Origin of the sequence: Streptomyces sp. WAC05374 (genome assembly GCF_004353505.1) — a bacterium.
Lineage (GTDB): Bacteria > Actinomycetota > Actinomycetes > Streptomycetales > Streptomycetaceae > Streptomyces.
The window spans coordinates 509,131-565,492 of sequence record NZ_SMNQ01000001.1 but is presented as its reverse complement, the minus strand read 5'-3'; the positions used below and the strand labels follow the sequence as shown (position 1 = coordinate 565,492).

The 56,362-nt window shown below is 74.6% G+C and carries 50 protein-coding genes (2 of these 50 running past the window's edge); 27 read left to right on the top strand and 23 right to left on the bottom strand.

All coding sequences use genetic code 11. The features are described 5' to 3' along the window. Positions 1-2,352, top strand: the 3' portion of a protein-coding gene (locus E2B92_RS02620) for a WD40 repeat domain-containing protein (protein WP_126885741.1). 1,407 nt of this gene lie to the left of the window's left edge; the window shows 2,352 of its 3,759 coding nt (coding positions 1,408-3,759); the start codon falls outside the window, past its left edge; the stop codon is at positions 2,350-2,352. On the opposite strand, the gene E2B92_RS02615 is transcribed toward E2B92_RS02620, so the two are convergent. After that, positions 2,334-3,158: an N-formylglutamate amidohydrolase gene (locus E2B92_RS02615; protein WP_126885743.1), complete on the bottom strand. Its 825-nt coding sequence runs from the start codon at positions 3,156-3,158 to the stop codon at positions 2,334-2,336. The two genes, E2B92_RS02620 and E2B92_RS02615, sit on opposite strands and share 19 nt — an antisense overlap. A 53-nt stretch (positions 3,159-3,211) precedes the next feature. On the opposite strand from E2B92_RS02615, the gene E2B92_RS02610 reads away from it, so the two are divergent. From E2B92_RS02610 to E2B92_RS02580, 8 genes are all read left to right on the top strand, one after another. Continuing rightward, positions 3,212-4,093, top strand: a complete 882-nt coding sequence (locus E2B92_RS02610) for a DUF72 domain-containing protein (RefSeq protein ID WP_133087372.1) — start codon at positions 3,212-3,214, stop codon at positions 4,091-4,093. A gap of 34 nt (positions 4,094-4,127) precedes the next feature. Next, complete coding sequence (locus tag E2B92_RS32875; protein WP_185923606.1) at positions 4,128-4,274, top strand: hypothetical protein; 147 nt, start codon at positions 4,128-4,130, stop codon at positions 4,272-4,274. A gap of 22 nt (positions 4,275-4,296) precedes the next feature. Continuing rightward, positions 4,297-4,704, top strand: a complete 408-nt coding sequence (locus E2B92_RS02605; RefSeq protein WP_312846065.1) for a DUF3662 domain-containing protein — start codon at positions 4,297-4,299, stop codon at positions 4,702-4,704. 84 nt (positions 4,705-4,788) lie between these two features. Beyond that, a complete protein-coding gene (locus tag E2B92_RS02600; RefSeq protein WP_327437480.1) occupies positions 4,789-7,263 on the top strand; it encodes a SpoIIE family protein phosphatase in 2,475 nt (824 codons plus the stop codon). Continuing rightward, positions 7,260-8,378: a sugar ABC transporter substrate-binding protein gene (locus tag E2B92_RS02595; protein WP_235023653.1), complete on the top strand. Its 1,119-nt coding sequence runs from the start codon at positions 7,260-7,262 to the stop codon at positions 8,376-8,378. The genes E2B92_RS02600 and E2B92_RS02595 overlap by 4 nt, the downstream gene beginning before the upstream one ends. Positions 8,379-8,387: 9 nt before the next feature. Further along, entirely contained in the window at positions 8,388-9,164 is a 777-nt protein-coding gene (locus tag E2B92_RS02590; RefSeq protein WP_126885749.1) for an ATP-binding cassette domain-containing protein, read from the top strand. Then, positions 9,164-10,426: a sugar ABC transporter permease gene (locus tag E2B92_RS02585; RefSeq protein ID WP_126885751.1), complete on the top strand. Its 1,263-nt coding sequence runs from the start codon at positions 9,164-9,166 to the stop codon at positions 10,424-10,426. The genes E2B92_RS02590 and E2B92_RS02585 overlap by 1 nt, the downstream gene beginning before the upstream one ends. A gap of 131 nt (positions 10,427-10,557) precedes the next feature. Further along, positions 10,558-11,145: a hemerythrin domain-containing protein gene (locus E2B92_RS02580; RefSeq protein WP_126885753.1), complete on the top strand. Its 588-nt coding sequence runs from the start codon at positions 10,558-10,560 to the stop codon at positions 11,143-11,145. Positions 11,146-11,185: 40 nt separating this feature from the next. Here the strand turns inward: E2B92_RS02580 and E2B92_RS02575 are convergent, their stop codons facing one another. After that, positions 11,186-11,632 (bottom strand): DUF4383 domain-containing protein, encoded by a 447-nt coding sequence (locus tag E2B92_RS02575; protein WP_126885755.1) that lies wholly within the window; start codon positions 11,630-11,632, stop codon positions 11,186-11,188. Positions 11,633-11,829: 197 nt separating this feature from the next. Here E2B92_RS02575 and E2B92_RS02570 point away from each other — a divergent pair, with 197 nt between their 5' ends. Next, positions 11,830-12,333, top strand: a complete 504-nt coding sequence (locus tag E2B92_RS02570; protein ID WP_126885757.1) for a DUF1360 domain-containing protein — start codon at positions 11,830-11,832, stop codon at positions 12,331-12,333. On the opposite strand, the gene E2B92_RS02565 is transcribed toward E2B92_RS02570, so the two are convergent. Beyond that, positions 12,320-13,060: a helix-turn-helix domain-containing protein gene (locus tag E2B92_RS02565; RefSeq protein WP_126885759.1), complete on the bottom strand. Its 741-nt coding sequence runs from the start codon at positions 13,058-13,060 to the stop codon at positions 12,320-12,322. The two genes, E2B92_RS02570 and E2B92_RS02565, sit on opposite strands and share 14 nt — an antisense overlap. A 104-nt stretch (positions 13,061-13,164) precedes the next feature. Here E2B92_RS02565 and E2B92_RS02560 point away from each other — a divergent pair, with 104 nt between their 5' ends. Continuing rightward, entirely contained in the window at positions 13,165-14,826 is a 1,662-nt protein-coding gene (locus E2B92_RS02560; protein ID WP_126885761.1) for an amidohydrolase, read from the top strand. Between the two features lie 12 nt (positions 14,827-14,838). Here E2B92_RS02560 and E2B92_RS02555 read toward each other — a convergent pair whose 3' ends face one another. Together E2B92_RS02555 and E2B92_RS02550 are read right to left on the bottom strand one after the other, a co-directional pair. Beyond that, the gene (locus tag E2B92_RS02555) at positions 14,839-15,534 is read right to left on the bottom strand and encodes a type 1 glutamine amidotransferase domain-containing protein (RefSeq protein ID WP_126885763.1); all 696 of its coding nucleotides are present in this window, start codon (positions 15,532-15,534) and stop codon (positions 14,839-14,841) included. Positions 15,535-15,663: 129 nt separating this feature from the next. After that, positions 15,664-16,020 (bottom strand): hypothetical protein, encoded by a 357-nt coding sequence (locus E2B92_RS02550; protein WP_235023652.1) that lies wholly within the window; start codon positions 16,018-16,020, stop codon positions 15,664-15,666. Between the two features lie 161 nt (positions 16,021-16,181). On the opposite strand from E2B92_RS02550, the gene E2B92_RS02545 reads away from it, so the two are divergent. The 4 genes from E2B92_RS02545 to E2B92_RS02530 all read left to right on the top strand — a co-directional run bounded on the left by E2B92_RS02545 (position 16,182) and on the right by E2B92_RS02530 (position 18,219). Then, entirely contained in the window at positions 16,182-16,457 is a 276-nt protein-coding gene (locus E2B92_RS02545; protein WP_126885765.1) for a DUF1876 domain-containing protein, read from the top strand. A 135-nt stretch (positions 16,458-16,592) separates the two neighbouring features. After that, positions 16,593-16,898, top strand: a complete 306-nt coding sequence (locus E2B92_RS33935; protein ID WP_160159729.1) for a hypothetical protein — start codon at positions 16,593-16,595, stop codon at positions 16,896-16,898. Positions 16,899-17,071: 173 nt separating this feature from the next. Beyond that, positions 17,072-17,470, top strand: coding sequence for a DUF6153 family protein (locus tag E2B92_RS02535; RefSeq protein ID WP_126885767.1), 399 nt, complete (start codon positions 17,072-17,074; stop codon positions 17,468-17,470). A gap of 104 nt (positions 17,471-17,574) precedes the next feature. Next, on the top strand, positions 17,575-18,219 hold the full coding sequence (locus E2B92_RS02530) for a DUF305 domain-containing protein (protein ID WP_126885769.1): 645 nt from the start codon (positions 17,575-17,577) through the stop codon (positions 18,217-18,219). 16 nt (positions 18,220-18,235) lie between these two features. On the opposite strand, the gene E2B92_RS02525 is transcribed toward E2B92_RS02530, so the two are convergent. Both E2B92_RS02525 and E2B92_RS02520 read right to left on the bottom strand, forming a co-directional pair. Continuing rightward, positions 18,236-19,123: a hypothetical protein gene (locus E2B92_RS02525; RefSeq protein ID WP_126885770.1), complete on the bottom strand. Its 888-nt coding sequence runs from the start codon at positions 19,121-19,123 to the stop codon at positions 18,236-18,238. A 40-nt stretch (positions 19,124-19,163) separates the two neighbouring features. Beyond that, the gene (locus E2B92_RS02520; protein ID WP_126885772.1) at positions 19,164-20,246 is read right to left on the bottom strand and encodes an ABC transporter permease; all 1,083 of its coding nucleotides are present in this window, start codon (positions 20,244-20,246) and stop codon (positions 19,164-19,166) included. A 170-nt stretch (positions 20,247-20,416) separates the two neighbouring features. On the opposite strand from E2B92_RS02520, the gene E2B92_RS02515 reads away from it, so the two are divergent. Then, on the top strand, positions 20,417-20,740 hold the full coding sequence (locus E2B92_RS02515; protein WP_126885773.1) for an STAS domain-containing protein: 324 nt from the start codon (positions 20,417-20,419) through the stop codon (positions 20,738-20,740). 5 nt (positions 20,741-20,745) lie between these two features. Continuing rightward, on the top strand, positions 20,746-21,675 hold the full coding sequence (locus E2B92_RS02510; protein ID WP_126885775.1) for a sensor histidine kinase: 930 nt from the start codon (positions 20,746-20,748) through the stop codon (positions 21,673-21,675). A gap of 76 nt (positions 21,676-21,751) precedes the next feature. Here the strand turns inward: E2B92_RS02510 and E2B92_RS02505 are convergent, their stop codons facing one another. Continuing rightward, entirely contained in the window at positions 21,752-22,678 is a 927-nt protein-coding gene (locus E2B92_RS02505; RefSeq protein WP_133087371.1) for a DUF6777 domain-containing protein, read from the bottom strand. Between the two features lie 411 nt (positions 22,679-23,089). On the opposite strand from E2B92_RS02505, the gene E2B92_RS02495 reads away from it, so the two are divergent. Further along, on the top strand, positions 23,090-24,409 hold the full coding sequence (locus E2B92_RS02495; protein ID WP_221889186.1) for a streptophobe family protein: 1,320 nt from the start codon (positions 23,090-23,092) through the stop codon (positions 24,407-24,409). A gap of 21 nt (positions 24,410-24,430) precedes the next feature. Here the strand turns inward: E2B92_RS02495 and E2B92_RS02490 are convergent, their stop codons facing one another. The 5 genes from E2B92_RS02490 to E2B92_RS02470 all read right to left on the bottom strand — a co-directional run bounded on the left by E2B92_RS02490 (position 24,431) and on the right by E2B92_RS02470 (position 31,023). Then, a complete protein-coding gene (locus tag E2B92_RS02490) occupies positions 24,431-25,384 on the bottom strand; it encodes a serine/threonine-protein kinase (RefSeq protein ID WP_126886942.1) in 954 nt (317 codons plus the stop codon). Then, the gene (locus E2B92_RS02485) at positions 25,384-26,394 is read right to left on the bottom strand and encodes a hypothetical protein (protein ID WP_235023651.1); all 1,011 of its coding nucleotides are present in this window, start codon (positions 26,392-26,394) and stop codon (positions 25,384-25,386) included. The genes E2B92_RS02490 and E2B92_RS02485 overlap by 1 nt, the downstream gene beginning before the upstream one ends. 9 nt (positions 26,395-26,403) lie before the next feature. Then, positions 26,404-28,971, bottom strand: a complete 2,568-nt coding sequence (locus E2B92_RS02480; protein WP_126886943.1) for an FHA domain-containing protein — start codon at positions 28,969-28,971, stop codon at positions 26,404-26,406. A gap of 77 nt (positions 28,972-29,048) precedes the next feature. Beyond that, entirely contained in the window at positions 29,049-29,984 is a 936-nt protein-coding gene (locus E2B92_RS02475; RefSeq protein ID WP_160159728.1) for a zinc-dependent metalloprotease family protein, read from the bottom strand. Between the two features lie 463 nt (positions 29,985-30,447). Next, the gene (locus E2B92_RS02470) at positions 30,448-31,023 is read right to left on the bottom strand and encodes a TetR/AcrR family transcriptional regulator (RefSeq protein WP_126886945.1); all 576 of its coding nucleotides are present in this window, start codon (positions 31,021-31,023) and stop codon (positions 30,448-30,450) included. A 51-nt stretch (positions 31,024-31,074) separates the two neighbouring features. Here E2B92_RS02470 and E2B92_RS02465 point away from each other — a divergent pair, with 51 nt between their 5' ends. From E2B92_RS02465 to E2B92_RS02455, 3 genes are all read left to right on the top strand, one after another. After that, entirely contained in the window at positions 31,075-31,521 is a 447-nt protein-coding gene (locus E2B92_RS02465) for a nuclear transport factor 2 family protein (protein WP_126886946.1), read from the top strand. 76 nt (positions 31,522-31,597) lie between these two features. Continuing rightward, positions 31,598-32,485, top strand: coding sequence for an SDR family oxidoreductase (locus tag E2B92_RS02460; protein WP_126886947.1), 888 nt, complete (start codon positions 31,598-31,600; stop codon positions 32,483-32,485). Further along, positions 32,482-33,732 carry an FUSC family protein gene (locus E2B92_RS02455; RefSeq protein ID WP_235023650.1) on the top strand — a complete coding sequence of 417 codons (1,251 nt, stop codon included), beginning with the start codon at positions 32,482-32,484 and terminating at the stop codon, positions 33,730-33,732. Before E2B92_RS02460 ends, E2B92_RS02455 begins: the two co-directional genes overlap by 4 nt. A gap of 120 nt (positions 33,733-33,852) precedes the next feature. Here the strand turns inward: E2B92_RS02455 and E2B92_RS02450 are convergent, their stop codons facing one another. After that, on the bottom strand, positions 33,853-34,911 hold the full coding sequence (locus E2B92_RS02450) for a YihY/virulence factor BrkB family protein (protein ID WP_126886948.1): 1,059 nt from the start codon (positions 34,909-34,911) through the stop codon (positions 33,853-33,855). A 133-nt stretch (positions 34,912-35,044) separates the two neighbouring features. Between E2B92_RS02450 and E2B92_RS02445 the strand changes: the two genes are divergently transcribed. After that, positions 35,045-36,439 (top strand): NADP-dependent succinic semialdehyde dehydrogenase, encoded by a 1,395-nt coding sequence (locus tag E2B92_RS02445; protein ID WP_126886949.1) that lies wholly within the window; start codon positions 35,045-35,047, stop codon positions 36,437-36,439. 66 nt (positions 36,440-36,505) lie between these two features. Here E2B92_RS02445 and E2B92_RS02440 read toward each other — a convergent pair whose 3' ends face one another. Both E2B92_RS02440 and E2B92_RS02435 read right to left on the bottom strand, forming a co-directional pair. Further along, positions 36,506-37,492 (bottom strand): glutathione S-transferase family protein, encoded by a 987-nt coding sequence (locus tag E2B92_RS02440; protein WP_126886959.1) that lies wholly within the window; start codon positions 37,490-37,492, stop codon positions 36,506-36,508. Positions 37,493-37,593: 101 nt separating this feature from the next. After that, a complete protein-coding gene (locus tag E2B92_RS02435; protein WP_126886950.1) occupies positions 37,594-38,424 on the bottom strand; it encodes an MmyB family transcriptional regulator in 831 nt (276 codons plus the stop codon). Positions 38,425-38,636: 212 nt separating this feature from the next. Here E2B92_RS02435 and E2B92_RS02430 point away from each other — a divergent pair, with 212 nt between their 5' ends. Together E2B92_RS02430 and E2B92_RS02425 are read left to right on the top strand one after the other, a co-directional pair. After that, positions 38,637-39,683, top strand: a complete 1,047-nt coding sequence (locus tag E2B92_RS02430; RefSeq protein WP_126886951.1) for a hypothetical protein — start codon at positions 38,637-38,639, stop codon at positions 39,681-39,683. A gap of 403 nt (positions 39,684-40,086) precedes the next feature. After that, the gene (locus E2B92_RS02425; RefSeq protein WP_312846072.1) at positions 40,087-40,635 is read left to right on the top strand and encodes an NUDIX hydrolase; all 549 of its coding nucleotides are present in this window, start codon (positions 40,087-40,089) and stop codon (positions 40,633-40,635) included. Positions 40,636-40,703: 68 nt separating this feature from the next. Here the strand turns inward: E2B92_RS02425 and E2B92_RS02420 are convergent, their stop codons facing one another. The 4 genes from E2B92_RS02420 to E2B92_RS02405 form a co-directional block, all read right to left on the bottom strand. Then, the gene (locus tag E2B92_RS02420; protein ID WP_126886952.1) at positions 40,704-41,735 is read right to left on the bottom strand and encodes a PHP domain-containing protein; all 1,032 of its coding nucleotides are present in this window, start codon (positions 41,733-41,735) and stop codon (positions 40,704-40,706) included. Positions 41,736-41,749: 14 nt separating this feature from the next. Then, positions 41,750-43,807, bottom strand: coding sequence for a SpoIIE family protein phosphatase (locus tag E2B92_RS02415; RefSeq protein WP_126886953.1), 2,058 nt, complete (start codon positions 43,805-43,807; stop codon positions 41,750-41,752). A 250-nt stretch (positions 43,808-44,057) separates the two neighbouring features. Beyond that, entirely contained in the window at positions 44,058-44,978 is a 921-nt protein-coding gene (locus E2B92_RS02410; RefSeq protein WP_126886954.1) for a hypothetical protein, read from the bottom strand. Then, positions 44,975-45,400: a hypothetical protein gene (locus E2B92_RS02405; protein ID WP_133087370.1), complete on the bottom strand. Its 426-nt coding sequence runs from the start codon at positions 45,398-45,400 to the stop codon at positions 44,975-44,977. The genes E2B92_RS02410 and E2B92_RS02405 overlap by 4 nt, the downstream gene beginning before the upstream one ends. Before the next feature lie 150 nt (positions 45,401-45,550). Here E2B92_RS02405 and E2B92_RS02400 point away from each other — a divergent pair, with 150 nt between their 5' ends. The 3 genes from E2B92_RS02400 to E2B92_RS02390 all read left to right on the top strand — a co-directional run bounded on the left by E2B92_RS02400 (position 45,551) and on the right by E2B92_RS02390 (position 52,609). Next, entirely contained in the window at positions 45,551-49,063 is a 3,513-nt protein-coding gene (locus E2B92_RS02400; protein ID WP_133087369.1) for a CHAT domain-containing tetratricopeptide repeat protein, read from the top strand. 31 nt (positions 49,064-49,094) lie between these two features. Beyond that, complete coding sequence (locus tag E2B92_RS02395; protein WP_126888193.1) at positions 49,095-50,372, top strand: tetratricopeptide repeat protein; 1,278 nt, start codon at positions 49,095-49,097, stop codon at positions 50,370-50,372. A gap of 158 nt (positions 50,373-50,530) precedes the next feature. Then, complete coding sequence (locus E2B92_RS02390; RefSeq protein ID WP_126888197.1) at positions 50,531-52,609, top strand: SpoIIE family protein phosphatase; 2,079 nt, start codon at positions 50,531-50,533, stop codon at positions 52,607-52,609. Positions 52,610-52,618: 9 nt separating this feature from the next. On the opposite strand, the gene E2B92_RS02385 is transcribed toward E2B92_RS02390, so the two are convergent. The 3 genes in view from E2B92_RS02385 to mmsA are tightly spaced (at most 21 nt apart) and all read right to left on the bottom strand, a layout consistent with a single transcriptional unit that may run on beyond the window. After that, positions 52,619-53,767, bottom strand: coding sequence for an aldose epimerase family protein (locus E2B92_RS02385; RefSeq protein WP_126888192.1), 1,149 nt, complete (start codon positions 53,765-53,767; stop codon positions 52,619-52,621). Between the two features lie 21 nt (positions 53,768-53,788). Then, complete coding sequence (gene mmsB / locus E2B92_RS02380; protein ID WP_200836905.1) at positions 53,789-55,018, bottom strand: multiple monosaccharide ABC transporter permease; 1,230 nt, start codon at positions 55,016-55,018, stop codon at positions 53,789-53,791. A 9-nt stretch (positions 55,019-55,027) separates the two neighbouring features. After that, positions 55,028-56,362 carry the 3' portion of a multiple monosaccharide ABC transporter ATP-binding protein gene (mmsA, locus tag E2B92_RS02375; protein ID WP_126888195.1) on the bottom strand. 201 nt of this gene lie beyond the right edge of the window, so 1,335 of the gene's 1,536 nt are visible here — the last part of the coding sequence; the start codon falls outside the window, past its right edge — the gene reads right to left on this strand; the stop codon is at positions 55,028-55,030.

The following is a 56,362-nucleotide window of genomic DNA, read 5'->3' as shown; positions in this document are numbered from 1 at the left end:
CTCGCCGAGGCCGAGGAGTGCTTCGCCGGCACCGGCCGCGACGGCGACCTGACCCCGCTGGAGCGGGAGTTCCTCGACGCCGGCCGCGCCACCCGCACCCGGGAGCGCCGGCGCCACCGCGCCCTGGTCGGCTCCGCCGTCCTGCTGCTCGTCCTCGCCCTCGTCGTCGGCACCGTCGCCTGGCAGCAGAACCGGACCAGTGAGCACGAGCGCCTCGCGTCTGCGGCCCGCCGCGCCGCCACGGCCGCCGAGGGGCTGCGCCCCTCCGACCCGCGCACCGCGCTGCGCCTGAGCGTGGCCGCCTGGCAGCTCAACCGCACACCGGAGACCCGCTCGGCCCTGCTGGGCGCGCTGGCCCAGCCGGAGCTGGAACCGTTCACCCCGCCGGGCGGCCCGGAGGAGTCGACGGCCCTGAGCGCCGACGGCCGCACACTGATCAGCGCGGAGGCGAACAAGGTCACCCTGTGGGACCTGCGGACCCGGCGGGCCTCGGCCACCTACCGGACCCCGTTCGACGAGGACGCCTCGACCCTGGGGCACCAGATCTCGCCCGACGGACGGTTCCTGACCGTCTGGACCGACACGGGCTCGCGGCTGCGGCTGTGGGACATACGGGCCGGGCGCTGGCACGGCCCGCCCCTCGCCCGCGACACGGCGCCCCCCGGCTCCGCCGTCGTCGCGGGGGCGGAGGGTCTCGAGGGGTCGAGCTACGCCCTGGCGTTCAGCCACAGCGGGAACTCCGTGGTGGTGCGGGTGGACGACCGCGTGGAGGTGTGGGACGTCCGCAGCGGCACACGGCGGTTCGCCCGTGCGTTCCCCGGCGAGGACGACCGGTTGTGGGGCGACGTCTCCCCGGACGGCCGGTCGCTCGCCCTGTGCACCCCGGGCGGGCTGCAGCTCTGGGACCTGCGCACCGACCGCCGCGCGGACACCGCCTGGACCGGCCGGCCGTCCTGCGAGGCGGAGGGCGTCCCGTGGTTCACCCCGGACGGGCGCGCCCTGGCCATCCAGGACGGACACGGCCTCAGACGCGTCGACGTCTCCTCGGGCAAGGAGCTGCCCAGGCTCGAGCAGGTCGCTCCCGTGGACTTCGTCTTCAGCCCCGACGGGAGGTTCGCGGCCGGCGTCGGTACGGGCGACATCCTCCTGTGGCGCCTGGACCGCCCCCACGGCCCGGTCTTCCGGCACCCGGTGGCGGAGGAGGGGCCCGAAGAGGTACGCATCGACACACGGGCCCGTGTGCTGCGCTACACGACCGGCAACCCCCAGGGCACCCAGACCGTGCGCAGCCTCGACGTGAGCCGGGCCATGGACTCCTCGTGGCAGGACGGCGCGGCCACCCAGGCCGTCCACAGCGCCGACGGCCGTGTCGTCGCCGTCGTCCGCGCCGGCCGCCTGTCCCTCCTCGACGGTCGTACGGGCCGGCACCTGGCCACCGTCCCCGCGGCACCGACGGGCGGAGCCTCGGCGGACTCCCCCGTCCTGATGTCGCTGAGCGCCGACGGACGGCGCCTCGCCTTCGGCCGGGACGCGGCCGACGTCCTCGGGCAGCCGACCCGGATCACCGTGTGGGACACCACCCGCAACCGGAGCCTCGCGGACATCACCGCCTCGCCCGAGGACATGGCGTTCACCGGTGTCGCGCTCGGCCCGGACGGCAGGACCCTGATGACCACATCCGACTCGGGCGGCGGGATCACGGTCCGGGACGCCGCCGACGGCACGAAGCTGCGGGTCCTGGACCGGGGGAGGAACGACGGCGTCAACGGGGACGCCGGAGCGCTGACCGCCGTCCTGCCCGACGGCGGAGCGGTCCTGACGGACATGGGCTCCCTCGTCCGCACCACGGGGGACGGCCACGAGCGCACCGGGCTGGAGAACTGCGCGTGCCGCACCGTGTTCAGCCCCGCCGGCGACCGCGCCGCCGTGGTCGACTCGGGGGCCGGCATCACCCTGTGGGACGGGCGGCTGCGCACACCGCTCGGGCTGCTGTCCGGCGGCCTGTCCAAGGGCATGCCGGGCCTCCCGGAGGAGACCACCGCCGTGGCCTTCTCGCCCGACGGTTCCCTCCTCGCCGCCGCCGGGTCGTACGGCACCGTGCGGCTGTGGGACGTCGCCTCCCAGCAGCCGCTGGGCACCGCCCTGCCCGGCGCGGGCGACGCCGTCCTGTCGCTCGCCTTCGGCCCGGACGGCCGGACCCTGCACGCGACGGGGGCACGCGTCCCCGTCCAGACGTACGACATCGACCCGGCGCGAGCGGTCACCGAGGTGTGCCGCCGCGCAGGAGGGACGCTCTCGCCCGCCGAGTGGCGGACGTACCTGCCCGGCATCCCCTACCGGAAGGTGTGCTGAACGGCGTCCACGAGAGCCGCCAGCGCGCCCGACAGCGCGTCGACACCCCGCTGGACGGGCTCGCCGCGCCCGTCCAGGTACAGGTCGCGCCGGATCTCCACCATCAGCGCGCTCACCCGCGGGTCCTTCCCGTAGTACCGCAGCGGCACGTACGTGCCCGCGAAGGGGGTGTTCAGCTCCGTCCCGCCGAAGTCCTCGAACGCCCGGCGCGCCGCGTCCAGCAGCGGCGCCGGGGTGTGGAACGCGTCGGTGCCCAGGCAGACCGGCGGGCGCGGCCCGTCGCCGTGCAGCTCGTAGGGCAGCGCCTTCGCCGGGTAGGAGTGGACGTCGACGATCACGGCGCGCCCGGCCGCGTCGAGCCGCTCGGCCACGGCCCTCGTCATCGCCTCCGCGTAGGGGCGGAACCAACGCTCGATCAGGGGCCGGGCGTCGCAACCGGCCGGGCGCAGTTCCTCGCGGTGCGTGGTGCGCGTGTAGACCGCGCCCATGCCCACGGCCGCCATCTCCTCGCGCTCGTCGGGAAACCGCTCCGGGTCGACGACCAGCCGGGAGAGCTGGTTGACGAACCGCCAGGGCGCGACCCGCGCGCCCTCGGCCGCTCCCGCGGCGACCTCCGCCGTGTACGCGTCGGTGATGTGGTCCAGCTCCACCGCGAGGGCGCGGTCGTCCAGCACGATGCCGGCGCGGACCTCCGCCGGTATGGCGCGCGCCGAGTGCGGGACGTGGAGGAGCACGGGCGAGCCCGGGTCGCCCGGGTGCAGCAGGAACGAAGGAGCGGAGCCGCGGGGGGCTGGGGCGTCGGTCATCGGGTTCCTCGTGGACGTCGTGGCGGCCGCCCGCACCGGGGTAGGCGGGCCGCATGGGTGAGATCCTGATCGGTACATGTTCCTGGACGGACAAGGCACTTGTGAGCAGCGGGTGGTACCCGCCGGGGCGACGGGACGCGGAAGGACGGCTGAGGCACTACGCCGAGCACTTCCCCGTGGTCGAGGTCGACGCCACGTACTACGCACTGCCCAGCATCCGCAACAGCCTCCTGTGGACCGAGCGCACCCCGCCGGGTTTCCGGTTCGACGTCAAGGCGTTCTCCCTCCTCACCGGCCACCCCACCCGCCCCGCCGCCCTCCCCGCCGACCTGCGCGCCCGGGCCCACGCCACCGGCGACCCCGGGTTCCTGAACGAGATCTGGCACCGTTTCAGCGACGCGCTGCGCCCGCTGCGCGACACCGGCCGCCTCGGCACCCTGCTGTTCCAGTTCCCGCCCTGGTTCGCCCCCGGCGCCCGGTCCGAGACCGTCCTGCGGCACACCCGGCGGCGCGCCGCCGACTGGCCCGTCGCCGTGGAGTTCCGCCACCCCGGCTGGTGGCTCGACGACCACCGCGCCCGTACCACCGCCCTGCTGACGGAGCTGGACGCGGCCGCCGTGGCCGTGGACATGGCGCAGGGCCTGCCCGGCTCCATCCCCCCGGTCACCCCGGTCACGTCGCCCGACCTCGCGGTGGTCCGCTTCCACGGGCGCAGCCCCGCCTGGGGCAGGGGCAGCAAGGAGGACCGGTTCCGGCACAGCTACGCGCCCGGCGAGCTCGCGGAGTGGCGGCCCCGCCTCCACGCCCTGGCCTCCCGGGTCGCGCGTGTGCACGTGCTGTTCAACAACTGCTGCGCCGACGCGGCCGTGCGCGCCGCCGCCTCCATGAAACGTCTGATGGCGACGGCCACACATCCGTCGGACGCCACCGGGTAGGCGGGCGGTACGCACACACACTTCGGGAGGTGCCATGTCCGGACTGATGACACGCATCAAGCAGTTCACCCGCAGCCCGCAGGGGCAGCGGACCATCGCGTCGGCGCGCCGCGCCGCCGCCGACCCGCGCAACCGCGACCGGGCCCGCCGGCTGCTCGGCCGGCTGCGCGGGCGCCGGTGACGAGGGAGCGGAGCCCCGACGAATGGCCATGGGAACCCTGACGCGATGGGAACGGGCCCTAGAGCGCTGGCAGAGCGCGCTCGTCTCCAAGGCCCTCCACCACGAACCGGTCGAGCTGCTCGACGCGCTGCGCCACGAGTGCGACGACCACGCCGTGGTGTGCAGCGGGAGCAGAGTGGTCGTGCCCAACGCCTACGAGGTGGAGCTGGACGCCCGGGTCCACGAGACGCTGCTGCGCCGCGGGGGCGGTGACGTGGGCCAGGCCCTGACGGACGTGCTGGCCCGCCACGGCGACGAGAAGGGGTACGAGTGGGCGGGGCCGCTGACCGTGCGCATCACCCCGGCGGCGCGCCCGCCCGACGACCCCTACCGGGTGAGCAGCAGCCCCATGCCGCACGTCCGCGCCGACGCCTTCCCGGCGGGGGGCTGACGCCCCTGAGTGGCTCCCCGCGCCCGGGAAGGAGGAGCATGGGGTAAGAGCGGCGCACACGGGTGGCTGCCCGCGCGGGAGGCGGTGCACGCGTTGACCGGGCAGATCTTCGCTACCTTCGGGGCGGAGACCGCCGCTGTCTACGTACTGGCGGACAGCGGTGACGAGCTGCGGCTGGCCGAGGCGGCCGGTGACTCGCGCGCCCACGGGCTGCCCCCGGTGTACGCCCTGTCCGGGCCGTCCGCGGTGGCCGACGCCTGCCGCGCCGGGCGGCCCCGGTGGGTGACCTCGAAGGAGCCCGGCCCCGCCGGGGCGGGCGGGCCGGTGTCGCTGGGCGCGCTGCCGCTCGGGACGGCCCCGCAGTTGCTGGGCTGCCTCGTCGTGGTGCGCAAGGACGGTGACGGCTTCGGCGCCGACCAGCGCGCGTTCCTGGAGCTCTACGCCGACCAGACGGCCGCCGGGCTGGAGGCGGCGGCGGCCCGCGTCACGGCGCCCGTGCAGGTGGGCTCGCCCACGGGCCCGCCGCTGCTGCCGCTGCGCGGCGGGACCTTCGTGCTGACGCTGCGGACCGGGCGGATGGACGTGGACACGCAGGTGCTCCACCTGCTCGGCGTTCCGCCCGCCGACTTCGACGGGCAGGTGTCCACCCTGCTGGAGCGCGCCGTACCCGACGACGTACCGGCGCTGATGTCGGTCGTCGAGCCGGACCGGTCGGACGCCCACCAGCAGCTCGCGTTCCGCATCCGCCGGCCCGGCGGTGAACTGCGCTGGCTCGGGCTGCGCTGCCGCGTCCTGGGCGGCCCGGACGGGCGGCCCGAGCGCGTGCTGGGCGTGGTGGGCGACGCCTCCTACCTGCGCCCCACCCCCGACGAGGTGTCCCTGGTGCAGCGGCTGTCCGCCGCGCTGGCCGGCGCCACCACCATCCGGGACGTCAGCAGGGTGGTCGTCGAGTCCCTGCGCGCCCCGCTGGGGGCCACCCGGATCGCAGTCGCCGAGCTGGAGGGCGACCGCCTCGTGGTCACCCTCCTGGACCCGCCGCAGCCCGACGCCTGGCCCGGCGCATGGCGCTCGGAGTGGCGCTCGGAGTGGCCGGACGCCTCCAGCCACACCATGCCGACCCTGGAGAGCGCGCTGCGGGAGGGCCATGTGGCCCTGTGGCCGCCCGGCACCCCGCTCGAACCCGGCCTCGCCGGCATCGGCCCCGGCGGCCTGGCGATCCTGCCGCTCCCGGCGGACGGCCGCATGGTGGGGGTCTGCCTCGTCGGATGGGACGGCGACCACCGCTTCGGACCGGAGGAGCGCTCCCTGCTGACCGCGACGGCCGGTCTGGTGGGCCAGGCGCTGACGCGCGCCCACGCCCTGAACGCCGGGCACGAACTGGCCACGATGCTCCAGCGCAGCCTGCTTCCGCGCAAGCTCCCGGCGCTGCCGGGCGGCGAGGCGGTGGCGCGGTACCTGCCCGCGACCGTCGGCCTGGAGGTCGGCGGCGACTGGTACGACGTCATCCCGCTCTCCGACGGGCACGTGGCCCTGGTCATCGGCGACGTCCAGGGACACAGCGCCGGGGCCGCCACCATCATGGGGCAGATGCGCACGGCGATCCGGGCGTACGCGGTGGAGGGCCACCCGCCCGACGTCGTCGTGGCGCACGCCAACCGGCTGCTCGTCGGCATGGAGACCGACCTGTTCGCCACCTGCTGCTATGTCGACCTCGACATGGAGGAGGGCCTCGCCTGGATCGTCCGGGCCGGGCACCTGCCACCGCTGCTGCGGCTCCCCGACGGCACCACCGAGGCCCCGGAGATCGAGGGCGGGCCGCCGCTCGGTGTCATGGCCGAGGCCGAGTACCCGCTGACCGAGGTCGGGGTCAGCCCCGGAACCCTGATCGCCCTGCTCACCGACGGCCTGGTGGAGTCCGCGTCCCTCCGCCTGGAGGACGGGATGCGCGCCGTGTGCGCGACGCTGCGGGGCGCCGACCCGGCCGACCCGGGGCGGATCGCCGACGGGCTGGTCGCCGGCACGCGCCGGCGGGACGACGACGTGGCGGTCCTGCTGCTGCGCTACGACGGGATGCGGGTCCGGCCCATCCGCGCCCGGTGGGCGGTGTGGCGGCTGCCCGACGCCGTCATGCACGCCCGCCGCTTCACGGGGCGCACCCTGCGCGGGTGGGGCGTGACGGAGGAGGTCGACATGGCCCTGCTGGCGGTGTCCGAGCTGGTCACCAACGCCATCGCGCACACCCAGGGGGAGGTGCGGCTCGACCTGACCCTGGCGGCCGACCGCCTGCGCATCGCCGTCAACGACGCCTCGCCGCGTGCCCCGGTCAAGGCCACCAGCGTGGACTGGGAGGCGACCGGCGGCCGGGGGCTGCTGCTGGTGGAGGCGGTGTCCACGTCGTGGGGGTCGGTGCCGCTCAGCGGCGGCAAGCAGGTGTGGTGCGAGATCGCCGTGTCGCCGCGCGAACCGCCCGGGGACGGGGACGGAAGCGGCGCGGAGGACGGAAGCGGTGACGGCGCCGGGCCGCGCCCGCGCCGCGACAGGAGGAGGCGATCAAGGTGAGCGGGACGCGCACGCGCCGCCGCCGGACCGGGCCCGCGCTGCTGCTGGCGGCCGGGCTGGCCCTCACCTCGGGCCTCGCGGCCTGCGGCCAGGCCGCCGAGGTGCGGGAGCCCGGTACCCAGGTCGCCCGGGACGGCCGGGGGATCGGTCTGCTGCTGCCGGACAACACCAACCGCTTCGACACGTTCGACCGGCCGCTGATCGAGAAGCGGATCGCCGAGCTGTGCGCCGAGTGCGACGTGGAGTTCGCCAGCGCCCAGCACGATGTGGCGACCCAGCAGCAGCAGGTCGACGCGATGATCACCAAGGGCGTCCGGGTGCTGATCCTGGACGCCGTCGACTCCAGGTCGCTGCGCTCCTCGGTCGACCGCGCCCGGGAGGCGGGCATCGAGGTCGTCGCCTACGACCGGCTCGTGGAGGGCCCCATCTCGGCGTACGTCTCCTTCGACGGCGCCCGGGTGGGCCGGCTCCAGGGCGAGGCGCTGCTGCGGGCCCTCGGCGACGAGGCGCACGGCGGCCAGATCGTGATGATGAACGGCGCCGCCACCGACCCCAACTCGGCGTGGTTCAAGGAGGGCGCGCTGTCCGCCCTCGAAGGCAGGGTCAGGATCGGCAAGGCGTACGACACCGCCGAGTGGCGGCCGGTGAACGCCCACATCAACATGTCCGGCGCCATCGCCGCCCTGGGCGCCGGGAGCATCGACGGCGTGTACTCCGCGAACGACGGCCTCGCCGCCGGTGTCATCTCCGCGCTCAAGTCGGCCAAGATCCGGCCGCTGCCGCCGGTGACCGGGCAGGACGCGGAGCTCGCCGGCATCCAGCGGATCGTCGCGGGGGAGCAGTACATGACCGTCTACAAGCCGTTCCGGCTGGAGGCGTACGCCGCCGCCGAGATGGCCGTCGCGCTGGTACGGGGCCAGCGGCCGGACGGCGTGGCGACGGGCCGGGTGGACAGCCCCACCACCAAAGGCATCCCCTCCGTCCTGCTCACGCCGGTCTCCGTGACCGCCGACAACATCGAGGAAACCGTGGTCAAGGACGGTATGTACACCATTGACCAGATCTGCACCCCGAAGTTCGCGGCCGACTGCCGGCGGGCCGGACTGACCCCGTAGGAGGTCCGCATGTCCCCACCACCCCTCCTGGCGCTCAAGGGCATCTCCAAGCGGTTCGGTGCCGTGCAGGCGCTCGCCGGCATCGACCTGGAGATCCGCGCCGGTGAGGTCGTCGCGCTGGTGGGGGACAACGGCGCCGGCAAATCGACCCTGGTCAAGGTCGTCGCGGGCGTGGACCCGGCCGACCAGGGGGTGATCGAGTGGCGCGGCAGGCCCGTCCACATCGGCCGCCCGCACGACGCGCAGGCCCTCGGCATCGCGACCGTGTACCAGGACCTGGCCCTGTGCGACAACCTCGATGTCGTCGGCAACCTCTTCCTCGGCCGGGAGATCCACCGGGTGGGCGTCCTGGACGAGGTCGAGATGGAGCGGCGCACCCTCGGCCTGCTCGACACCTTCTCCATCCGGATGCCCAGCGTCCGCGTTCCGGTCGCCGCCCTGTCCGGCGGGCAGCGGCAGACCGTCGCCATCTCCCGCTCGCTGCTGGGCGAGCCCAGGCTCGTCCTGCTCGACGAGCCCACCGCCGCGCTCGGCATCGAACAGACCGCCCAGGTGCTCGACCTCGTCGACCGGCTGCGCGAACGGGGACTCGGTGTCCTGCTCATCAGCCACAACATGGGGGACGTCAAGGCGGTCGCGGACTGGATCGCCGTCCTCCGCCTCGGCCGGAACAACGGCTTCTTCGACGTGACGACGACCTCCCACGAGCAGATCATCTCCTCCATCACCGGGGCCACCGACAACGCCGTCACCCGGCGGGCGTCCCGCGAGTGGGAGGTGGACTGATGAGCGGCCCGAAGGGCAGGGCCGGCAAGGGCGGCGCCACCGCCCCCGGCCGGGCCACCTCTCCGGGCGGCACCACCGGCGCGAAGGCGCACCACGCCCAGGCCCTGCGGGACAGCCTCCGCAGCGGCGAACTGGGCTCCGTCCCCGTCCTGCTCAGCTTGGCCTCGATCTGGCTGATCTTCGTCATCCTGAACGACAACTTCCTCTCGCCGCGCAACCTGTCGAACCTGAGCGTCGACATCGTCGGCACCGGGCTGATCGCCGTGGGCGTGGTCTTCGTCCTCCTCCTGGGCGAGATCGACCTGTCGGTCGGATCGGTGAGCGGCCTCGCGGCGGCCGTCTTCGCCGTCCTGAACGTCCAGCATGGCATGGCGGAAGGCATGGCCGTCCTCATCGCCGTGGTCATGGCCGCGGCCATCGGGGCCGTCCACGGATTCTTCTTCGCCAAGGTCGGGGTGCCCGCGTTCGTGGTGACCCTCGCCGGCCTGCTGGGCTGGAACGGCCTGATGCTGTACGTCCTCGGGTCGAGCGGCACCATCAACCTCGACGACGAGGGCCTGGTCGCCATGCTCACCGCCCACTACTTCCACGACGTGGCGGTCGCCTACGGGGTGGCGGCCCTCGGCACCGCCGGCTACTTCCTCGTCTCCTTCCGCGACGCGCGGCGGCGCCGTGCCGCGGGGGTGCCCGCCCGGACGCTCACCGAGATCGCCGTACGCACCGGGGCCCTGGCCGTGGTGGTCTTCGCCGCCGCGTTCGTCCTCAACCGGTTCCAGGGGCTGCCGCTCGCCCTGCTGATCTTCATGGTGGTCCTCGTCGGGCTCGACCACGTCCTGCGCCGCACCACCTACGGACGCATGATCTTCGCGATCGGCGGCGGCGTCGAGGCCGCCCGGCGCGCCGGTCTCGGGGTGCCCTGGGTGCGGATCTCGGTGTTCATGGTGTCGGGCACCATGGCCGCGATCGGCGGCCTCTTCCTCGCCTCCCGGGTCACCTCGGCCAGCCAGGCCTCGGGCGGTGGCATCCTGCTGATGAACGCCATCGCGGCGGCGGTCATCGGCGGCACCAGCCTGTTCGGCGGACGCGGCAGGGTCTGGTCCGCGCTGCTCGGCGTCCTGGTCATCCAGTCGATCGCCTCCGGCGTCGCCCTGCTGGGCATCCAGGCCGCCGTCCAGTTCATGATCACGGGCGGAGTGCTCCTGGTCGCCGTGGTCATCGACGCGCTGTCGCGGCGCGCCCAGAAGGCCCACGGCCGGATCTGAGCCGTACACCACCCCCAAGCCCGTGGCCGCGCGGCGGGGCCACGGGGCATGGCCGGTCGTCATCGTGGGACTCGTCAATTCCTGTCGTGCCGGACGGCCGGACGGCCGGACAACGAGACGGAGGGAGAACCGTGAGCAGCGCCAGACAAGAACGAGCACAGGCCGCGAAGCTTCCCGACGACGACGTCATAGCCGTCCTGCTGCGCCAGCACGCGCTCATCCGGGACCTCTTCGCGGAGGTCAGGGACGCGCGGGGCGGCCGGCCCCGGCAGGAGGCCTTCGACGCACTGAGGGCACTGCTGACGGTGCACGAGACGGCGGAGGAGATGATCCTGCGCCCGGTCGCCACCGACACCGCCGGCGAAGCGGAGGCCGAGGCCCGCAACCAGGAGGAGAAGGCGGCGAACCAGGTCCTCGCCGAGCTGGAGCGGATGGACGTCTCCGGCCCCGAGTTCGACGCCCTGCTCCGCAGGTTCGAGAAGGACGTCGTCGCGCACGCGGAACACGAGGAGCGGGAGGAGTTCCCCGCCGTGCTCCAGGAGTGCCCCGAGACCCGGCGCAGGAGGCTGGGCGGTCAGCTCCGACTCGTGGAGAAACTCGCCCCCACCCACCCGCACCCGCGGACCGCCGGCTCACCCACCGCCCAGTGGGTCGTGGGCCCGTTCGCGGCCATGCTGGACCGCACCAGGGACGCGCTGGGGCGCGTCACCGACCGCTGACCTCAGGGACCGCTTACCTCAGGCGGACCGGCCGCCGGCGTCACCGGGCGGGGTGCCGGCGGCCGAGGAGGAGCCCCAGCGCGACCATGCCCACGCCCAGCGCGAAGTGCAGCCAGTTGTCGGCCGTGTTGACCGGCACGAAGTTGGCACCGCTGTCGTGGTCGATGAACAGCCCGTACAGCCACAGTGCCAGGTAGATGACGCCACCGACGACGAGGAAGCTCCGGGCGGTCGACGCGGCGCGCGCCATCGACAGGCCGGCGAGACCGAACAGCAGGTGGACGAGGTTGTGCAGGATCGACACCTGGAACACGCCGAACAGCTTGGCCCCGGAGTCGTGCGAGGCGAACTCCATGGCGTCGTAGTCGGTGGTGATCCCGGGAACGAACCCCAGCACGCCCACCAGCAGGAAGACGGCGCCCACGAGGAACGCGGCCTGCTGCACGGCGGTCCGGGGAGCCACGTGCGTACCGCGCGTACTGTCCATGATCGGGCTTCCTTCCCCTCGGGACGGCCCTGCCAGGTCGCCCTGCATTTCTGGCGGATCTCCCTTTGAGGCGCGATTACCCCGGTTGCTGATACTTATCCCATTTTTATGCCGCGTCGGCGGCGGGGGCGCGGGGAGGGACCACGACGTCCGCCCCGGCTCCGTTTGGCCGCGCCGCCACCGGGCAGTCGGCTCCCATGGCCGACCTGTTGCGACGCACCCGCCGCGCCTACGCCCGGGACCACGCCCGTCCGCTGGGCGGGTACCTGGCCGCCCTGGCCGGGTACGGCGCCTATGTGACCGGGTGGGCGGCGGCCGTCCGCCGCAGTGGGGCCGCGCCGCCCGACCGGGCGGAGCCGTGGGACGTGGCGCTCACGGCGGTGGCGACCTTCCGGCTGAGCCGGCTGCTCACCAAGAGCGCGGTGACCAGCCCGCTGCGGGCGCCCTTCACGACGTACCACGGCCCCCAGGGACCCGCCGAACTGGACGAGAAACCCAGGGGCGGTGCCAGGAGGACGGCCGGGGAGCTGATGACCTGCCCGTTCTGCATGAGCGTGTGGGTGGGCACGGCGCTCACCGCGAGCCGGGTGCTGTGGCCGCGCGCGACCCGGGCGGCGGTCGCCACCATGGCGACGGTGGCCGGGGCGGACGCGTTGCAGCTCGCGTACACGCTCCTGACCGACCGGGTCACGAAGGACTGACCGGCCGGCCCGGAGGCGTCGTCGCCCTGTGGCGCGCGAGCCGCCCGGCCGCGGCCGACAGCAGCAGGTCCAGCGCCGTCGGGTACGCGCTGTCGCCCATCCGCGCCACCAGGTGGCGGGCCGTCGCGGCGACATGCGGATGGGTCGCCGCGGGCAGCCGCCCGTACGTGGTCCGCCACACCTCCGCCTCCGCCTCCCGGGCCGCCCGGGGCAGCGCCGCGTTCGCCGCGTCCAGGGCGGCGAACGCCAGGGTCTGGTCGACGAAGGCGTGGTAGAGCCGCACCGCCTCCGGGTCCGGGAACCCCGCGCCCCGCAGGATGCCCAGGATCGTCTCCACCGCCCGGATCTCGTGGACGCGCCCCGTCACCCGGCACGCGCCCAGCACCGCCGCCTGCGGCTGGGCCAGCGCCCCGGCGTGCATGCGCAGCCCCAGGCTCCGCAGGTCCTCGCACCAGTCGCCGGTGGGCCGCCAGCCCGACAGCGCCCGGCCGATGAGCTCGTCGGCGACCGCGAGCAGCAGGTCGTCCGTCCCGCGGAAGTACCGGTACAGCGCGCTCGGGTCGGCGCCCAGCGCCAGACCGAGACGGCGCACGGTGAGCGCCTCCGCCCCGTGCTCGCCGATCAGGCGCAGGGCGGTCTCCACGATCAGCCGCTCGGACAGCACGACGCCCTGCTTGGTCGGGCGGCGCCGCCGCCGGGCGGATCCGGGTACGACGCGGTCGGCCATGGCGCTCCTCGCAGGGGGTGGGGTGCGCACCCACGGTCGCGGCGGGCCGCCCTTATGTCAACGCCATTGACCTGTCAGCGGCCGTGCCGGTTCGATGGGCGCCCATGCAGACCCCTCGCCACGCCGACCTCGTCCTCACCGGCGGCCCCGTCCTCACGCCCACCGCCGGCACTCCCGGCGCGCCGCCCGCGACCGCCGTCGCCGTCACCGGCGGCCGGATCAGCGCCGTGGGCACCGCCCACGACGTGCGCGACCTCATCGGTCCGGCGACCGAGGTCGTGGGGCTGGCCGGCCGCCTGCTGCTGCCCGGCTTCCAGGACGCGCACGTCCACCCCGTCCCCGCCGGGCTGGAGGCCGCCCGGTGCGACCTCACCGGGGCCACGACGGCCGGGGACACCCTCGCCGCCGTACGCGCCTACGCGGACGCCCACCCCGACCAGGAGTGGATCACCGGCGGCGGCTGGTCCATGGAGGCCTTCGAGGGAGGGACGCCCACCAAGGGGCTCCTCGACGCGATCGTCCCCGACCGCCCCGTCCACCTGCCCAACCGCGACCACCACGGTGCCTGGGTCAACAGCCGTGCCCTGGCCCTCGCCGGCATCACCCGCGACACCCCCGACCCGTCCGACGGCCGGATCGAGCGCGACGCGTCCGGCGAACCCACCGGCATGCTCCAGGAAGGAGCCATGCGACTGGTCGGACGCCTCACCCCGCCGTCGACCGGTGCCGAGCGGCTGGCCGCCCTCCTGCACGCCCAGCGGACGCTGCACGCGCTCGGGGTGACCGCCTGGCAGGACGCCCTCGTCGGCACGTTCCTCGGCATGGACGACCCCTCCGGCGCCTACCTGGCCGCCGCCCGCGACGGCTCGCTCACCGCCCGGGTCTCGGGCGCCCTGTGGTGGGACCGCGAGCGCGGTGCCGAGCAGATCCCGGACCTCGTCGCACGGCGGGAGGCCCTCGGCCACGGCCGGTTCCGCGCCCGCACCGTCAAGATCATGCTGGACGGCGTCGCCGAGAACGGCACCGCCGCCCTCCTCGACCCCTACCTGGACCGCTGCGGCTGCGCCACCGCCAACAGCGGCACCAGCTTCGTGGACCGGGCCCGACTGCCCGACTACGTCACCGAGTTGGACGCCCTCGGCTTCCAGGTCCACTTCCACGCCCTCGGCGACCGCGCCGTGCGCGACGCCCTGGACGCGATCGAGGCCGCCCGCCGCGCCAACGGCCCCAGCGACACCCGCCCGCACCTCGCCCACCTCCAGGTCGTCCACCCCGACGACGTCCCGCGCTTCGCGCGCCTCGGCGCCACCGCCACCGTCCAGCCGCTGTGGGCCGCGCACGAACCGCAGATGGACGACCTGACGATTCCGTTCCTCGGCCCCGAACGGGCCGCCCGGCAGTACCCGTTCGCCGACCTGCTGCGCTCCGGGGCACGGCTCGCGGCGGGCAGCGACTGGCCGGTCAGCAGCCCCGACCCCCTCGCGGGCGTGCACGTCGCCGTCAACCGGGTCCTGCCCGGCGGGACCGGTCCGGTCTTCCTGCCGGAGCAGCGCATCGGTCTGACCGACGCGCTCACCGCGTACACCGCCGGCTCGGCGCACGTGAACCACCTCGACGACACCGGCGTCATACGGCCCGGGGCCCTGGCCGACCTGGTCGTCCTGGACCGCGACCCGCGCGCGGCGCCGCCGGAGGCCATCGCGGAGGCCCGGGCCGTGCTCACGTACGTCGGCGGCGAGCGTGTCCACGCCGCCGCCGACGCGTGACCGGCCGGGCCGTCAGCCGAGCTTCTTGAGCAGCTCGGCCGCCAGCGGGGCGGAGGAGGCCGGGTTCTGGCCGGTCACCAGGTTGCGGTCGACGACCACGTGCGGTGCCCACGGCTCGCCCTCCCGGAAGTCGGCGCCGATCTCCACCAGACGGTCCTGAAGCAGCCACTTCGCCTTCTCGGCGAGACCCGCCTGCGTCTCCTCCGCGTTGGTGAAGCCGGTCAGCCGGTAGCCCGCGAAGGCGTTGGTGCCGTCCTCCTTGCGGGCGGCGAGCAGCCCGGCCGGACCGTGGCACACCACCCCGAGGGGCAGGCCCGACTCCAGGGCGCGGGTCAGCAGGCGGCCGGACTCGGCGTCGGCCGACAGGTCCTCCATCGGTCCGTGCCCGCCGGGGTAGAACACGGCGGCGTACTCGCCGAGGTCCACGTCCGCCAGGGCCACCGGGCGCTGGAGGGCGGTGAGCGACGCGAGGGCGCCGGCGACCCGGTCGGCGCCGTCCTGCCCGCCGTTGACCTCGGGCGCGAGGCTCGCCCGGTCCACGGTCGGCACGACGCCGCCCGGAGTGGCCACCACCACCTCGTGGCCGGCCGCGGTGAACGCCTCGTAGGGGGCCACGACCTCCTCGGCCCAGAAGCCGCTCGGGTGCTTGGTGCCGTCCGCCAGCGTCCAGTGGTCGGCGCCGGTCATCACGAAAAGGATCTTCGACATGGGTCTCTCTCCCGGGTACGTGCGGTCGATGCACCGACCGTAGGCCGGGAACCCCATAGGGAGCCAATGGGGAAACCGATCGCCGCCATCGGAAATCCTATGACTGAAAGATCCGGTATGTCGGCCTCCCTATGCCTGCCTCGCCGGGTGCGCGGCCAGCGACGCCACCGGCGCGGTCTCGCTCAGGTGACCCACCTGGTGCCGTGCCCGGTCGGCGGCGGCCGGGGCGCCGGAGATGGCCGCCGTCGTAGGGGCGGGCGGCGCGGCCTTGCCCCGGTCGTCGGGCGCGTTCGCCACGGAGGACCAGGTACGCAGCCGATGGCTGACCGCGTCGTCCAGGCTCACCGGGGCGCCGCGCTGCTCGGCCAGCCGGCTCGCCTCCCGGCCGAGCGCCGCGATGTCGTCCCAGCGCAGTCGCAGTACCACCGACACCTCCGCGCCGCCGTCCGGAAGTCCTCGCATCGTCGGCTCGTCGCGCTCGTTCATCGCCGCTCCTGTCGTTGCCGCAGAGACGTTTCACCGCATGAGTACGGAGCACCCGTGCACCCCGTTCAGCACACCACCGAACGGCCTGTCGCCCGAATGGGCGCACGGCGGGCCGCGGGTGCACGCTGGAGAGGTGACGGAGTGACCAGGAGGTGTGTGGCATGAAGACGATCGTCGGCTGGCACGTGGACGTCGAGTTCACCGAGGACGAGGTCGCGGGCAAGACCCGGGCGGCCTGCATGGTCCGGCTCCCGGACGGCACCGAGATGCGTGCCCACGGCCACGCCAAGCGGCACCCTGACGACCGGGAACAGCAGCGCGTCGGCGAGGAGATCGCCGCCGCCCGCTGTCTGAACGAACTCTCCCGAAATCTGATGAAGAAGGCGGGGGGCGAGATCGAGGAGGTGACGCACGTCCCGGCGCACCTGGCCATGTGACGTGCAGACGCGCCGAAGGACGGGGCGCGGCCGGCCCGGCCGCGCCCCGTCGCGCGTGTCACCTCTTGCGCCCCGCCGACGGCTGTACGCGCGTCCTCTTCCGCGCCCGGTCCCGCCGGCCTGGGTGAGCGCGGCGTGACGCGATCCGTCTTCCGCGCCCGGTCCCGCCGGCCCGCGTCCGTACGCGTCGCTCAGGACGACCGCGCCTCCCGCGTACCGGACCAGTTGGCCCTGCGGATGGCCTCCAGCGGTTCCGGCTTCGGCATCCGGGACCGCCCCGGGATGTCCAGCTTCCCGGCCGGCTCGTACAGGTGCCGCTTCGACGCCTGCTCGTCGACGCCCTCACCACCGCGGCCGCCCTGCCTCCGTCCCGGGCTCCGGCGCCACGAGTGTCCGCGCCGCGCCCGGCCGAACGGGTGGGGCGGCGGGCCGGACGGGTGATGCCGTACCGCGTCCGCGCCGTGGCTGCCGGGGCGCGGCGGGTCCGCCTGGCAGATTCGGTCCCGTTAACTCCAAGCGCCCCGCCCACTGGGGCTGCTGGGCCGGGCCCCCGGACGCGTCGGATCGTCCGGGGGCCCCGGCTTGTCCGCGGGGTGTGCCTCTACGATGAGGCCATGAGCCCCGATCAGCGCCGATGCCGCGTACGCCCCCCGGCGTACCGCGGGGTGCTGCTGATCCTGGCCGTGCTCGCCGGAGTCCTCGCCATGCACGGGCTGGCCCCCGGCACCACCGCCCCGGCCGCCTCCGCCCACGCCCACGCGCGGCCCGCCGCCCACGTGGACGGTGACGCCTGCGACCACGCGGAAGAGGGCCGTGACGGGGCGGGCCACGCCGAGCACGCGGACTCCACGTGCGCGGCCGGCGGCGTCTCCACCGCGCCGGGCCGGCCACCGCTGCTCGCCGGCGCCGTCTCCCCGGCGGCCGGCGCCGGGCACCTCGCCGACCCCGCCGGGGCACGGGCGACCGGCCGCGCTCCGCCCGACCTGGCCGAGCTGCAACTCCTTCGCATATAGGGGGCACCCCGCGCGGCGCACCGTCCTCCGGCCTCCGCGAGGACCGGCGCCGCGCCCGGAGCCGTTCCCCCATGCACACGCACGCGCAAGGAGTCGCACCACCCATGACCGCACGACGTCTCTCCCGCACCCGCGCGGCCGTCGCCTCGGCCGCCGTCACCGCCGCCGCTCTCGTCCTCGCCGCCTGCGGCGGCGACGGAGGGGACCCCTCCCACACCGGCCACGGCAGCGCGCGCGCCGCCTCCCCGTCCGCCTCCGCCCCGGCCGAGCGGGGCGGCCACAACGCCGCCGACGTGGCCTTCGCCCAGGGGATGATCCCGCACCACCGCCAGGCCGTCGACATGGCGGACATGGCGGCGGACCGGGCATCCGCCACGGAGGTCAAGGAGCTGGCCGCCGCCATCAAGAAGGCCCAGGACCCCGAGATCCGGACCCTGTCCGGCTGGCTCACCTCCTGGGGCGAGCAGGTGCCCGGCGAGGACGCCTCCGCAGGCCACTCCGGACACGGCGACGGCATGGCGGGGATGATGACCCCGCAGGAGATGGACCAGCTCGAGAAGTCCTCCGGCAAGGCCTTCGACACCGCGTTCCTGAAGCTCATGATCAAGCACCACGAGGGCGCGGTCGCCATGGCCCGGACCGAGCAGGCGAAGGGCTCCCACGGGCCCGCCGAGGAGATGGCGGCCGCCATCATCGCCTCCCAGTCCGCCGAGATCACGCGGATGAAGGAGCTGCTCGGCACGGACTGACCCCGGAGCGGGGCACCTACCCGCGGCGCCCCAGCGCCTCCCGGCAGGCCTCCCGTACCCGCGCGTCGCCCAGGTAGGCGGCGACGCCGTGGTGGTTGGCGCTGTCGTTGCTCACCAGCACGTCGGTGACGCGGTCCGCCGGGGCGTACTCCGGGCGCAGGGTGTGGTCCAGGGCCACCAGGTCCCTCGGGTCCGAGGCGTTGAGCCAGGCGTGGACGCCCGGCGGCACCGCGGGCGCCGCGGCCAGGTGGCCCTGGACCTCCGCCACGGCCAGCGGGGAGCCGAGCGTCACCAGGAGCCCGGCCTCCCGCTCCGACTCCGCGAGCACCTCGTACGCGACGACGGAGCCCAGGCCGTGGCCGACGACGACCGGCGGGGTGTCACCCGCCTTCTCCAGCTCCGCGGCCAGGACGCCGCGCACGGCGTCCCGGGCCCCGCCGAAGAAGTAGGCGTGGGCGTCCTTGAAGGTGTCCCTGACCAGGGTCCTCAGCACGGCCCGGCGGGCGGCCGCCGACTCGGCCATCGTGTCGGCCAGGTACGTCATGTCCCGCAGCCAGCCGCCGAGCGGGTCGCCCGGCTCCCCGGTCCACGGGCCCTCCGGCGCGGGGGTGGCCGACTCGAACCACGCCTCGCCCAGGGTGCGCGCGACGAACTCCTCGGGCGGCTCGTCCCGTACGGGCGCCGGCATCTCCTCCTCGGCGCCCCGGGCGCCCTCCGGACCGCCGTCCAGGGGGTCGGGCGCCGTGTCGGGCAGCGGCGAGGTGTGCCGTACGGACGCCCAGTAGGCCATCAGGGAGGCGTCGCCGAGGTCCTCGCCGAACAGGGCGCGGTCCCACAGGGACCTCAGGAGCTCCGGACGGACCTTGTTGCCGCTGCCGTGGACGTAGATCATCCTGGCGCCCATGGTTCCTCCCGCCCCCCATGAAGAGACGGTCACTGTCAGTTTAGGCCGCGGCGTGGGCGGGGGCCCGGTCACGGCCGCCCGGGTGGCGGTGGCGCCAGAACCAGAAGACGCCGCAGGACACCAGGGCCCACGCGCCCAGCACCGCGAACGGGGACACGTGCTGGTGGCCGCCGAAGTAGACGGCCGTGTGCTGGGCGTTCACCGAGGCGCCCGGAGGCAGCCAGCGCCCGAGGTGGCCGAGCGCGGACGGCAGCAGGGGCCAGGAGACCGCACCGCCCGACGACGGGTTGCCCAGCAGCACCATCAGGCCCCAGGTCGGCAGCATCGCCCACCGCCCCATCAGGGTGTTGAACATGGTGAAGACCATGCCGGACGTGAACATCGTCAGCGCCAGGATCAGCCACGACTCCCCGAACGGCAGGTCGACCGCGCCCAGCAGCCAGTCGACCGTCGCGGCGATGGCGAAGCCGCCGAGCAGCGCGTACCCCGCCGTGAACGCGATCCGCTCGGCCGGGTCCAGCCCACGGGCGTGCACGCTGAGCTGGATCGCCCCGACGAAGCCGATGATCACGGCGGCGAGCGAGATGTAGAACAGCGCGAGCCCCCGCGGGTCGCCCTTCTGCAACGGCTGGACGTCCCGCACCGCGACCGGCACCCCCGTCGCCCGCCCCACACGGATTGCCGCCTCGGCCAGGAGCTGTGCCACGGAGGCCCCCGCCGCTCCGACCACGTCCAGGGCGACGCCCCCGCCCGGCCGGGCGGTGAGCACCGCGAAGACCTCCTGCTCCTCCACCGCACGGCGCGCCGCCGCCCCCGTGCCGTACCGGCGCAGCTCCAGCGAGGCGTCGAGCGCCCGCTCCATGCCGTCGGTGAACCGCCGGCCCTCGGCCGTGTCCGTGGCGCCGACCACGGCCGTCGGGATGTGACGCGGCGTCGGATTGGCCATGGTGTACGTGTACGACCCGGCGAACAGCGCCGCCGCCGCTGCCAGGATCAGCACCAGCACGGTGGCCGGGAGGAAGGGCGACCGCCTGAACGCCGCCCAGGTGTCGGCCCGCGTCGGAGGGCGCCCGTGGGCGCCGTGGGGGCCACGCTCCCCGGCGGCATCATGCGTATCGGCCATGCCGTCAGGCTAAAGCGCACAGACAGGGCAAAAGGGTCGGCCACGCGCGCGCGTGGCCCGGTGTCCGGGCCGGACCGGCTTCGTCGTGCGCGGCGGGGGAGGTACCGTCGGGGACCCGGACGGGAATCGACGGAGGGGTCGTGGCGGTGCCGCACACCGAGGACGCAGCCGTGCCCGGACGGCCTCGCCGCCGGCTCCTGCTGGCCGGCGAGTGCGAACAGGAGGGCCACGTCCGCGTGTCGGGTCAGGTCTACCTGGACACGCTCACGGAGTGGGAGCGGATTCTGGCCGGTCTGCTCCGGCGCGAGGGGGACGTGCACATGGACCTGTCGGGAGTCACCTTCGTCGACGTGGCGGGCGCGACGTCGCTCGCCGGCACGGCGCAGCGCCTGCCCGAGGGGCGGCGGATCGTGGTCCATCACCCACCCGCCACACTGAGTCGTGTGCTGGACCTGTTCTGGCCGGATCTGGTGGCGATCGAGGTGGTGAGGTGAACGACATGAGGCCGACGGCCGATCCGTTCACGCACCCAGCCCTGTTCTACGCGGACGAGGCCGGGTACCTGGCGGGAACCGTGCCCTTCGTCCGCGCGGGCCTCGCCGCCGGAGAGCCGGTCGCGGTGGCCGTCCCCGGCGACAACCTCGCCCTGCTGCGCAAGGCGCTGGGCGAGGACGCGGAGCGCGTGCGGCTGCTGGACATGGAGCAGGCGGGGCGCAACCCCGGGCGGATCATCCCGCGCGTGCTGCGCGGCTTCGCCGACGCCCACCCCGGCCGCCGCGTCCGGATCATCGGCGAACCCATCTGGCGGGGGCGCTCGGCGGACGAGTACCCGGCCTGCGCCCAGCACGAGGCGCTGATCAACCACGCCTTCACCGGCCGCGCGGCCACCATCCTGTGCCCGTACGACACCTCGGGGCTGGACCCGGTGGCGCTGGCCGACGCCCGCGTCACCCATCCGGTGCTCATCGAGGACGGCGTCGAACGCGTCAGCGACGCCTACGCGCCCGACCGTGTCGTGACCGGCTACAACCTGCCCCTGCCGGCCCCGCCCGGCGCCCGCGCGCTGGCCTACGACGCCGACCTGCTGCCCGACGCGCGCGGCTTCGCTCTCGACCACGCGGACGTGCTCGGGCTGCCCGCGGACCGCCGCGACGACGTGGCCCTCGCCGTCTCCGAGCTGACCACCAACAGCGTCCTCCACGGCGGCGGCAGCGGAACGCTGCGGGTGTGGGCCGAGGCCGGGCATCTGGTGTGCGAGGTGCGGGACCACGGCAGGCTGACCGATCCCCTGGCCGGCCGCCGTCCCGCCACCCCGGGCCAGCTCGGCGGGCGGGGGCTGCTGCTGGTCAACTATCTCGCCGATCTCGTGCGCGTCCACACCACCGCCGACGGCACCACCATCCAGTGCCGTTTCCGGCTGCGGGCCTGAAGCCCGGCCTCCGCACCGGCCCCGGCCGTTGACGCCTCGGACGGGGCCCGGCGTCCCGCACGGGCGCGCGGGGGTCCTACGGGGAGGCCGGTGAGACGTCGCCCGGCGACTGCTCCGTGGTCGTCTCACCCGGGGGCGGCTCGGGGGGCGTCGTGGTGTCCTCCGTCCGGGGGCTCACCGGTGACTCGGGGGTCTCCGGACCCGGCGACGACGGCGGCTCGGGCGCGGGAGAGGACGGGGTGGGGGACGTCGCGGTGGCGGTGGGGCTGGTCGTCGGCGGCCGGGTCTCCCGGTCGCGGTCGGCGTTGGAGTCCCCCGGCTGGCGCTTCACCCATTCGCCGGTGCCGGTGTCGACGATGACGAACTCCTCGACGGGCTTGGCCGCCGGTTTCACGACGACCGTGCTCTCCATGCTGTAGCCGGGCCACGGAGTGCCGACGGGGCGCGGGGCGGTCTTCGTGATGACCGGTTCGCCCAGCGGGTTGCCGCAGGCGCACCGCACGCGCGGCACCCCGCGGTCGTCGACGAGCACGGCGGTGCCGGCCTGGAGGACCGCCTGGTAGGCGCGCGGGGCGCCGTCCCGGTAGCTGTGGTTGGTGACCCAGGTGTCGGCGCGCAGCCGCAGCGGGGTCAGCGACCGGAGGTAGTCCGGCACGGTGGACGGCTGGATGCGCAGCGCCGAGGCGAAGGCCCGGTTCTTGGCCGGCTGCGCCGACAGGTACTCGATCTGGCGCTCGACGTCGCAACTGGCCACGTTCTTGGTGCCGCCGTACAGCCCGCGCTGCGAACCGTCGTACTGCCGGACCGCGTTGTCGCCCGGCGCCGGGGCGGTCGTGGGCACCTGCACGGAGGGGGACGGCGAGTCGGCCGGGTCGTTCGCCGTGGAATCGGTGAAAGGGTCGGGGCCGGTGGCCGAGGCGTTCTGGAGGGAGATCGTGCCGCCTCCGCCTCCGCCGCCGCCGTCCTTGTCGCCGCTGGGGCGGGTCAGGACGACGGCCAGCACCACCGCCAGGACGACCGCCGCGGTGGCGATGGCGATGCGCGGAACGGACCGCCACCACGGGCGGCCTCCGCCGCCGCCCCCGCCGCCCGCGCCACTCGCGCCGCCGCCCCCGCCGCCCGTGCCCCCGGGGCCACCGGGCTCGCCCGGCCCGCCCGCACCGCTCGGAACCTCGCCTCCCGGGCGCGTCGGGGGACCACCCTGAGGGTGCGTGGAGTGGCCCGAGATGGGTCCCGGAGGGGGACCGCTGGGGCGATCGGAGGGCGGTTGGGAAGTCACGTTTTTCCCTTTCTTCCGTATCCGCGCCCATTGTGTGCTCGGCAGGGGCACGGACCGCAAACGGACCGCGCCCTCCCGGTGACACCGCGCCACCGTCCGCAGGCGAGCCCGCGGCGGCGCGCTTACCGTGGCACCGTGAGCCGTCACGGACCCAGCACACAGAGTCAGACGCCGAGCGGGGTGCGCGGCGCCGTCCACGACTGGGGCGACGCCCTCGTCACCGTCCTCGCCCCGCTGGTCGCCATGGCCGTCATGGCCGCCCTCGGCCTGTGGGCGGCCGGCGCCACCGACCTCCCCGACGGCGCCTTCCCACATGTCGTCGCGGCCGTCGTGATCATCGCCGCCGGCGGTGACGTGGACGTCGCGGGCGGCGCCGGCGGATTCGCCGGAACGAACGCGGAACTCACCATGATGCCGCTGTCGGTGACCCTCACCGGAGCGCTCGTCGCGGGCGTCTGCTTCCTGCGGCCGCTGCGGCACCGCGCGGTCGCCTCCACCGGCGAACTCCTCGCCCGCGTCGCCCGGACGGCCGTCCTCTGGCTGGCCGCGCTCGCCGCCCTCACCGCCCTGGCCCGGCACACCTTCACCATCGCGCCGCCCGGCTCACCCGTCGACATCATCGGCGACCTGCTGGACGCGACGCCCACCGTCGGCTTCCGGGCCGACGTCGGGCTCACTCTCCTGTTCGGCCTGATCTGGCTGCTCGGCGTCCTGCTCATCGCCCTGCTGGTCTCCCGCAGGGCACCGCTCCCCGCACGGCTGGTGCGCTACCAGGCACCGGTGCGCCCCGCCGCCCACGCCATGCTGCTCCTGCTCCTCGCGTACGTCGTCATCGGCCTGGTCGCCGGTCTGGTCGTGGCGGTGACCCGGGGCCACGCCGCCGAGACGTTCGCCGTGATCCTGCTGGGCCTGCCCAACGTCGTCTGGCTCGCCCTGGGCCTGGGCATCGGCGCCTCCTGGGAGGGCAGGGTGGAGGGCCCCTTCGGCCTGCCGATGCCCCAGGTCCTGGACGCGGCGCTGCGCGGCTCCGAGGACACCACGCTCGACGTGGCGGCCCTCGCCCAGCACGACGGGCGGGCCTGGTGGCTCATCCCGGCCGCCGCCGTCCTGCTGCTGGCCGCCGCCTTCGCCATGGCGGTCCGCTCACCGGCCGGCACCCGGCTGTGGCAGTACGCCCTCCACCTCGGCGTCGCCTTCGCGCTCACCATGCTCGTCGTCATGCCCGTCACCCGGGTCGTCGCCCGGCTCGGCCTGTCGATCCTCGGGATCATGGAGGTCGACGACCTGGGCGGCCGCGTCGCTCTGGTGCCCCACGTGTGGACCGGGGTCGGCCTCGCCCTGCTGTGGGGCGTGGTCGCCGGGCCCCTCGGCGGCCTGCTCGCCGCCCGGGTACGCCGCCGGGGGGAGGCCCCCACGCCGCCGAAAGCCCCGCCGGGCGCCCCGCCGGCCGCATGACCCTCACCCTCGACGTCAGCCTCACAGTTCCCGGAACACCGGCAGTGCCCAGGCCGGCGGGGCGGGCGGGGGCCTTTGGGTGTCGTCCTCCCGCACCAGCGCCGCCCGCAGCTCGGCGACGAACTGCAGACACGTGTCGTACCGCTCCTCCGGAGTCTTCGCCAGCGCCCGCGCCATGATGGCGTCGACCGTGTCGGGCAGGGCCGGCCGCTCCCCGGTCAGCGGCGGCGGAGGATCGTACTGGTGCGCCCAGAGCAGCGCCATGTCGTCGTCCCGCCGGAACGGCGGCACGCCCGCCAGCGTCTCGAACACCACGCACCCCAGGCTGTACACGTCGCACCGGCCGTCCACCGGGCGCCCCGAGATCTGCTCCGGCGCCACGTAGTCGAGCGTCCCCACGAACTGCCCCACGCTGGTGAACCCGGTCAGCGACAAGGACTTCTTCGTCAGACCGAAGTCCGTGAGGTAGACGTGCTCCGGATGCTCGCGGTCCGTGCCCGGCGCCACCAGGATGTTGCCGGGCTTCACGTCCCGGTGCACCAGCTCGTGCGCGTGCGCCGCGTCCAGCGCCGACGCCACCTGCGCGGCGATCCGCCCCGCCTTGTCGGGCGGCAGGGGACCCTCCCGGTCCAGCAGCGCCCGCAGGTCCTGCCCGGCGACGTACCGCATGGCGATGTACAGCACGCCCTCGGTCTCGCCCGCCTCGAACACCGGCACGATGTGCGGGTGGTCGATGGCCGCCGCCACCCGTGACTCGTGCGCGAAGCGCTTGCGAAAGGTGTCGTTGCGGGCCAGCTCCGGGGCGAGCAGCTTCAGCGCCACGGTCCGGTCCAGCCGCAGGTCCCGTGCCCGGTACACCACCGCCATGCCGCCGCGCCCGATCTCGTCCTCCACCCGGTAGTCCGCGATCCGGCGGCCGACCAGCCCGGACGGCCGCCCGGCGGGCAGGTCGTCGCGCGTGACGCGGTCCGTCATCAGGGCTCACCCGTCCGGCCGGCCCCGCCCCGGCCGCGCCATCCGCCCTCGCCGCCGTCGCGGTCCTCCGGCTCGACCACCCGCGTCGGCTCGGCCGCCGCGTCGGGCACGGGGGAGTGCTCGTCGGGCTCCACGACCCGGGTCGGTTCGGATTGCTGGGGTTCGACGATCCTGGTGGGTTCGGCCGCCGGGTCGGGCGGTTGGGGTTCGACGACCCGGGTCGGTTCGGGCGGTTGGGGGTCCACCACCCGGGTGGGTTCGGGTGCCGCGGCGGGCTGTTCGGGTTCCACCACCCGGGTCGGTTCGGGTGCCGCGTCCGGTACCGGGGCGTGGTCGACCACCCGGGTCGGTTCGTACCCGGCGGGCGCGGCCGCCGCGGGTGGGCCCTCGTCCGCCCCCGTACCACCGGAACGGCCCGTCCCGGCTCCGGCGGCCGGGGGGACGGGTTCCGGGGCGGACGGGACGGCCGACGGGCCGGCGGAGGCGGCGTACGTGCTCAGCCGCGTACCGTCGCAGTACAGCCACCGCTCGCGCCGCGCGTCGTACATCCACAGCGCCTCGCCGTCCACGACCAGGCCGATCCGCAGTCCCTGCGTCCGCCGCCGGAACGTCTCGCCGTCCACGCGCCCGGCCACCAGTTCCTCCGCGGCCGCCCGGTAGCGGCCCACCGCCTCCTCCGCGCGGGTGAGCAGCGGGCGGGGGTCGGAGGCCGTGCCCATCGGCCGGTCCGCCGCCGGGGGGTCCGGCGGGACGGAGACCAGCAGCCGTCCGTCCACCCAGGCGGACCAGCCGTTGGAGCACAGGACCTGGCCCCAGTCGCCGACCCGGTCCAGGAGCTGCACCGGCAGGAACGGGTCCAGCGGCACGGTCGGGCGCGACGGGTCCGGCTCCTCCCAGGCGGGCAGCCCCTCGGCGGGCACCACATGGCTGGGCCGGAAGCCGCCCGCCGGCGAGCCGGACGCACCGGAGCCGGGGGAGCGGGAGGACCCGGGGGAGCCGGGGAAGACCATCGGCGGTGCCTACTTTCGCATGATCACCGGCTCGTGCCGGCGCAGCAGTCTCGCGACCAGGAAGCCGAGGACGACGGACAGCACCACCAGCATCCCCATGTCCAGCAGCCACGTCGTGGCCGTGTGCTCGAACAGCGGGTCCGCCGTCTTGTCGGTCGGCGAGAGCCGCCGGATGTCGACCGTCGAACCCATCGCCCCGAACGCCCACCGGGACGGGATGAGCCAGGCGAGCTGCTCCAGGACGAGCGCCCCGTGGATTTTGAGCAGGCCACCGCAGAACACCACCTGGACGATCGCGAGGAGCACGAGGAGGGGCATGGTGACCTCCTCCTTGCGCACCAGTGCGGACACGAACAGGCCGAGCATCATCGCCGTGAACGACAGCAGGGCGACCGCGAGCGTGATCTCGATGAGCGGCGGCATCAGCACGCCCTTGCCGCCCGGGGCGTTCAGCGGGATGCCGATCAGCGCCACCAGCGTCAGGACGACGGCCTGCACGACCGTGATCACCCCGAGCACCACGACCTTGGACATCAGGTACGCCGATCTGGACAGGCCGACGGCTCTCTCGCGGCGGTAGATCGTCCGTTCCTTCACCAGCTCGCGGACCGCGTTGGCCGCGCCCGTCAGCACGCCGCCGACGCAGAGGATGAGCAGCACGTTCATCGTGGACTCGCGGCCGAACCTGCCCTCGGACAGGGCCCGGGCCATCGCGCCCATCACGAACGGCAGCGCGATCATGATGGCGATGAACGTCCGGTCGGCACTCAGCGCGGCCGTGTACCGCCGTACGAGCGTACGGAGCTGCGCGCCCCAGCTCTGCGCCTTCGGCGGCGGGGCCGGCGCCGCCGCGACCACCTGGCCGTCGGGCAGCGGCGGCCGCTGCATGGCGCCCGCGATGTACTGCTGGTGGAGCCGCGAGGCGCGGTACTGGCCCGCCCAGTCGCGCTCCCGGTCGTTCTCGAACGCTTCGAACGCCTCGGGCCACTGGGCGAAGCCGAAGAAGCCCAGGGCGTCCTCGGGCGGCCCGTAGTAGGCGATCCGCCCGCCCGGTGCCAGCACCAGCAGCCGGTCGCAGACGTCCAGGCTGAGGACGCTGTGGGTGACGACGATGACCGTCCGGCCGTCGTCGGCGAGGCCCCGCAGCATGTGCATCACCGACCGGTCCATGCCGGGGTCCAGGCCGGAGGTGGGCTCGTCCAGGAAGAGCAGCGACGGCTTCGTCAGCAGCTCCAGTGCCACGCTCACGCGCTTGCGCTGCCCGCCGGACAGACTGTGGATCGGCTGGCCGGCGCGCTGCTGGAGGCCCAGCTCCTCGATGACCTCGTCCACCCGGGCCTGCCGCTCGGCGCGGGCGGTGTCCTCGGGGAAGCGCAGCTCGGCGGCGTACGCCAGGGCCCGCCGCACGGTGAGCTGGAGGTGCAGGATGTCGTCCTGCGGTACGAGGCCGATGCGGCGCCGCAGCTCGGCGTAGTCCCGGTACAGGTCACGGCCGTCGTACAGGACCGTGCCCCGGTCGGCGGGGCGCAGCCCGGTCAGGGCGTTGAGCAGCGTGGACTTGCCCGAGCCGCTGGGCCCGACGACGCCGAGCAGGCACTTCTCGCCGACGGGGAAGGACACCGCGTCGATGAGGGTCTTGCGGCCCCGGTCCACCGTGACCGCCAGGTCCTGGACGTCCAGCGACACCTCGCCGGTGTCGGTGAACTCCACGAGCTGGGTGCCCACCAGGCAGAACGCCGAGTGGCCGATGCCGACGATGTCCTCCGGCGTCACCCGGGCACGGGTGACCGGCTGGCCGTTGAGGAACGTGCCGTTGTGGCTGTCGAGGTCGTGGATCCAGTACGTGCCGTCCGGCTGGGCCAGCAGCTCGGCGTGCCGGCGCGAGACCGTGAGGTCGTTGACGACCAGGTCGTTGTCGGGGCCGCGCCCGATGCGCACGGTCCGGGCCGGCAGCGGCCGTACGGAGGTGGGCTGCCGAAACGTTCCGGTCGCGGCGGGCATCGACACGGAGGACGGCCGCGCCGCGGGGGCCTGGGCGTGGGCCGCGGGCGCTGCCTGCGACCAGGACGGTTCAGGGCTCGGCTGCGGGGGCGGCGCCTGGGACCAGGACGCCGGAGGGGCGGGTTCCGGGGGCGGCGCCTGCGACCAGGACGGCGGAGCGCTCGACGCCGGGGGCGGCGCCTGCGACCAGGAGCCCGGTGCGTCGGGCGCCGACGGTCGTTCCGGCTCCCGCTCCCGCTCCGCCTCCGCGGGGCGCTCGGGTGCCGTCAGCAGGGCGCACGGCCCGTCCGCCGGATGCCCGAAGTGGATGGCACTGCCGGGCCCCACGTCCCAGACCTGGACGCGTCTGCCTTCGGCGAAGGTGCCGTTGGTACTGCCCTCGTCCCGTACGGTCCACCGTCCGCCCTCCGGGCGCAGCACCGCGTGATGCCAGGAGATCCTGGCGTCGGCGAGCACGATGTCGCTCGCGGGGTCACGCCCGATGCGGTACTCCCGACTCGGACTCATCACGGTGGAGTCCCCGTCGATGTCGAGGACCAGCTCGGGCGCGGTGGGCACTTTTGGCCGCTCTCCCATAGGGCAATTTTATCTTTCCCGTCCGATATACGCCTGGGAAGTCCGAAATTCCGGGCCTGTACTGCCCTCGTCGCCGCTCATCGGCCCGTTCGGCGGCGGTAGTCGGCGACGATGCGGACCACGGCGTTGAAGGCGCGCACGCTGTCGGCGGGCCTCGGGTGGCCCACCGGGGTGCCGAGCCGTTCGCCCCGGTAGGTCTGGCGGGGGTTGGAGTAGCGGTTGATGCGCCGGCAGGGGCCGCCGGTCGCACTGCGGCAACTCGACTCGTACGCCTCCAGCGTCGACCACCTGCCCGAGGGCGGGAAGTAGCCGCGCGCGCTGTTGGAGCCGTGGGGCGCGGTCACGTAGTCGTGCATGGCGCCGAGGTTGTGGCCGATCTCGTGGGCGAGGGAGTGGTGCGCCAGGGCCTTCTGCGCCACGACGCTGTAGCCGTGGCCGCTGGTCCGGGAGGTCACGCGCCGTGGCCGGTTGGCGAGCCCGGCGGCGCCCTTGCTGCCCGTCACCAGCGTGACCAGGTCGGCTCCCACACGGTCGCGGAGGCGGGGGAGGTGGTCGGCGACCCCGTCGCCGCGCCGGGCCACCGCCTTCAGCAGGGCGGCTCCCGAGCGGTCCAGCCGGGCGGGCACCGGGGCCCGGACGATGCCGGTGAGGCGGAGGCGGGCGCGGACGGCGCCGGCGGCGAACGCCTGGGAGGTGGAGGTGACGGCCTGCCGGATACGGGCCCGCACGGTGGGCTCGCCGCCCGCCTCGCGGGCCGCCCGGGCGGTGAAGCCCGCCAGGATGTCGATGGTGACGATCCGTTGTGCGTACGGGGGGCGGGGCACACGCATGCAGTGACGTTTCTTCTTCATCGGGGCGCGGCAGGTCCCGCCCGCCCCCTCCGCCTCGGGCGCGAGCGCGGCCACGGGTGGCGCGGAGGCGGCGGACGGCCGCTCCTGGGCGGGCGAGCAGGCGGACGTGCTCAGCACCAGGGCCAGCGCGGCGGCCCCCAGTGAGGAATGGGCGAGGCGCATCTCCATCCTTTCCTTTCGCAGGGCGGACCACCAAGGTGTCCTTGCGAGAAGGGTGGTGTCGCATGCGCGGTCGGGCGCCGATTCACCGGTTCGGCGGCCCGGTGGCCCGCTCCGGGCCGGGGCCGGGGCCACGCCGGGCCGGGTCGGCGGCCCGAGCCGGGCGCCGGGGCGCCCGGGCGGTGCGGCACCGCGAGGCGGGCGGTGCGGGCCACGGGCCGGGCGGGGTGTCACCGGCTCGCGCGGCCCTCGTGCCCGGCGCCGCTCCCTGAGCCTCGCCGCACCGGCCCCCGCCGGGCGGGGTGTCGCCGGCTCGCGCGGCCCTCGTGCCCGGCGCCGCCCCCCGAGCCTGGCCGCACCCCCGCCGGACGCGCGGTAACACGCCGCCCCACCGCCCTCCGCCGGACGCGCGGCGACAGGCCACCGGGCCGCCGTCCGCCCCAGCGGCCACCGCGCACGCGTCCGTTCACAACCGGGAGCCCTGCGCCGGGACTTGCGGGAGCAGCAGCGCGGCCGCCTCCCGTGCCTCCCTCGCGGGCGCGGAGGAACCGGTGAGGGCGGCCGTGACCATGGCGCCCTCCGCGAGCAGGGCCACGTGCGCGCCCGTCGAGGCCGACGCGTCCGCCTCGGTCACCAGGCCGGTGACGTACCGCCGGAACTCCTCCTTGTGCCGCCGCGCGGCCAGGGCCACCTCCGGCGACGTGGCACCGAGTTCGCCGAAGGAGTTGATGAACGCGCAGCCGCGGAAGCCGGGTTCCTCGAACCACGCGCGCAGCCAGTCGAACACCGCGAGCACCCGCTCCCGCGGCGGGGCGTGCACCGTGTCCACGTACGCGGCCAGGCTGCCGCGCCAGCGGGCGTCGCGGCGCAGCAGGTACGCCTCGACCAGCGCGCCCTTGGAGGGGAAGAGCTGGTACAGGCGCCGCAGCGTGACCCCGGACGCCGATCGCACGGCGTCCATGCCCACCGCCTGGATGCCCCGGCCGTAGAACAGCTCCTCGGCCGCGTCGAGCACCAGGCTCCTGGCCGCGTCGGTCTCCATGTCGGTATCCCCTTGCGTGAGAACCATCGTTCTCGTACCGTACCGCACCAGGTGAGAACGACCGTTCTCACCCGAGAGGAGACCGCCGTGCGCCCGCCCCTGCCTCCGTTCACCGAGGAGACCGCCCGCCTGAAGGTGCGGCTCGCCGAGGACGCCTGGAACACCCGCGACCCCGAGCGGGTCGCCCTCGCCTACACCGAGGACTCGGAGTGGCGCAACCGCGACGTGTTCCTGCGCGGCCGGGACGAGATCGTCGCCTTCCTCACCGACAAGTGGCGGCGCGAACTCGACTACCGGCTCCGCAAGGAACTGTGGGCCTTCACCGGCGACCGCATCGCCGTGCGCTTCGCGTACGAGTACCACGACGCGGACGGGCGGTGGTTCCGCGCGTACGGCAACGAGAACTGGGAGTTCGACGAGCGCGGGCTGATGCGCAAGCGCTACGCGAGCATCAACGACGTCCCCATCGCCGCCGCCTCACACCGGATCACGGTCTGATTCGCGGCGAATGGTTCGGTCCGTGAGTCTTGGGAACGCGAGTAGTCCACCCGTGCAGATCACAGGAAGGCGGACCATGACCGACCCCCGCGAGCCGCAGGACCCCGTGACCCGGCACCCCCGGCCGGACTTCCCCGACCAGGAGCAGTCCCACCCGGGGTGGACCGGCCCGATGGACCCGCCGCCCGACCACGGCGAGGAGTCCTACCGGGGCAGCGGACTGCTCGAGGACCGCGTCGCGGTCATCACCGGCGGCGACTCCGGCATCGGGCGCGCGGTGAGCCTCGCGTACGCGCGTGAGGGCGCCGACATCCTCTTCACCCACCTCCCCGAGGAGGCCGACGAGGCACGCGAGACCGCGAGGCTCGTCGAGGAGTCCGGCCGCAAGGCCATCGCCATGGTGGCCGACAACCGGGACGAGGAGCAGTGCCGCGCCCTGATCCGGCGGGCCGCCGACGAGTTCGGGCGCATCGACATCCTGGTGAACAACGCCGCCTACCAGATGGCCCAGCCGGACGGCATCGAGGCGATCACCACCGAGCAGTTCGACCGGGTGATGAAGACCAACCTGTACGGGATGTTCTGGCTGACCAAGATGGCCCTGCCGCACATCCCCCGGGGCGGCTGCGTCATCAACACCACCTCCGTACAGGCGTACAAGCCCAGCCCGCCGCTGCTCGACTACGCCATGACGAAGGGTGCCATCGTCACCTTCACCCAGGGCCTGGCCCAGATGCTCGCCCCGCGCGGCATCCGGGTCAACGCCGTCGCCCCAGGACCGGTCTGGACGCCGCTCATCCCGGCGACGATGCCCGAGACGGCCGAGTTCGGGAAGCAGTCGCCGCTCGGCCGCCCGGCCCAGCCGGCCGAGATGGCACCCGCGTACGTCTTCCTCGCCGCGCCGAGCGCGAGTTACATCACCGGCGAGATCGTCAACGCCACCGGCGGCACCCCGCTGCCGTGACCCCGGCGGCCCACATACGAGAGCTGTGGCGCCGGGCGGGCTGGGAGGCCGCGGCGGTGGGCCGGTCCGTACGACGGGCCCTGACCGGCCCGGGACCCGAGCGGGACATGGGCATACAGGCCGTCAAGGCCGCCGGCGCCGCCATCCTCGCCTGGGCGGTGGCCGGCTGGTGGTGGAACGCCCCGCTGGCGCTGATGGCGCCCTGGACGGCGGTCGCGCTCGTGCAGAGCACCGTCTACCGCTCCGTCCGGACCGGCGTCCAGCAGGTCGTCCTCATCGCCGCCGGCACCGTGCTGGCGGCGGCGGCCGCCGGACTGACCGGAAACACCATGGCGGCGATGGCGATCGTGCTGCCCGTCACCGCCCTGCTCGGCAACTACTCCCGCTTCGAGGACCAGGGCGTCTACGCCTCCACCACGGCGCTGTTCGTCCTGGTCCACGGCTCGTTCAGCGGCTTCGACATCCTGCACCGGCTGCTGGAGACGCTCCTCGGCGCGGTCATCGGCATCGGCGTCAACGCCCTGGTCCTGCCGCCGGTCCACCTGCGCCACGCCCACGAGTCGCTGTGCCGGCTGCCCCGGGACGGGGCGGAGCTGCTGCGGACGATGGCCGGCGAGATGGAGCGCGGCTACGACCGGCAGACGGCCCAGCAGTGGCACGCACGCGTCCGCCGGCTGCCGCAGCGCATCGGCGACCTGCGCAACGCCCGCCTGTGGACCCGGGAGAGCCTCCGCCTCAACCCGGCGGGGCGCCGCATCCGCCGCCCCGGACCCGCTCTGCCGTCCACGCAGTGGGACGCGGCGTGGGAGAGCGTGGCCGACCATCTGACCGCGCTCACCCGGACGCTCGCCGAGGCGGCGGGCGACAGCCCCCGGCTCAGGCCGCCGCCCGACTCGGTCCTCGGCGACGTACCGCCGCTGCTGCACGCCCTCGCGGACGTGTGCGACGCGGACCACGCGGAGCTGGGCGCACCGACCGGTACCACTGCCGCGGCCGGAACCCGCCCGGGAGCCGGCACCGGCACCGGCCGGGCGGGCGACGGAGACCGGGAGGCCGGGGGCCCGGACGGGGACCGCCGGGACGAGGCCCTCCAGCGGGCCTGGGCGGCCCACCGGCGCCTGAAGGCCAGGCTCGCCGGGCAGGACGACGAGACCGCCACATCGGTCGGCGGCCTGGTGGCCCAACTCCAGCAGCTCCTGCACGACCTGGAGGACGCCCGCGTCACCCCCGCACACGCGGGGACGTGACACGGGCGCCCTCCGGCCCGGGACGTCGGGCCGCCGGCCGGAACTCCCCGCCCGCCGGCCCGAGTCCCCCGCGGAGTGTCCCTGTCCGTCAGCCGGAGTCCCCCGCGGAGTCCCCGCCCGTCAGCCGGAGTCCCCCGCTGAGTCCTCGCCCGCCCGCTCCCCGGGACGGCGGGACTTCTTCCGGGAGAGCTTGCGGGACATCTCCGGGGGCCACTTGCGGGTGTCCCTGGGCTCGACGTAGGGCTCCTGCGACTCCGGCATGCCCCCGCTGATCGCTCGCTGCCGTGCAAGCTCCGCGTCGAGCTCGAGGCCCAGCAGGATGGCGAGGTTGGACAGCCACAGCCAGATCAGGAAGGTGATGACACCGGCCAGCGTCCCGTACGTCTTGTTGTACGAGCCGAAGTTCGCCACGTACAGCGCGAAACCACCCGACGCCACCAGCCACAGCAGCACCGCCAGCACGCTTCCCGGGCTCACCCACCGGAAACCCTGGCCGTGGACGTTCGGAGCCCGCCAGAACAGCAGCGCGATCATCAGGATGACCAGGATGATCAGCACCGGCCACTTGGCGATGCCCCACACCGTGACCGCCTCGTCGCCGAGACCGATGGCCTGGCCCGCCCGCTCCGCGAGGGGACCGGTGAACACCACGATCACCGCGCTCATCAGCAGGAGCAGCATCAGCACCAGGGTCAGCCCGACCCGCAGCGGGGTCAGCTTCCACACGGGACGGCCCTCGGGCAGGTCGTACACGGCGTTCGCGGTCCGGATGAACCCGCCCACGTACCCCGAGGCCGACCAGATCGCCGCCACCAGGCTGACGACCGCGACCACGCCGCTCGCCCCCGGGTTGTCCTGGAGCTGGCGCACCGCGTCCCCCAGGATGTCCCGGACCGAGCCGGGCGCGAGCTTCTGGAGATTGTCCAGGACGGCGCGCGTCGCCGATTCCCCGACCACGCCCAGCACCGACACCATGACCAGCAGGGCCGGGAAGATCGACAGGACGCCGTAATACGTCAGGGCCGCCGCGCGGTCCGGCAGCTCGTCGTCCATGAACTCCTTGCCGGTCCGCTTGAGGACCGCCCGCCAGGAGCCGGTGGACAGGTCGGTGGGCTCCTCAGGAGCCTGCGCGCCCTTCCCCCCCGCCTTTTTGTCTTTCTCGTCACCTGTGTGTGCCATACCGGCACGGGTTACCCGGAAGGCCGGGAATCAACCCGCCGCCGCGGGCCGCGGTGGCCGCCGGCCGCTCGCGTTGCGGCACCGCGGCCGCGGCGGCAGGGTCGAGACAGCGACTGCCCAGGAGGACCCGCCCATGCCCATCGCGACCGTCAACCCCGCCACCGGCGAGACGCTCAAGACCTTCGAGGAGCTCACGCCCGACGGGATCGAGCGGTGCCTCGCCGCGGCCGACGCGGCCTTCCGCGGGTACCGCACCACCACGTTCGCCGACCGGGCCCGGCTGCTGGAGCGCGCGGCCGGCCTGCTGGAGGCGGACCAGGAGGACATCGCCCGCACCATGACCACCGAGATGGGCAAGCCCCTGACGGCCGCCCGCGCGGAGGCGGCCAAATGCGTGAAGGCCATGCGCTGGTACGCCGCCAACGCCGAGCGGCTCCTCGCCGACGAGCACCCGCCCGAGGCGGAGGTGCGGGACGCGGGCGCCACCCACGCGCGCGTGCACTACCGCCCGCTCGGGCCGGTCCTGGCCGTCATGCCGTGGAACTTCCCGCTCTGGCAGGTCGTCCGGTTCGCCGCACCCGCGCTCATGGCGGGCAACGTCGGGCTGCTCAAGCACGCGTCGAACGTCCCGCAGACCGCGCTGTACCTGGAGGACCTCTTCCGCCGGGCGGGCTACCCCGAGGGCGTCTTCCAGACCCTGCTGGTCGGCTCCCGCGCCGTCGAGGGCATCCTGCGCGACGACCGGGTCGCCGCCGCCACCCTCACCGGCAGCGAACCGGCCGGGCGCTCGGTCGCCGCCATCGCGGGCGACGAGATCAAGAAGACCGTCCTGGAGCTCGGCGGCAGCGACCCGTTCGTGGTGATGCCGTCGGCGGACGTGGACAAGGCAGCCCAGGTCGCCGTCACCGCCCGCGCCCAGAACAACGGCCAGTCCTGCATCGCCGCCAAACGCTTCATCGTCCACACCGACGTGTACGACGCCTTCGCCGAGCGCTTCACGGCGGGCATGGAGGCGCTGACCGTCGGCGACCCGATGGAGGAGACCACCGACGTCGGGCCGCTCGCCAGCGAGGCCGGCCGCGACGGCCTGGCGGAGCTCGTCGACGACGCCGTACGCCAGGGCGCGACCGTCCTGTGCGGCGGCCGCCGTCCCGAGCGCCGCGACCCGCGCGGCTGGTTCTACGAGCCGACCGTCCTGGCCGGCATCACCCCCGCCATGCGCATCCACCAGGAGGAGACCTTCGGGCCGGTCGCCACGCTCTACCGGGTGGCGGACATCGACGAGGCCGTGAAGGTCGCCAACGACACCTACTTCGGGCTCAGCTCCAACGTCTGGACCCGCGACGACGCGGACGTCCAGCGGTTCGTGCGCGACCTGGAGGCGGGTGGCGTGTACGTCAACGGCATGACCGCCTCGCATCCCGCGCTGCCGTTCGGCGGCGTGAAGCGGTCCGGGTACGGCCGCGAGCTGTCCGGGCACGGCATCAAGGAGTTCTGCAACGCCACCACCGTGTGGCAGGCGTCCTGACGCACCACCGCGTGGCGGCCGTCCTGACACCACCACCGCATGGCGTCCTGACCGGCGGCCGCGCGGCTACAACGGCTGCACCACCTCGGCGGACGGGGGAGGGGGCGGCGGCGTTCCGTCACCGAACGGGCGCCCGCCCAGCTCCTCCCGGTGGTGCGGGGTCCGCCAGCCGCGCAGGTCCGGGCCACGGGGCACGATCCGCGTCGGATTGATGTCCTCGTGGACCACGTAGTAGTGCCGCTTGATGTGGTCGAAGTCCACCGTGTCGCCGAAGCCCGGCGTCTGGAACAGGTCCCGCGCGTACGCCCACAGCACCGGGTCCTCCGTGAGCTTGTTGCGGTTGCACTTGAAGTGACCGTGGTACACGGCGTCGAACCGGACCAGCGTGGTGAACAGCCGGACGTCCGCCTCCGTGATGGTGTCGCCGACCAGATAGCGCTGCCCCGCCAGGTGGTCCGACACCTGGTCGAGCCTGGCGAACAGCCGCGCGTACGCCGCGTCGTAGGCCTCCTGGCCCTTCGCGAACCCGGCCTTGTACACGCCGTTGTTGACGTCCTGGTAGATGCCCTCCATCCGCTCGTCGATCTCCTCGCGCGACGACCGCGGGTAGAGGTCCGGCGCGCCCTCGCGGTGCAGTTCCCGCCACTGGGTGGACAGGTCCAGGGTGATGCGCTGGTAGTCGTTGGTCACCAGCCGGCCGCTCGGCACGTCGACGACCGCCGGGACGCTCACGGGGCCGTCGTACCCGTCCTCCCTGGCCCGGTACGCCTCGCTCAGGAACCGGATGCCGAGCACCGGGTCGCGGTCGTCCGGGTCGAGGGTGAAGCGCCAGCTCCGCTCGTCCTGCACCGGGTCGGCCACGGCGACGGACAGGGCGTCCTCCAGCCCCAGCAGCCGCCGCACCACCAGCGAACGGCTCGCCCACGGGCAGGCCCGGCTGACGACGAGCCGGTACCGTCCGGCCTCGACCGGCCAGCCGTCCCGGCCATCGGCGGTGATCCGGTCCGTGAAATGGCTCGCGGACCGCGTGAACCCGGCGGAATCGCGCACGATGCCTGCCCTTCTCGCGACGAGGACGGACGTACCGCGCCCGGGTACCCCTCCCCGCCGGGACGTCACACCCGGCCCGCGACATGGGCGGTGTCACCCCCGTGTCACTCCGCGTCGCGGGCGCGCAGGACGGGCGGGCGGCCGCGCCGGCGGCGCGCTCCGGGGCGGAAGGCCAGCATGATCAGCCGTGACCCGGGGGCCGCCAGCGGCTGGGCGGCGCACATCGTCACCCACCCGTGGCCCAGCTCCGGGTGGCGCAGCGGCCGCTCGTCGCCGTCCAGGGGGCTGTACGCGCTGGCCGACTCGTAGAGGCGCTCCGCCACCGGGTCGGCCAGGACGTCCTGCTCGATCCCGCACAGGGTCTTGTCGGACGGGTCGGCGGCGAGCGCGACGCGCAACTGGGGGAGCACCAGCGGCGCCCACGCGGTCTCCCAGTCCGTCAGGACCGTACGGGCGTCCGGCTCGACGGCCATCCACCGCATGGTGTTGGCGGGCACCCGGCGGTACGGGAAGAGGGCCGCGAAGGGGGCGTTGTGGGCGAGCAGGTTCCAGGAGCGGTCGTTGATGTACGCCGGGTGGGACATGCCGTCGAGGATCTCCTGCCACACGCCAGGGAGTTCCTCCCCGGACCGGGAGTCCAGCGGGCGGGGCGGGTCCTGCCCGAGCGCGTACCGCCACAGCGCGATCCACTCCTGCTCGTTCATGCGGAACAGCCGTGCCACGTCCAGCAGGAGGTCCACCGGAGGGTTCGGGTAGCGGCCGGACTCCAGGCGGCCGTAGGTGTCCGGGGCACGGTGCAGGATCTGGTCGATCTGCGCCTGGGAGAGCCCCCGCGCCCGCCTGCCCTGCCGCGTGGGGCGCGACAGGCCGTGGCTCTCCGGCGCGATCGACGCCCGGCGCTCGCTGAGCAGGAGACGCAGTGCAACCTTGTCCATGATGTTTCTTCCCCGAGGGGGCGGCCGCCGGTTGTGCCGTGGCCGCCGTGGTGTGCCGCGGGCCGTTCCGGGAACATCCGGGAACATCCGGGAAAGGGCCCCGGAAGGGCCACACCGGTACGCTGGCCCGTTGTGCGCCGGCGATCAAGCATTCGCGTGGTGCGTACATGCGCACGGCGCACACACGCAGGCGTAAAACGGGGGCAAGGGCGATGGAGCGGGACAATGCGGCGCGCGGTGATGCCGGCGCGTCCGCCGGTGCGGGGGAGCACGCCGGCCTGTCGGAGGCCGCCAAGGTCCTGTACGCCGGGATCACCCGGGGCGAGCCGGTGCGCCCGGTGGACGGCGCCGCGCTGCGTGAGCTGCTGGAGTGGCGCCTGGTCACGGTGGACCCCGACCGGCCCGAGGCGCCTGTCGCCCTGGACCCGCAGGAGGCGGGGCGGCGCCGCCTCGACGAGGGGCTGCGCGAACTCGCCGCCCGGGCAACCCGGATGGCGGCGGTGCCCGGCGTCGCCGACGAGCTCGCCCTGCACTTCGAGCGCGCCAAGTGGCGCTCGGGCTCGGGCAGCGAGTTCCTGGCCGAGCCCGAACAGGTCGGTGCCCGGCTCGGGGAGGCGGTCGGCCAGGCCGAGAGCGAGCTGCTGACCGCCCAGCCCCTGGGACCGGGCGGCGCCGACGCCATGGAGGCCGCCCTCGCCCGGGACGCGCGCGCCCTGGCCCGCGGGGTGAGCGTGCGCACCCTGTACCGCGACGGCGAACGGGACGACCCGGCGACCCGCGACCGGGTCACCCGGCTGACGGCGCTGGGCGCCCAGTTCCGTACGCTGGCCGCCTCGTTCCAGAGCTGTGTCGTGGTCGACCGGCGCCAGGCGTTCATCCCGGACCACGTGGTCAACTCCAGCCCCACGCACGCCGCCTGGCACGTGATGGACCGCGCGCTGGTGGCGTTCATCGCCGAGGGGTTCGAGGACGCCTGGCGCCGCGCCGACATCTGGCACGGCGACCCGCGGCGGGCCGTCCCGGAGGGCGGCGCGGGACTGACGCACCGTCAGCGCGAGATCCTCATCGACACGGCGGCCGGTGTGGACCAGCGCATCACCGCCCGGCGCCTGAGCATCGGACTGCGCACCCTGACCAAGGAGCTCGGGGTGCTGCGCGCCCGCTGGGGCGCCCCCACGCTCGCGGCGCTCGCCTACCAGTGGGCCCTGTCCGCCGAGCGGCGCCGCATGGCGGACGAGGCCGCCGCCGCGGAGGAATGACCGTGCGGGAGCCCGCGGGTGAGCACTTGGGGTGGTGTTCCGGCCTCCGGCGGCCGGCGGATGGCCGAAGCTTTTTCACCGAAGAAGCATCAGAAGAAATCCTTGGAGGATTGCTGCATCCTGGACGAGTTGATCGGCACGCCTTCCGGGGCTGGCGGTCCGCGAAACCGCTATTACGGGGGGCGTTGTCCACGCCTCATGCCAGAAACGGGCAACGCAGGGCACGGGCAGCGTGTCCTGCCGGGCATCGCGTGGATACCGCAAGGTCGAGCCAGGGCCTTCCGGACCGCCACACCGAAGCATCGGTACGTCCCCCGTGATAGGGCGGGCCCTCACGCGGAGGACCCCGTGCCGTGCCCATGGTGCCCACCGGACCGAGGCCGGATGCCCGGCCGCCGACATGATGGACAGCGGCGTTCGGCCCTGGCAGGCCGGCGCGATGCGGATACCCGGACAAGCAGCGAGAGTCGCGGTCCTGGACCCGTCCGGGGCGATCTTCCTGCTCCGGTACGACAACGAGGAAGTCGGGGCCCACGGGGCGATGCCGGGCGGCGGGACGGACCCCGGCGAGACACCGCCGCGGGCGGCCGAGCGCGAGTCGCGCGAGGAGACCGGGTGGACGGACACCGAGGTCGGCCCCCTGTTCTGCTTGTGGGAACACGACGTCACCCGGGCCGGAGTCCCGGTCCGGCAGCACGAGCACATCCACCTCGCGCATGCTCCCCGCCGGGACCGGGTCGGCGACCTCACCGCCTCGCACATGGCGGACCGGATCCTGCGCTGGCGATGGTGGACGCCGGACGACGTGATCGGTGACACGGAGCCGTTGTGGCCGCCGCAGCTCCCGGGACTGCCGGCCGGCCTGCGAAGGGACGGTCCGCCCGCGGTGCCGATCGACCTCGGCCACGTCCCCAAGGGCACCGTGCGCGTGTGGAACCCCGTCACCGGATGACCCCGGCGACACACGGGCCCCGTCGCCCACCCGTGCCACGCCGCCCTCGGGCGCCGCGCCACCGGTTCCTAGGCGTTCGCGGCGCCCTTCGGTGCCCGGCGCGTGCGGGTCCAGGTGAGCAGGTGTCCGGCCGGCCAGGTGTTGATCACCCGGTCGGGCGGCACGCCGCACTCCTCGGCCCGCGCGCAGCCCAGGATCTGCCAGTCGAGCTGACCCGGCGCGTGCGCGTCGGTGTCCACCGCGAAGAACACCCCGGCCTCCACGGCCTGCCGCAGCAGCCGACGCGGCGGATCGAGCCGCTCGGGACGGCTGTTGATCTCCACCGCCGTCCCGGACTCGGCACAGGCCCCGAAGACCCGCTCCGCGTCGAACTGCGACTCCGGCCGCTTGCCGCCCACCAGCCGGCCCGTGCAGTGGCCGAGCACGTCCACCAGCGGGTTCGTCACGGCCCGCACCATCCGCCGCGTCATCGCGGGGGCGTCCATCCGCAGCTTGGAGTGGACCGAGGCGACCACCACGTCCAGTTGGTCGAGCAGCTCGTCCTCCTGGTCGAGCGAGCCGTCCAGCAGGATGTCGCACTCGATGCCCGTCAGCAGCCGGAACGGCGCCCAGGTCTCGTTCAGCCCGGCCACCACGTCCAGTTGCTCCCGCAGCCGCTCCGCCGACAGGCCGCGGGCCACCGTCAGCCGGGGAGAGTGGTCGGTCAGCACCGCCCACTCGTGCCCCAGCGCCGCGGCGGCCCGCCCCATGGCCTCGATCGGGCTGCCGCCGTCCGACCAGTCCGAATGCAGGTGGCAATCGCCGCGCAGGGCCGCCCGCAGTGCGGCCCCGTGCTGCGGGGCGGCCTCCGCGTCGCTCTCCAGCCGCTGCAAATACGCCGGTACGTCGCCCGCCAGCGCTTCGCGCACCACCTGCGCGGTCTTCGGCCCGACCCCCTTGAGCCGCTCCAGGGTCCCGGCCGCCGCCCGTTCGGCCGCCTCGCCCTCGCCGAGCGCCGCCAGCGCCGCCGACGCGGTGCGGAACGCCTTCACGCGGTATGTCGGCGCCTGCGACCGCTCCAGCAGGTAGGCGATCCGGTCCAGTGCCTCGACGGGGTCCATGCGCTCCTCCTCGGCTACCCGGGCCGTGACGACGGGCCGATCTCGCACCACACCGCCTTGCCCTCGCCGCGCGGCTCCACACCCCAGCGCAGGGCCAGCGCGTCCAGCAACAGCAGTCCCCGTCCCGACGTGGCCGCCTCACCCGGCGTACGGCGCCGGGGCCACGCGCTGGAACGGTCCTGCACCGTCAGCCGCACCCGCCGCACCGGCTCCGGCAGCACCTCCAGCGTCAGTACCGCGCCGCCCTCGGTGTGCAGGAGCACATTGCCCAGCAGCTCACCGGTCACCAGCTCGGCGTCGTCCGCGAAACCGCGCATGCCCCAGTCCCGCAGCGCCCGCCGCACCACGGCCCGCGCCTCCGACAGCCCCTGCGGGTCCGCCTGGTGGATGTACTGGTGGATGCGCGGCGCCCGCGGCGTCCCCGGGTCCGGGCTGCGCCGCAGCACCAGCAGTGCCACGTCGTCGCCCGCGCCCCACCGCTCCCAGAACCGCTGCGAGAGGTGGTCGGCCAGCGCCTCCGCGCCCGGCGGCCCGCTGCTCACCGCGGCCTCCAGCGCGGCCATCCCCTCCCCGATGTCCGCGCCCGGCTGCTCGACCAGCCCGTCCGTGCACATCACCAGCGTCTCGCCGGGCACCAGGTCCAGCCGCGTCTCGGGGAACTCCTCGTCCCCGAAGACCGACGCCACGCCCAGGGGCAGCCCGCCCGGCAGCTTGGGCTGCCCCACGCGCCCGTCCGTGTGCCGGATCAGCAGCCCCAGATGGCCCGCCCGCACCACCCGTACCGTGCCCGAGTCCAGGTCCACCTGCGCGTACGTACAGGTCGCGAACCGCTCCGTGTCCAGCTCGGCGAGGAACCGGGAGGCCCGCGCCAGCACCGTCGAGGGGGCGTGGCCCTCACCGGCGTACGCCCGCAGCGCGATCCGGAGCTGGCCCATGATGGCGGCGGCGTGCGTGTCGTGGCCCTGCACGTCGCCGACCACGACCCCGACGCGCCCGCGCGGCAGCGGGATCACGTCGTACCAGTCGCCGCCGACCTGCCGGCCGCTCCAGGCCGAGTGGTACCGCACGGCGATCTCGCCGCCGTCGACGACCGGGATGCGGCGGGGGAGCATCGTGGCCTGGAGGCCGGTGGCCAGTTCCCGCTCCTCGTCGAAGAGGATGGCCCGCTGGAGCGACTGGGCCACGATGGCGGCGAGCCCCAGCGTGAGGTTCCGCTCGTCGGCGCTGAAGGCCGTGCGCCCCTTGTAGAACAGCGCCATCCCGCCCAGGGTGCGCGCCTGCGCGACCAGCGGCAGGTAGGCCGCCGCCCGGAACCGCAGCCGCCCGGCGTACGGGGCGAGCTCCGGGTACTCCTTGATCAGCTCCTGGAACGAGCTGCTGAACAGCGGGCGCCCGCTCAGCACCGTCTCGGCCAGCGGGATGCCCGGCTCCAGCCGCCGCCTCCGCAGGTGCTCCAGGACGTCCAGCGACTCGCCGCTGAGCGCGATGATGTTCAGCGAGCCGTTCTCGACCAGCCCCAGCGCGAAGCCGTCCGCGCCCAGGCGCGCCAGGCCCCCGGGGCCGGTGAGCGCGGCGGTGACGTCGTCCACCGTCACGGCGCGGGACAGCGCCTGCGTGGTGCGCTCCACCATGTTCGTCTGCCGCCGCCGGCGCTTCTCCAGCTCCAGGACGAACGCCGAGTGGGTGATCTCGGAGGTGGCGTCCCGGACGATCCCGACGATCCGGTGCGCCCGGCCGTCGTGGTCCCGCAGGATGCGCGCCTGGACGTGGGTCCACTGCGCCGATCCGTCGTCGAGGGGGATCTGGAAGCGCGCCGCGTACGAGGACCGGCCGCTGCCCAGCGCCTCCTTGATCACGGCGTCCAGCCGGGCGCGCTCGTCCGGTTCCAGCCGGTGCACCAGGGACGTGGGCCGGGAGTCGAAGGTGCCGGGCGCGAGGCCGAACACCAGCAGTCCCGCCTCGTCGATGTCGATCGTGCCCGCGTCGAGGTCCCAGTCGAAACTGCCCGTGCGGTTCATGGCGAGCCGCTCGGTCGGCCCGATCTCGCCGCTGTGTGCCCGGTTGTCCGTCATCCCCCTCATTGTCGAGCCGGTCACGGGGGAACGCCAAGGCATCGGCACGTGTCGGTGGAGGAGCGGATACGCGGCCCGACCCCGACGGGCCGTACGCGGACCCTACCGGCGCGTAGGCGCGACGCGAACGCGTGAGCGAGGCGCGATGGCGCGCCCCTGAGCCGCTCCCGCGCCGTACACGTACCGAGGGCAACGGCCGCCCAGGAAGATCGGGCCGATCCCGCGCCCGCGTACACGCGCCGACGACGGTCTACGCCGCCTCCGGCTCCTTCCGCAACGCCCGCGTGAGGCGTTCGCCGACCACCCGGTCGACGGCTCCCTCGCACGGGATTCCCAGCGACGCCGCCAGGTCCCGCACATGGAGGTCGGCCAGGGCCTCGGTGAGTTCCGCGAAGGCCTCCGCGGCGGCCCGCCCGCGCCGCACGCCCGAGACGACCGCGACACCGCCGGCCAGGGCCGCCGGCCACCACCAGAGCCCCAGCGCCAGGTAACCCGCGCCCCAGGCGCACAGCCGCGCCGAAGCACCGAACTCGCGGCGGGCGTTCTGGAGTTCGGCCCGCGTGCCGTCCCCGGCCAGCAGCCACAGGTGCGGCCAGGCGGTCCCCAGCTCCAGCCGGTGGGCGCGCCACAGCCGCTGCCCGGGCGCGGCGAGCCGGTCGCCCATTCCGAACGGGTGACGGGGTGCCGCCGCGGCGATCCGGCCACGCTCGGCGTGACGGCGCTCGGCGACACCGGCGAGCCGGTCGGCGTCGTCCGCCCCCTCGATACGCGCCCTGCCCGCCGCCACCAGCGCCGTGCGGAAGGCCGCGTCGGCCGCCCGCCAGCGCCGCGCCCTGCGGTCGGCGAGGTACCGCAGCAGCGGCCCGCGCGGCTCCGCGCACCACAGCAGCTCCACCGCGGTACCCAGGGACCGGGCCGCCGCGCCTGTCACGGCGGCACCGGCCAGCACGCCCAGCGCCACCAGGGCGACGGTGCCGGTGCTCCGGGACGCGGGCGAGGAGGCGAGCGCGTCGAGCCAGTCCCGCAACCGCCCGGCGTCCGCCCAGTGTTCGTGCCCCAGCACCAGGGCCGTGGTGAGGGCGACCAGGAAGAGCAGCCCCGGCAGGGCCAGCAGGGTCAGCCACCGCTCGGCGATCCGGCCTCCCAGCGCGCTGAGGAAGGCGCTGGTCACCGGATGGGGACCGTACGCAGCGGCTGGTCGAAGACCCGGCAGGCGGGGTGTGGGGCGTCGTCGCCCGGCGCCTCCACCCGCCCGCAGTGCCCCCGCGGGCAGGCCAGCACGTGCAGCGCCGGGTGGCCCGGCGCGGCGACCGGCAGCGGCTGGTAACCGGGCGTCGGCGGCGGCGGGGTGGTGCGGTAGGAGCCCAGGCCCGCGCTGTGCCCGGCCGCGAGCAGCTCCTCCTCCAACTCGTCGAACAGGTCGTCGAGTTCGCCGGGGGACCGGCCGGAACGCAACGCCGAGGTGATGGACTCGGCCAGCCGCAGCGCCCGCCCCTCCAGCCCGCCCGGCCCGGACGTGTCCGCCAGCCGTCGGCACAGCTCCCCCAGCCGGGGGTGCCCGCCGCCCCGCCCGCCCCCAACACCCGTCTCCATCCCCACCGTTCCCCCTCGGAAGCCCGATGCCGGTTCGCCGCGATTCTACGTCGGCGCCCCTGCGGCCCGTTCGCTATCGTCGGCATGGGCCCCGCGGTGACGGGGGCCGCGGTCACGACGGCGTGACACCGGGGGGTGGACGTGTTCGACATGAACATCCAGCGAGCGGCCGGCGGCCCGGAGGAAGGGTCCCGAGCCGAAGACTTGCTGGTCCAGCACTTCCGCACCGGCGACAGGGAGGCCCTCGACCGGGCCATCGCGCTCTACCGCCGATTACTCGCCTCGGCGCCGCCGGACGCCGACCCGACAGCCGTCGCGGCCTCCAATCTGATGGTCGCCCTGCACGAGCGCTTGCGATTGCTGGGCCGCCCCGACGACGTGGAGGCCCTGATCGGCCTGGGCCGTGCGCGGGCGGCGCGCGAACCGGTCCGCCCGCAGGACGTACGGCTCCTCGGCCTCGCGTACCGGCAGAGGTTCGGGCTCCACGGACGTCCCGACGACCTCGACCGCGCGGCGGAGACGTTCCGGCGGGCTCTCGACCTGCCCCAGGAGGCCCGCACCGAGGCGCAGACCCTCGCCGCCCTCGCGGACGTGCTGCACCTGCGGCACCGGGGCGCCGCGGACCGTGGCCCGCAGGGCACGGCGACCCCACCCCCGGGCGCCCGGGACGGCGCCGCCGCCGGCCCCGCGGCGGACCTCCTCCGCGCGACGGACGCCCAACGGCGCGCGCTCCGCGCGCTGCCGGGCGGATCGGAGAACCGTCCCGCCTACCTGAGCGATCTCGCCGAGATGCGGCACAGCGCCTACCTGTACGACGGGGACCTCGATGCCCTGCGGGAGGCCCTCGACCTGTGGCGCACCGCCGTCGAAGCCGTTCCGCCGGGCGACCCCGACCACTTCCTCCTCCTGGGTAACCTCACCCGGGGGCTGCGCGCGTGGCACGAGCACGCTGCCGACGAGGCCCACCTGCCGGAGATGCTGCGGACCCACCGCGCGGCCGTGGCCGCCTGCCCGCACGGCCATCCGGCCCGCACCGAGCTGCTCGCCGGACTCGGCGTCGCCCTGCGCCTGGCCGCCGAGGCCACCGACGACCCGGCGCTCCTGAAGGAGTCGGCCGCCCGTCTGCGCGAGGCCCTGGCCCTGCTGCGCCCCGGCTCCCCGGGACGGGCCACCAAGCTGAACAGCCTCGGCAACACCCTGCACCGGCTGGCGCAGTGGACCGGGGACGCGACGCTGCTGGACGAGGCCGTCGCCACGCTGCGCACCGCCCTCGCCGAGCACGAACCGGGCACCGACGCGTACGCCGGAACCCTGGCCAACCTCGCCGTCACCCTGCGCCAGCGGGCCCTGCAGACCGACGACCCCACCTCCCTGCGGGAAGCCGCCCGGCTCGCCAGGGAAGCGCTCCACGCGTCCCAGGCGCCCCCCGCCGCGCAGGTCGTGCGGCTCGGCAACCTGGGGGTGGTCCTCCAGAGCTGGCACGGCGCGACGGGGGACACCGCGGCCGCCGACGAGGCCATCGACGCGGCCCGCCGCGCGCTCGCCCTCGCGCCCGGCGCCGGTCTGCCGCGCGCCGACCGGCTGAACCACCTGGCCAACGCCCTGCGGGCGCGCTTCGAGAACGCCGGTGACGTGGCGGACCTCGACGAGGCCGTCGCGCTGCTGGAGGAGGCCGCCCGGCAGGCCCCGTACGGTGACCCGGCGCTCGCGCTCATCCTCTCCAACCTCGGATCCGCCCGCCTCACCAGACACCGCGCCACCGGCCGGCCCGGGGAGCTGGAGCAGGCGGTCAGCGACCTGGGCCGCGCCGTGTGGGCGGTCACCGAGCGGACCTCGTCGCACGGCACCTATCTGAAGGGGTACGGCGACGCGCTGCGCGCCCTGCACCGCCGAAGCGGCGACCCCGGAGTGCTCCGGGCCGCCGAGGACGCCTACCGGCAGGCCGCCGAAACCACCGCCCTGCCCGCCTACGAGCGGGTCCTCGCCGCCTGGGAGTGGGGCGCCGCCGCCGGGGACGGCCGCCGCTGGACCGAGGCGCTGCCGGGCTACGGACTCGCCTTGTCCCTGCTGCCGTTCGCGGCGTCCGGCCGACTGGTCCGCAGCGACCAGGAACGCGGCCTGTCCCGCGTACGCGGCCTCGCCGCCGAGGCCGCCGCGTGCGCGGTCAACGCCGGGCGGCCGGAGCACGCGGTGCTCCTGCTGGAACAGGGCCGGGGCGTCCTGCTCGGCCGGACCATGGCCACCCGCGACGGGCTCGGGCGACTGCGCCGCGCGCACCCCGCCCTCGCCGAACGCTTCGTCCTCCTGCGCGAACGGCTCGACGCGCTCGAAGCCGCCGAGACCGCGGACACCGCCCAGGGCCGGCTGCCGGACGGCACCACCGACCGCCGGCACGCCCTCGCGGCCCAACTCGAGCACCTGGTCACCGAGATCCGGGCCCGGCCCGGCTTCGCCGGGTTCCTCGCCGCCCCCACCACCGAAGCGCTGCTGGAGTGCGCCGACCGTGGCCCGGTGGTGCTCGCCTACTGCAGCGCCTACCGCAGTGACGCCCTGGTGCTCCGGGACGGCGAAGTCCTCCTCGTCCCGCTGCCGCACGCCACCCCCCGGGCCGTCGGGGAACAGGCGGACCGCCTCGACCGGGCGCTCGCCGACGCCGCCGACCCCGCCCGCGACCGGGCCGCCCAGCGGACCATCCGCGAGGTGCTGGCCTGGACCTGGGACCACGTCACCGGCCCGGTGCTCGACCGACTGGAGCTGCGCGGGCCCGCACCGGACGGCCGGTGGGAGCGGCTGTGGTGGTCACCGGGAGGCGCGCTGGCCTCGCTCCCGCTGCACGCGGCCGGTCACCACGGCGACGCGCTCGACGCGGCACGGGACAACCCCGCGGCCACCCCGGCCGCAGCCACGCCCACCCCAGCCACCCCCGCCCCCGCGCCGAGCCCGGGCACGGGGCCGGCGCCCCGGACCGTGCTGGACCGGGTGGTGTCCTCGTACACGCCGACCGTCGGAGCGCTCCGCTACGCCCGCGCCCGGGCCGCCGCGCCACGGCCGCCGGGCCGGCCCCTCGCCGTCGCCCTCCCCGACACCCCCGGCGCACGGCCCCTCGGCGGCGCCCACCGCGAGGTGGAGGTGCTGCGGGGTCTCCTGCCCACCGAGGTGCTGCACGGGGAGCAGGCCACCTTCGACCGGGTGATGGACGCCCTGCCCCGTCACCCCTGCGTGCACTTCGCCTGCCACGGGGTGAGCGAGCCCGCCGACCCCTCCAACGGCAGGCTGCTGGTGCACGACCACACGACCCGGCCCCTGACGGTCCGCGCGATCTCCCGCCTGGACCTTCCCGCGGCGCGGCTCGCGGTGCTGTCCGCCTGCGAGACGGCGCGGGGCGGCGGGGAACTGGCCGACGAGGCGATCCACATCACCTCCGCCTTCCAGCTCGCCGGCTACCCGCACGCCGTCGGGACGCTCTGGCCCGTGCACGACGTGGTGGCCGTCCGCGTCACACGCCTCCTGTACCGGGAGCTGTGCACCGAGGGGCCGGGCGGCGAACCGGAGCTGGACGACACGAGGACGGCCGAGGCCCTGCACCGGGCGGTCCGGCGGTGCCGCGCCGCCTTCGCGGCAAGCCCCAGCCTGTGGGCGGCACACGTGCACGCGGGCGCCTGACGACACCGGCAGCGACGAGGAGGCGGTCACGATGACCCGATGGTGGCGGCGACGAGCCGCGGAGGACGGCCAGGGGGCGGGCGCACCGCCGCCGGGGCCCGGACCGCGGGAGCGGCGCGGGGAGCCGCGGCGGGACGGAACCGAGGAGCGCGGGCACACGGACCCGGAGCAGCCGCAGCCGCACGAGCCGCGGCCCTCGGCGGGAGCAGGGAGCGCCGGGCGGCCGTCCGGCGGGCACATCACCATCACGGAGGTGACGGAGGGCCGCCCCGAGGAGGAGATCGCCCGCATCGAGATCTCCGTCGAGCAGGCCCAGGCCATGCGCGCCCAGTCCGTCATCGACCGGCTGGGCTTCGAGCACCCGGACGCCCTCGTCGCCGTGCGCGACCTCGCCCGGGTCCTCGCGTCCGCCCCCGGGCGGGGAGAGGACGCCGTCGAGCTCTACCAGCAGGTGGCGCGCACCCAGTGGACCGTGCTGGGCGACCGCCACGAGGAAACCCTGCGCACCTCCGCCGAACTGGCCGCGGTCCTCCACGAGACCGGCCAACTGCAACTCGCCGAGTCGGCCTGGCGGGACACCTTCCGCGGCCGGGCGGAGACCCTGGGCCGCGACCACCCCGACACGCTGGGCAGCGCCATCGGGCTCGCCGTGCTCCTGGAGGACCTCGGCCGCGCCGCCGAGGCCGAGCCGCTCCAGCGGGACGTCCTGGAACGCCGGACACGGCTGCTCGGCCACGACCACCCCGACGTCCTGACCTCCACCAACGCCCACGCCGCCGCACTGCTCAAGTGCGGCCGCCACGAGGAGGCCCAGCGTGCCCTGAGCGCGCTGGTGCCCCGACTGGAGGGCCGGTACGGGCGCGACCACGAGCGGACGGTCGCCGCACGGGCCAACCTCGGGGCCGTCCTGTGCCGGCTGGAGCGCTACGCCGAGGCGGAACCGTACATGCGCGCCGTCGTCCGGTCCTGCGAGGCGACCGTGGGGCCGCACCACACCGCCACCTTCACCGCGAAGAACAACCTCGCCGCCGTCCTGCACGGCATGGGACGCTACGAGGACGCCGTACCGCTCCTGCGGGCCGTCCTGGCCGGACACGTCGCCCTCCAGGGCGAGGACCACCTGTCGACCGCCAGTGCCCGCGACAACCTCGCCAACGTCCTGATCGACACGGGACGGCACGCCGAGGCGGCCGGGCTCCTCGACCGCTGCGTACGCGACTACCACCGCATGTACGGTCCGGGCCACCCGCGCCTGCTGGCCGCCGAGGAGAAGCTCGCCTGGCTCCGGGAGAACCCGGCCCCCGGCTGAGCGACCCGCCCCTCACCGCGGCCGGGACGCCGGGCGCCTCGGTCCGGCGTCCGGGCCGACCTGCGTACGGCGGCCCGGCGGGGCACGCTTGAAGCGTGAAGAACCCCGAGGAGGCGGGTTCGGGCCTGCGGTCGCTGGGCGCCGCCCTGACCGACGCCATGCGGCGGACGGGCGCGTCCATCGGCATGGTGTACCTGCGGCCGCCCGGGGACAGCGCCCTGCGCCTGGCCGTGCTGAGCGGGGTGTCCCTGGAGTTCGCCGCCCCGTGGATGCGGGTCGCGCCCGGCGACCCCGTGCCCCTGGCCGATGCCGTGGCCGGCGGGCGGCTGGTGTGGATCGCGGACCGGGAGGACATGGCCCGCCGCTACCCCCGCCCGGGGCTCGTCCTCCCCTACCCGTTCTCCCTGGCCGCCTCCCCCCTGGCAGCGGACGGCACCACCTGGGGCGGCCTGGTGCTGCTGTGGCCCGGGGGGCACGCGTCCCGGCTCGCCGAGGCCGAGGAGGCCGCCGTCCACGAGGGCTGCGACCGGATGGCGCGGGTCCTGGTGCTGGCCGCGGACGAGGGCGTGCCCGTGCTCCCGGGACGGCAGCCCCGGATCGTGCGCCCCGCCCGCCGTACCCCGGGGCCCGTCGAGGCCGCCGCGGCCGTCGAGTTCGTGCACCGCCTGCCCGGCGGCAGTTGCGCCCTCGACCTGAACGGCCGGGTCACCTTCCTCACCGAGGAGGCGGCTGACCTCCTGGGCATCGACGCCGAGGAACTGGCCGGCGCCCTGCCGTGGGAGGCCCTGCCCTGGATGGACAACCCCGCCGTCGAGGACCGCTACCGGGCCGCGGTCATCAGCCGCCGGACCACGTCGTTCACCACGCTGCGCCCGCCCGACCACTGGCTCCGCTTCGAGCTGCATCCCGACGCCACCGGCATCAGCGTCCGCATCACGCCCGCCGGCCCCGACGGGCACGCCCACGGTGCCGGGGCCACCGGGGAGGAGGAGGCGGAGCACACCGCGCAGTCGGCCCTGCCCAGCCGGGCGACCAGCCTCTACCACCTGATGCACCTGGCCGCCTCCCTCACCGAGGCCGCCGGGGTGCGGGACGTGGTCGACCAGGCCGCCGACCAGATCACCCCGGCCCTCGGCGTCCACGCCCTGGCGGTGCTCACCGCGGAGGAAGGCCGGCTGCGGGTCGCCGGACACCGCGGTTACGCCGACGCGGTGGCCCGGTTCGACTCCGCTCCGCTGGCCTCCGACACACCGGCGGCACGTGTCCTGGCCACCGGGACCCCGTTGTTCTACGGCAGCCGGGAGGAACTGGCGGACGAGTTCCCCGCCGCCGTCGTCCTGGGCAGCGCGGGCGCCGCGTGGGCCTTCCTGCCCCTGATCGCCTCCGGCCGGCCGGTCGGCTCGCTGGTCCTCGCCTACGAGCGGGCGCGCACCTTCCACCCCGGGGAGCGCGCCATCCTCACCTCGCTGGCCGGGCTCCTCGCCCAGGCCCTGGACCGCGCCCGGCTCTACGACAGCAAGCACGAGCTCGCCCACCGCCTCCAGGCGGGGCTCCTCCCGCACACCCTGCCCCACGTCCCCGGCCTGGAGGTCGCCGCCCGCTACCTCCCCGCCGGGCACGCCACGGGCGTCGGCGGCGACTTCTACGACCTGATCCGGCTCAGCGGCACGACCGCCGCCGCGACCATCGGCGACGTCCAGGGCCACACCGTCGAGGCGGCCGCCCTCATGGGCCAGGTCCGGGCCGCCGTGCACGCGAGCGCCGGCGCACCGCCCGGCGAGGTCCTGGCCCGCACCAACCGCCTGCTCACCGACCTCGACCCGGGCCTGTTCACCAGTTGTCTGTACGCGCACATCGACCTGAAGCACCACCGGGCCCTGCTCGCCACCGCCGGCCACCCGCCTCCCGTGGTGCGCCACCCGGACGGGCGCGGCGAGGTGCTCGACCTGCCACCCGGCCTGCTCCTCGGCATCGACCCGGCCGCCGACTACCCGACGGCCGGGGTCACCCTGCCCATCGGCACCGTGCTGGCCCTCTTCACCGACGGCCTCGTCGAGGCGCCCGGCGTCGACATCGACGAGGCGACCGCCGAGCTGGCCCGGCAGGTCGCCTGGAGCGGCAGCGGGGACGCGAGCCTGGACGAGCTCGCCGACACGCTGATCGGCCACGCCCAGGGCTCGGCGCCCCGCCACGACGACATCGCGCTGCTCCTGCTCCGCACGGTCGCGCCCGTCTGAACCGTCCGGTCAGTGGGCCCGGAAGCGGTGCACCGTCGTGGAGCGGTACGTCTCTCCCGGCCGCAGCACCGTCGACGGGAACTCCGGCCGGTTCGGGGAGTCGGGGAAGGCTTGCGTCTCCAGGCACAGCCCGTCGCCCTGCCGGTAGGTGCGCCCGGACGGGCCGGCGAGGGTGCCGTCCAGGAAGTTGCCCGAGTAGAACTGCACGCCCGGTTCCGTGGTGGCGATCGTCATGGTGCGCCCGGAGCCCGGGTCGCGCAGCGTCGCGACGGGCCGCGGACGGGCCGTGGCGCCCTTGTCCAGCACCCAGTTGTGGTCGTACCCCTGGGCGAGGACCAGTTGAGGGTGCGCCGTGCGGATGTCCTCGCCGATCGGCTTGCCGCTTCGGAAGTCGAACGGCGTGCCGGCCACCGGGGCCAGTTCACCGGTCGGGATCAGGGTCGCGTCGGTCGGCGTGTAGCGCGACGCGGCGAGGCGCAGTTCGTGGCCGAGGATGTCACCGCCGCCCTCGCCGGCCAGGTTGTAGTACGTGTGGTTCGTCAGGTTCACCACGGTTGCCCGGTCGGTGGTCGCCGCGTAGTCGACGCGCCACTCCCCGCGCGGGGTGAGGGTGTACGTGACCGTCACCCGCAGCGTGCCCGGGTAGCCCATTTCGCCGTCCGCGCTGACGTACCGCAGCACCAGCCCGACGCCGGTGCGGCCGGTGAACGGCTCCACGTCCCACACCCGCTTGTCGAAGCCGCGTGCGCCGCCGTGCAGGCTGTTCGGCCCGTCGTTGACGGACAGCCTGTGCTCCCTGCCGTCCAGGGTGAAGCGGCCGCCCGCGATCCGGTTGCCGTACCGGCCGATCAGCGCCCCGAAATACGGCGACGACGACACGTACGCGTCGAGGTCGTCGAAGCCCAGCGACACGTTGGCGTACCGCCCGTGCCGGTCCGGTAGCTCCAGGGACTGCACGATGCCGCCGTAGGACAGCACCTTCAGCCGTGTGCCGCCGTTCCGCAGCGTCCAGCGGTGCACCGCCGTCCCGTCGGCGAGCGTGCCGAATCGTTCCTTCACCGGTCTCCCGCCTCCTGACGCGTACGCGGTGACCGGGGCCGCCGCCATGACTCCCGCCGCGGCCGCGGCCGCCAGCACCTTCCGTCTGCTCGTGTCCATACCGACTCCCTGTGTGGGGGACTAGGAACCCGCCCTGCGCTTGTTCCAGACGTCGAATCCGACCGCCGCCAGCAGCACCAGGCCCTTGATGACCTGCTGGTAGTCCGTGCCGATGCCGACCAGCGACATCCCGTTGTTCAGCACGCCCAGCACCAGGCCGCCGATCACGGCGCCCATCACCGTGCCGACGCCGCCGCTCATCGAGGCGCCGCCGATGAACGCCGCCGCGATGGCCTCCAGCTCGAAGTTCAGCCCCGCCTGCGGTGTGCCCGCGTTCAGCCGTGCCGCGTACACGCAGCCCGCCAGCGCCGCCAGCACGCCCATGGTGACGAAGACGAGGAAGGTGACCCGCCTGTCGTTGACGCCCGACAGCTTCGCCGCCGCCTTGTTGCCGCCCAGCGCGTACACATGGCGTCCGATCACCGCGTTGCGCATCACATGCCCCAGCGCGAGGAGCAGCCCGCACATGAGGAGCATCACCACCGGTACGCCGTGGAAGCTGGCCAGCGTCAGGGTGAACGCCACCACCGCGGCCGTGACGGCCGTGCACTTCAGCGCCCACAGGCCGAACGGCAGCACGTCCAGCTCGTGCGCGAGCTGCCGCCGCCGGTCGCGCCACTCGCGCAGCAGCAGCAGGCCGACGGCGAGGAGGCCGAGCAGCAGCGTGGGATTGTGGTACTGGGTGTAGGGGCCCATCTCCGGGATGAAGCCCTTGGCGATGTTCTGGAAGCCCTCCGGGAACGGGGCGATCGACCGGCCCTCCAGGACGATCTGGGTGAGCCCCCGGAAGAGGAGCATGCCGGCCAGCGTCACGATGAACGACGGGATGCCGAGGTAGGCGATGAAGAACCCCTGCCAGGCGCCCGCGACCGCGCCGATCAGCAGCGACAGCACCAGGGCGAGCACCCAGGGCATGTCGTGCTTGACCATCATCACCGCCGCCATGGCGCCGACGAAGGCGACGAGCGACCCGACGGACAGGTCGATGTGGCCGGCGACGATGACGATCATCATGCCCATGGCCAGAATGAGGATGTAGCCGTTCTGCTGGATCAGGTTGGAGACGTTGTTCGGCAGCAGCAGCGTGCCGTCCGTCCAGATCTGGAACAGCACGACGATGAACGCCAGGGCGATCAGCATGCCGTACTGGCGCATGTTGCCGCGTACCGCGTTCAGCAGCAGCGCGGCCGCCGACGGCCGCGGCGGGGCGTCCTCCGGCAGGGGACGCGGGGGAGTGGTCGTGGTGGTCATGGCGGGGCCTCAGCTTCTGTCCGTGGTCATCCGGCGCATCAGGACTTCCTGGGTGGCGTCGGCGCGGGCGACCTCACCGGTCAGCCGGCCCTCGGCCATGGTGTAGATCCGGTCGCACATCCCGAGCAGTTCCGGCAGTTCGGAGGAGATGAACAGCACGCCCTTCCCCTGTGCCGCGAGCCGGTCGACGACGGTGTAGATCTCGTACTTGGCGCCCACGTCGATCCCGCGCGTCGGCTCGTCGAGGATCAGGACCTCGGGCCCGGCGTGGATCCACTTGCTGAGGACGACCTTCTGCTGGTTGCCGCCCGACAGCCGCCCCACCTGCTCGAACACCGTCGGCGCCTTGATGTTCATGCCGGTGCGGTACCGCTCGGCGACGCTGCGCTCGTGGTGCTCGTCCACGACGCCGTGACGCCGCATCCCGGCGAGCGACACCAGGGAGATGTTGCGGCTGATGGTGTCGATGAGGTTCAGGCCGTACGCCTTGCGGTCCTCGGTGACGTACGCGAGACCCGCCCCGATCGCCGCCGGCACCGTCCGCGTCATCACCTCGCGCCCGTCCACCTCGACCGTGCCGGCCACGTACCGGCCGTAACTGCGCCCGAAGAGGGACATCGCGAGCTCCGTGCGGCCCGCGCCCATGAGGCCCGCGACGCCCACGATCTCGCCGCGCCGCACGGTCAGGGACACGTCGTCCACCACCGTGCGCCGGTGGTCGGCCGGGTGCCGGACCGTCCAGCCGCGCACGGCCAGCAGGGTCCGGCCGGCGTCCTCGCCCTCGTACGGCGTGCGGTCGGGGAAGCGTTGGTCGAGGTCGCGGCCGACCATGCCCCGGATGATGCGGTCCTCCGCCAGTCCCGGCTCGCCGCCCGGGACCTGACGGACCGTGAGGGTCTCGATGGTCCGCCCGTCGCGCAGGATCGTCACCCGGTCGGCGATCCGCCGGATCTCGTTCAGCTTGTGCGAGATGACGACGGAGGCGATGCCCTGGTCGCGCAGCTCCAGGATCAGTTCGAGGAGCTTCGCGCTGTCCTCGTCGTTGAGCGCGGCCGTCGGCTCGTCCAGGATCAGCAGCCGTACCTCCTTGGCCAGCGCCTTGGCGATCTCCACCAGTTGCTGCCGGCCCACGCCGAGACCGGCCACCGGCGTCTGCGGCTTCTCGCGCAGCCCCACGCGTCCCATCAGCACCTTCGCCCGGCGCAGCGTCTCGTTCCAGTCGACGACCCCGCGCCTGGCCCGCTCGTTGCCGAGGAAGATGTTCTCGGCGATCGACAGGTACGGGACCAGCGCCAGCTCCTGGTGGATGATGACGATGCCGTGCCGCTCGCCGGCCCGGATGTC

What these genes read in the sequence shown, in the direction of transcription:
- E2B92_RS02390 (WP_126888197.1), top strand. Translation starts at nt 50,531, where the DNA reads ATGCGGCGGACGGGCGCGTCCATCGGCATGGTGTACCTGCGGCCGCCC.
- E2B92_RS02395 (WP_126888193.1), top strand. Translation starts at nt 49,095, where the DNA reads ATGACCCGATGGTGGCGGCGACGAGCCGCGGAGGACGGCCAGGGGGCG.
- E2B92_RS32875 (WP_185923606.1), top strand. Translation starts at nt 4,128, where the DNA reads ATGTCCGGACTGATGACACGCATCAAGCAGTTCACCCGCAGCCCGCAG.
- E2B92_RS02450 (WP_126886948.1), bottom strand. Translation starts at nt 34,911, where the DNA reads ATGGCACACACAGGTGACGAGAAAGACAAAAAGGCGGGGGGGAAGGGC.
- E2B92_RS02605 (WP_312846065.1), top strand. Translation starts at nt 4,297, where the DNA reads ATGGCCATGGGAACCCTGACGCGATGGGAACGGGCCCTAGAGCGCTGG.
- E2B92_RS02490 (WP_126886942.1), bottom strand. Translation starts at nt 25,384, where the DNA reads ATGACGGACCGCGTCACGCGCGACGACCTGCCCGCCGGGCGGCCGTCC.
- E2B92_RS02565 (WP_126885759.1), bottom strand. Translation starts at nt 13,060, where the DNA reads ATGGCCGACCGCGTCGTACCCGGATCCGCCCGGCGGCGGCGCCGCCCG.
- E2B92_RS02485 (WP_235023651.1), bottom strand. Translation starts at nt 26,394, where the DNA reads ATGGTCTTCCCCGGCTCCCCCGGGTCCTCCCGCTCCCCCGGCTCCGGT.
- E2B92_RS02445 (WP_126886949.1), top strand. Translation starts at nt 35,045, where the DNA reads ATGCCCATCGCGACCGTCAACCCCGCCACCGGCGAGACGCTCAAGACC.
- E2B92_RS02430 (WP_126886951.1), top strand. Translation starts at nt 38,637, where the DNA reads ATGGAGCGGGACAATGCGGCGCGCGGTGATGCCGGCGCGTCCGCCGGT.
- E2B92_RS02570 (WP_126885757.1), top strand. Translation starts at nt 11,830, where the DNA reads ATGGCCGACCTGTTGCGACGCACCCGCCGCGCCTACGCCCGGGACCAC.
- E2B92_RS02480 (WP_126886943.1), bottom strand. Translation starts at nt 28,971, where the DNA reads ATGGGAGAGCGGCCAAAAGTGCCCACCGCGCCCGAGCTGGTCCTCGAC.
- E2B92_RS02560 (WP_126885761.1), top strand. Translation starts at nt 13,165, where the DNA reads ATGCAGACCCCTCGCCACGCCGACCTCGTCCTCACCGGCGGCCCCGTC.
- E2B92_RS02415 (WP_126886953.1), bottom strand. Translation starts at nt 43,807, where the DNA reads ATGACGGACAACCGGGCACACAGCGGCGAGATCGGGCCGACCGAGCGG.
- E2B92_RS02405 (WP_133087370.1), bottom strand. Translation starts at nt 45,400, where the DNA reads ATGGAGACGGGTGTTGGGGGCGGGCGGGGCGGCGGGCACCCCCGGCTG.
- E2B92_RS02535 (WP_126885767.1), top strand. Translation starts at nt 17,072, where the DNA reads ATGAGCCCCGATCAGCGCCGATGCCGCGTACGCCCCCCGGCGTACCGC.
- E2B92_RS02610 (WP_133087372.1), top strand. Translation starts at nt 3,212, where the DNA reads ATGGGTGAGATCCTGATCGGTACATGTTCCTGGACGGACAAGGCACTT.
- E2B92_RS02400 (WP_133087369.1), top strand. Translation starts at nt 45,551, where the DNA reads ATGAACATCCAGCGAGCGGCCGGCGGCCCGGAGGAAGGGTCCCGAGCC.
- E2B92_RS02545 (WP_126885765.1), top strand. Translation starts at nt 16,182, where the DNA reads ATGAAGACGATCGTCGGCTGGCACGTGGACGTCGAGTTCACCGAGGAC.
- E2B92_RS02590 (WP_126885749.1), top strand. Translation starts at nt 8,388, where the DNA reads ATGTCCCCACCACCCCTCCTGGCGCTCAAGGGCATCTCCAAGCGGTTC.
- E2B92_RS02550 (WP_235023652.1), bottom strand. Translation starts at nt 16,020, where the DNA reads ATGAACGAGCGCGACGAGCCGACGATGCGAGGACTTCCGGACGGCGGC.
- E2B92_RS02385 (WP_126888192.1), bottom strand. Translation starts at nt 53,767, where the DNA reads ATGGACACGAGCAGACGGAAGGTGCTGGCGGCCGCGGCCGCGGCGGGA.
- E2B92_RS02530 (WP_126885769.1), top strand. Translation starts at nt 17,575, where the DNA reads ATGACCGCACGACGTCTCTCCCGCACCCGCGCGGCCGTCGCCTCGGCC.
- E2B92_RS02420 (WP_126886952.1), bottom strand. Translation starts at nt 41,735, where the DNA reads ATGGACCCCGTCGAGGCACTGGACCGGATCGCCTACCTGCTGGAGCGG.
- E2B92_RS02615 (WP_126885743.1), bottom strand. Translation starts at nt 3,158, where the DNA reads ATGACCGACGCCCCAGCCCCCCGCGGCTCCGCTCCTTCGTTCCTGCTG.
- E2B92_RS02425 (WP_312846072.1), top strand. Translation starts at nt 40,087, where the DNA reads ATGGACAGCGGCGTTCGGCCCTGGCAGGCCGGCGCGATGCGGATACCC.
- mmsB (WP_200836905.1), bottom strand. Translation starts at nt 55,018, where the DNA reads ATGACCACCACGACCACTCCCCCGCGTCCCCTGCCGGAGGACGCCCCG.
- E2B92_RS02555 (WP_126885763.1), bottom strand. Translation starts at nt 15,534, where the DNA reads ATGTCGAAGATCCTTTTCGTGATGACCGGCGCCGACCACTGGACGCTG.
- E2B92_RS02460 (WP_126886947.1), top strand. Translation starts at nt 31,598, where the DNA reads ATGACCGACCCCCGCGAGCCGCAGGACCCCGTGACCCGGCACCCCCGG.
- E2B92_RS02510 (WP_126885775.1), top strand. Translation starts at nt 20,746, where the DNA reads ATGAGGCCGACGGCCGATCCGTTCACGCACCCAGCCCTGTTCTACGCG.
- E2B92_RS02470 (WP_126886945.1), bottom strand. Translation starts at nt 31,023, where the DNA reads ATGGAGACCGACGCGGCCAGGAGCCTGGTGCTCGACGCGGCCGAGGAG.
- E2B92_RS02525 (WP_126885770.1), bottom strand. Translation starts at nt 19,123, where the DNA reads ATGGGCGCCAGGATGATCTACGTCCACGGCAGCGGCAACAAGGTCCGT.
- E2B92_RS02520 (WP_126885772.1), bottom strand. Translation starts at nt 20,246, where the DNA reads ATGGCCGATACGCATGATGCCGCCGGGGAGCGTGGCCCCCACGGCGCC.
- E2B92_RS02575 (WP_126885755.1), bottom strand. Translation starts at nt 11,632, where the DNA reads ATGGACAGTACGCGCGGTACGCACGTGGCTCCCCGGACCGCCGTGCAG.
- E2B92_RS02475 (WP_160159728.1), bottom strand. Translation starts at nt 29,984, where the DNA reads ATGCGCCTCGCCCATTCCTCACTGGGGGCCGCCGCGCTGGCCCTGGTG.
- E2B92_RS02435 (WP_126886950.1), bottom strand. Translation starts at nt 38,424, where the DNA reads ATGGACAAGGTTGCACTGCGTCTCCTGCTCAGCGAGCGCCGGGCGTCG.
- E2B92_RS02585 (WP_126885751.1), top strand. Translation starts at nt 9,164, where the DNA reads ATGAGCGGCCCGAAGGGCAGGGCCGGCAAGGGCGGCGCCACCGCCCCC.